Genomic DNA, 57534 nt, shown 5'->3' on the forward strand with positions numbered 1-57534 from the left:
GATCGCCGAAGCGCTGACCGCTCCTCCCGCGACTGCCCCACCCGCCGAATAGATTCGCTCCACTTACGCACAAACGCCCCGGTTGCAACCGGGGCGTATGCGAGGAAGTGGAGCGAATCTCCGTCAGCTGATGTCGTTGAGATCTTGCTCGTCGGCACTCGACAGCGGCGCCTGCATACTCGAGACCATGGCGGTGATCGCGCGGGCCACATCCTGCGCGGTCAGGCCGAGTTCGTCGAGCAACTCACCCCGGGAAGCCTGGGTGAGGAACCTCTGCGCGATACCCACGTCCCGCACCGGCGTCGAAATGTTCTCGGCCCGAAGCTTTTCCGACACCGACGAACCGACACCGCCGTGGACGCCACCGTCCTCGACCGTCACCACCAGTCGATGTGCCTGTGCCAGTTCGACAATCGACTCGGGCACCGGGAGCACCCAGCGAGGATCGACCACGGTGGTACCGATCCCCTGCTGCGATAGCCGGGCCGCGGTGTCCAGTGCCAGTGACGCGAACGGGCCGACCGCGACGATCAACACGTCAGCGCTTTCACCGCGCGCGGGCCGGTACAACACATCTGTGCCGTCAGCCAGGCGTTCCACGGCGCGGATATCCTCCGGGACTGCACCTTTCGGGAATCGCAGCGCGGTGGGTCCGTCGTTTGTCTCCAGCGCTTCGGCCAACTCTTCACGCAGCCGCGCCGAGTCGCGGGGCGCAGCCACACGCATACCCGGCACGATCGACATCAGCGACAGATCCCACATGCCGTTGTGGCTCGGACCGTCGGGGCCGGTGACCCCGGCCCGGTCGAGCACCAGCGTCACCGGCTGCTTCAACAGGGCGACGTCCATGAGCAATTGATCGAAGGCCCGGTTCAGGAATGTCGAATAGATCGCCACCACGGGATGCAGACCACCGAGGGCGAGGCCGGCGGCCGAGGTCAGCGCATGCTGCTCGGCGATACCGACGTCGAACATCCGATCCGGGAAACGGTCACCGAAGGCCGAGAGTCCGGTCGGTCCGGGCATCGCCGCAGTGATCGCCACGACGTCCTCGCGATTGCTGCCCGCCTCGATCAGCGCCGCGGAGAAGACCGAGGTCCAGTCCGGCGCGGAGACACTGGTGGACTTGCCGGTTTCGGGATTGATGATGCCGGTCGCGTGCATCCGGTCGGCGACATGGTTCTCGGCGTGGTGATAGCCCATGCCCTTACTGGTGACGGTGTGCACGATCACCGAACCGCCGAACGACTTGGCTTGTCGGAGCGCGTTTTCCAGCGCTTCCTGATCGTGTCCGTCGACCGGTCCGACGTATTTGATGCCCAGATCGGTGAACATCGCCTGCGGCGCCAGTGCATCTTTGATGCCGGTTTTGAGGCCGTGGAGCGCGGCGTAGGCGATCTGACCGAGCAACGGCAATTTCAGCACTGCCCGCCGGCTCTCGTCGAGGACACGCTCGTAACCGGGCTGCAGGCGCAGACCGGACAGGTGCCGCGCGAAACCACCGATGGTCGGCGCGTAGGAGCGGCCGTTGTCGTTGACCACGATGACAACCGGGCGATCGCCTGCCGCGATGTTGTTGAGGGCCTCCCAGCACATACCGCCGGTGAGTGCGCCGTCGCCGACGACGGCCACCACGTGCCGTTCCTGCTTCGTGAGAGTGAAGGCTTTGGCGAGTCCGTCCGCATAGGACAACGCCGCGGACGCGTGCGACGACTCGATCCAGTCGTGTTCACTCTCAGCACGTTCCTGGTAACCGGTCAGCCCACCGCGCTGGCGAAGGCTGTCGAAGCGGTCTTTGCGGCCGGTGACGATCTTGTGGACATAGCTCTGGTGTCCGGTGTCGAAGAGCACAGCATCGTTCGGTGAGTCGAAGACCCGGTGAATTGCCAGTGTCGTCTCCACCACACCGAGGTTCGGTCCGAGGTGACCGCCCGTGGCAGAGACCTTCGCGATCAGGAACTCACGGATCTCGCCGGCCAGATCCTGCATCTGCGCAACGGTCAGTTCGCGCAGGTCGGCGGGCGAATCAACCGAATCCAGCACGCTCATTCAACATCCTCTCAACGATCTATCTCGCGGCGAAAGACGTGCTTCGCCACCGGTGCCATCGGGCTGCGACGACGTGTGGTCTCCCACTCTACGGATTCTTCGAGACCGTGAGCGGTAGGGATTGGTTACGCGCTCGCCCGGATTGCGGGGCGCAGCAACGCCACCGCTTCCATGTGGTGGGTCAGCGGAAACGCGTCGAAACCGAGCAGCGTATCGACCTCGTAACCACCGCGGCGGTAGTCGCTGAGGTCACGGGCGAATGTCGCCGGATCGCAGCCGACCGCAATGACCGCTGCGGGCCCGGCCGCAGTGATCCGTTCGACGACCTCGCGGCCGGCACCAGAGCGTGGCGGGTCGACGATGACCACGTCGGGCGAGGGCAGGTCGGTGACCGTTGTCAGGACACTGCCCCGATGAACCTTGACGCGATGGTCGTCGGCGAAGGTGAGGTCGGCGGCGGCGGTCGCGCCGCGGTCAGCCTCGACGATGTGGACGCGGGCCGTACCCCAGGACTCGTCGTTCTCGTCCAGGACAGCCCCGGCCAGCACTCCGGCCCCGCCGTACAGATCCCATGCCACCACCGAGCGCGGCAACCCGGCCGACTTCAGCAGGCTTCGCACGGTGGCGCTGTAGCCGGACGCCGCAAACCGATGGGCCTGCCAGAATCCGGTCACGGGCAGCTCCCAGGTGCGTCCACCGACGGTGCGACGCACGGTCGGCTCGCCCGCGAGCAGCACCTCACGGCGCGCGGTCGATCGTTGCGCCCGCTGCTGCTGTGTCCGTCGTCGGCCCGACTGCGGCCGTTTGCCGCGTCCACCGCGGTGCGGTTCGTTCGCTGCCGCGATGTGGACCACGTGGCGGCCACCGTCGTCGCCGACGGTCAGCATCAGTTCGGAACCGGGCTCGAGTTCGCCGAACTCGTCGAGGCCCTCGACCATCCCGACAACCGGCTGCGCGCAATCCAGACGCGGGATCACCGAATGGGATTGGTATCCGCGCACTCCGGGACGTCCCTGGGCATCGATGAAGAGGCGTTCACGCACGCGCCAATGAGTTTCGGGTGCCACGGTGGCGGCGGGGTCGAGCGAGACCACCTCGCCGTTCCACTCGATGCCTGCCATCCGGCCAAGCAGTTCGGACAAAACCTGTGATTTCAGTTCGCGGGCATACGCACCCGTGGTGTGCGAGAGGTCACAGCAGCCCGCACCGGCACCACCGGCAGATACCGGGGCACCGACCTGGCAGACCGCGTCGATGCGGTGCGGTGAGGCCTGCAGGATCTCGCGGATCTCTGCACGGCAGAAACCCTTGCCGCGATCCTCGGTGACCACCACCCGCAGTGTTTCGCCCGGCAATGCGTGGCGGATGAACACCACTCGGCCATCGCGGCGGCCGACCCCGATACCGCCGTGACCGAAGCGGTCGACGGTGATCTCGAATTCGGTTCCCAGCCAACCGTTGCCGGTTCCCTTGGATTCTTGTTTTGGCCCGTCGAGGTCCTTGTCGGGCCCATCAATTTTTCTGTCGGGCCCATCGAGTTCTTTGTCGGGCACTGAGCCGGTCACTACAAACCTGTTTTCTCTGTTGGTGTCGGACCGGCAGGGGGCGAGCCGACACCGCGACGGGTGTCGCCTGGTGCGATGTACGTGCGGTCACGCTTTCGCCGATCCGAGGAGCTGAGCTGCCATGGTACCGACGTCACCATCACACCCGGTTCGAAGAGCAGGCGGCCCTTGAGCCGTAGCGCGGACTGGTTGTGCAGGATCTGCTCCCACCAGTGACCAACCACATACTCGGGGATGAAGACGGTCACCACGTCCCGCGGCGACTCGCGCCGTAGCCGCCGGACGTACTCGATGACCGGACGGGTCACCTCGCGATACGGCGAGGCGATCACCTTGAGCGGAACGGTGATGTCACTGTCTTCCCACTGCGCCACCAGCTTTCGGGTGTCCCGTTCGTCCACGTTCACGGTGATGGCCTCGAGGGTGTCCGGACGCGTGGCGCGGGCGAATGCCAGCGCCCGCCGGGTCGGCAGGTGCAGCGTCGAGACCAGCACGATCGAGTGGGTCCGGCTCGGCAGCACGGCCTCGTAGTCGGAATTGTCCAGCTCGGCCTGCACCGATGCGTAATGCCGGTGGATTAGTTTCATCAGGCCGAAGATCGCGACCATCGCCAGGATCGCAATCCAGGCTCCGGCAAGGAACTTGGTGACGAGCACGATGATCAGAACCGACCCGGTCATCACCAGTCCGATGCCGTTGATGATTCGCGAACGGATCATCCGGGCCCGGGCCCGGGGATCACCTTCGGTTTTGAGGTGCCGGGTCCAGTGCCGCACCATTCCGATCTGACTGAGGGTGAACGACACGAATACACCGACGATGTAAAGCTGGATGAGCGCCGTCACCTCGGCACCGAAAGCGACGATGAACGCGATGGCGGCGACGGCCAGGAACAGGATGCCGTTGGAGAAGGCCAGCCGATCGCCGCGGGTGTGAAGCTGCCGCGGCAGGTAACGATCCTGCGCGAGCACCGATCCGAGGACCGGGAACCCGTTGAAGGCGGTGTTCGCGGCCAGCACCAGGATCAGTGCGGTGACCACGGTCACGAAGTAGAACCCCGGGTTGAATCCGCCGAACACCGCATGTGCCAGTTGCGCGATGAGTGATTTCTGTTCGTAGTCCGCCGGTGCGCCGATCAGATCCTTGGCCGGATCGGAGACGTACTTCACACCGATTTCCTTGGCCAGCAGGATGATCCCCATCAGCAGGACGATCGAGATGGTTCCCAACAGCAGCAGCGTCGTTGCCGCGTTGCGCGACTTGGGCTTCTGGAAGGCCGGCACGCCGTTGGAGATGGCCTCGACCCCGGTCAACGCGGCACAACCGGACGAAAAGGCGCGTGCGACAAGGAAGACAAAGGCGATTCCGACGAGGTGGTTCTCTTCGGCGACGATCTCGTAGCCCGCAGTTTCGGACTCGATGTTGTCACCGAACACGAAAACGCGCAGGAAACCCCAGATCAGCATCACCACCATGCCGACGATGAAGGCATAGGTGGGAATCGAGAACGCGGTACCCGATTCTCGTAGCCCGCGCAGGTTGATCGACGTCAACAGGATGATCGCGACCACGCAGAACCAAACCTTGTGTTCCTGCACGAAAGGTACCGCCGAACCGATGTTCTCCGCGGCCGAGGCGATCGAGACCGCAACGGTCAGCACATAATCGACCAGCAGTGCGCTACCGACGGTCAGGCCTGCGGTGGGTCCGAGATTGGTGGTGGCCACCTCGTAGTCGCCACCGCCCGACGGATAGGCGTGCACGTTCTGCCGATAGCTCGCGACGACCACCGCCATCACCAGCGCGACCGCCAGTCCGATCCACGGGGTGTAGGTATAGGCCGACAGCCCGGCAACCGAGAGCACAAGGAAGATCTCTTGCGGCGCATAGGCAACCGACGACATCGCGTCTGAGGCAAACACCGGCAACGCGATCCGCTTGGGCAGCAGCGTATGACCGAGCTTGTCGCTGCGGAATGGACGCCCGAGCAACAACCGCTTCGCCGCCGTTGAGGCCTTGGACACCGTGGACACCAGGCAACAATAGGGCCTGCGGTCGCGTAAGGCCACGCCGGTCGCGGTACCGTTCCGGAGAGCATCTGCTCGGGTGAGATCAATGAGGAGTCGGCATGCGTGTTGTGGTGATGGGATGCGGTCGCGTCGGGGCGTCCCTTGCCGGCCAGTTACAGGATGCCGGGCACGAGGTCGCGATCATCGACCGAGATCAAACGGCATTTCGGCGCCTGCCCGAGGGGTTTGCGGGCACCACCGTCAAAGGTGTCGGTTTTGATCAGGAAGTCCTTCGGCGAGCCGGTATCGAAGGTGCGGACGCCTTCGCCGCGGTGTCGTCGGGAGACAATTCCAACATCATCGCCGCGCGCGTCGCGCGCGAAACATTCAGCGTGCCCAAGGTGGTCGCCCGGATATACGACGCCAAACGAGCGGCCGTCTACGAACGTCTCGGTATCCCGACCGTCGCCACCGTTCCCTGGACAACGGATCGCTTCATGTCGGCTCTCGGCAGCGCCGACAACGGCGACGTCGCCTGGACCGAACCTTCCGGCCAGGTCGCGCTCGTCCAGCTGAACATCCACGAGTCATGGGTGGGTACCTCGTTCACGCTGTTCCAGGAACAGACCGGTTCGCGGATCAGCTTCGTCAACCGACTCGGCAAGCCGCTGTTGCCCGGTCCCAAATCCGTTCTGCAACAAAACGATCAGGTCTTCGTTGCAGCGTTGATCGACAATCTCGACAAAGTCCGCGCAGTGGCGGGCACCCTCGCCCCAGAAACCGACTGACCCGAAGCCCCTCCCGCAGACCGAAGGAAGAAACATGAAGGTCGCGATAGCCGGCGCAGGCGCTGTCGGGCGATCGATCGCCCGTGAGCTGCTCGCCAACTCGCACGAGGTGCTGCTCCTCGAACGCAACCCCGATCACATCGACGAAGAAGCCGTGCGCGGTGCCCGCTGGGTCGGCGGTGATGCCTGCGAACTCGACAACCTCGAACGGGTCGAGCTCCACAAGTTCGACGTCGTCATCGCCGCGACCGGTGACGACAAGGCGAATCTGGTGGTGAGCCTGCTCGCCAAAACCGAGTTCGCGGTCCAACGGGTTGTCGCCAGGGTGAACGATCCCCGCAACGAGTGGCTGTTCGACGAGGACTGGGGTGTCGACGTGGCGGTGTCCACCCCGCGGATGCTCGCCTCGCTCGTCGAAGAGGCGGTCTCGGTTGGCGACCTCGTACGGCTGATGACCTTCCGGCAGGGTCAGGCCAATCTGGTGGAGATGACCCTGCCCGACAACACGTCGTTGGCGGGCAAGGCGGTCCGCAAACTCAACCTGCCGCGCGATGCCGCACTCGTCACCATCCTGCGCGGCGGCCGGGTGATCGTTCCGCAACCCGACGACGCCGTCGAAGGCGGCGACGAACTGGTCTTCATCGTGCCGGCAGAAGCAGAAGGTGAGCTCCGAGCCGCCATCATCGAGCCGGCGGCGCCTGCTCGCTAGTCTCGCCGGGGCCGTCGGCTTCCGGCGGTGCCGCTGCCTCTTCTTCTTTGTCGTCGTTCTTCTGGGCCCAGCGAACCAGGAGCACCGTGGCAAGGGCGGCGGCAGCGGTCAACGGCCAGCCCATCGCGATGCGCGCCACGGCCAGGCCGCCGGTCTGATCATTGTCGTAAAGGAATGACTGCACCAGGTAGCGGACACCGAACAGTGCCGCCCACACCGCCGTGGCGATGTCGTAGGCCAGCAGGGTCCGGCGATGGCTGCGCCAGTGAGTCCCGTTGCCGTTCACCCCGTTCCAGATGACCCCGACCAGGGGCCACCGGACCAGGATCGACACTGCGAACACCCCGGCGTACAGCAGTGTCGTCCAGATTCCGAAGAGGAAGAAGCCCTTGGCGTCGCCGGTTCGGTGGGCGATGAACGCGCACACCGCAACTCCGATGACACCGGAGATTGCCGGTTGGATGGGCTCGCGCCGGACCAACCGGAGAACGAAGATCACCAAGGCGACGGCAAGTGCCGCATAGATTGCGACTGTCAGATTCCACAGTGAGTTGGCCGGGACGAACGCCACGATCGGCAACGACGAGTAGATGAGTCCGGAGACCCCACCCATCTGTTCGAGAACGGTCTGGGCAGGCGGTTCGTCGACCTCTGCCGATCCTTCCCGATGCCGGCCGGGCTCAGCTGTCACCGAGCAACTCGTAATCGGGGTTGAACATGACCTTGCGGCCGTCGTGCTCGCCCATCCGGCCCCGGACGATCATCTTGCGTCCCGGCTCGATACCCGGGATGCGATTGCGACCGATGAACTTGAGGGTGACCACGTCGGTACCGTCGAAGAACTCTGCGGCGACACCTGATTTCACCGTCTTCGCGCAGGTCTGCACGGATCGTAATTCGCCCTGCATGGTGACTTCGTCACCGGCTGAACAATCACAGGCGCGCTGGGCACCGTTCTGCTGGGACTGCTCGGAGATCGTCTCGGCGTCGAGCTGCTCGAGGTCTTCGGTAAGTCTGCGCGTGAGGCGTTTGAGATATCCGCCTGCGGTCATGGCGCTACGCACCCTTTCACCAGTTCAATTGTGCCGCCACATCACAGATGTACGTGGTCGGCGGGGCTATTGCTCTCGCCAGGGTAGACCCCGGAAGTGCCGACTTCCACTCGCCGCGGCAAGATCATCACATGCCGCTCACACCTGTGTCGCAGACCACTGCCGCAAACCGAGATCTGGTGATCGTGGCGCTGCCCGGAACAGGTTCTGACGGCGATTTCGCCGGTCGCGCGTTTGCCGACGAGACCATCCCCGTGATCGCCGTCGACCCCACGGACAACGGTCTGATCAATAGTTATGTGCAGGTTCTCGATCGGGCCGCAGCCGCAGGTCACCAGGTCCTCGCCGCCGGTGTATCCATCGGCGCCTGCGTGGCAGTGCAATGGGCGCTGCACAATCCGACCCACTGCGCGGGCGTGCTGGCGGCGCTGCCACCGTGGCTCGGAGATCCGGCGACCGCACCGGCCGCACACAGTGCACTGCTGACGCTTGATCAGCTCGCCCGAACCGGTCTCGACGCCACCATCGATCAGATGACGGCGACCACCCCGGGCTGGCTGGCCACCGAACTCGCGCGGTCGTGGCGGGCCACCGCGCCGGTCCTGGATGAGATGCTCGGTGAGGCGGCCGGCTACCACGCACCGACCGCCGCAGACATCGCCGGGCTGGCGGTGCCGCTGTCGATCACCGCGACCATCGATGACCCGGTCCACCCGTTTGAGGTGGCACAGGTGTGGCGCGATGCGGCTCCGCGAGCGGTTCTGCAGACGATCACCCTCAACGATCTGGGCGCAGATCCCGCCGTGCTGGGCAGGCGATGCCTGGCCGGCTGGCGCCAACTGACGTTTGACGTTTGGTGAGCGTCAGCGTTTCGGACGATTGCCCAACTGCTGCATCGCCGATCCTCGCGAACCGGTTCCCGGAGGCGGGGTCGGCGTCTCTTTCTCTGCAGGCTCAGCCGCAGCCGGCTGCGGCTGACCCTGTATCCGAACCGTCGCCTGCGCGGACTGGGCCTGCGCATTGTCTCCCGCAGGCGCGGACGCAGCGTTGGCGTCCATCGTCCCGGAGGCAACCATCTCCTGCTGCGCGGCTGCCACCTGCTCGGCGAGTACCGGCGGCAGCACGATCGGCAACGGGGTACGGGGCGGGTGCGGGTCGTCGCCGCGACGGACCACGGTCTCGCTGACCACCGCGCGAGCCACCTTCGCCAGGCTCTCGGCACCCGCGGTCGGCGCGCTCGCCACACAACGGATCATCCAGCGCGGCCCGTCGACCCCGATGAAGCGGTGCACGCCACCGGGAACGGTCGCCACCACCTCGCGGCCCCAGAAGCCGGTTTCGATGGCCGTCTCGGCACCCTCCGCCTTGAGTGATTCGGTGAGTTCGCTCACCACATCACGCCACTGTCCACTCGACTTGGGTGCGGCGAACGCGGCAACGGTGATCCGCCCGTGAGGTGTCACCAGGAACACCGACTGTGGCTGATGGTCGACCGACATCTCGACGGTCACCTGTCCGCCTTCCACCACCGGGACCAGAACCGAACCGAGATCGAGGTGTGAGTTGTCGAATGTCGAGCCGGAGGCCAGCTCGTCGATGTCATACGGACCCTGGCCACTGCCGATCTGCTTGGGTCCGGTGCTCGTGTCGGTTTCCTCGGCGGGTTGATCCCGCCGGAAACCCCGAGTTCGTTTTTCGCGTGCCATTTCTCAGCTGCTTTCCGACGCGTTCGCGTCCAACCTCGCGTGACCGCCACTCGAACCGTAACCGCCTGCGCCGCGGCTTGTTTCGTCCAATTCATCGACTTCGACGAAGTCGACGAGTTCGACCCGCTGAACCAGCAACTGCGCGATGCGGTCACCTCGCGCGATGACAATCGGTTCGTGTGGGTCCAGATTGATGAGGCAGACCTTGATCTCGCCGCGGTATCCCGCATCGACGGTGCCCGGCGTGTTGACGATCGACAGACCGGCGCGCGCGGCGAGGCCCGATCGCGGATGGATCAGGCCCACCGTCCCGATGGGCAGGGCGATGGAGATCCCGGTCGGAACGAGTGCCCGCTGTCCCGGCGCGAGCTCGACATCGATCGCGCTCGACAGGTCGACGCCGGCATCCCCGGGGTGCGCCCGCCGGGGTAGCTCGATGCCCGGATCAAGCCGCCTGATGGCGACCTGCCCGGATGGCTGGACGGCGAGGAATGGTGCGTCGGCAGGGGTGCTGCCAGGATCGGTTGCCACACGGGAAGACTACGCTGGCGCCGTGCCTCCATTCCCATCACCCGACACAGCCGGAGACCCTTTCCACACCGATGACAACGGCGACGACAGCCGGGGGATCCTTCACGACGAACGCCTGTACGTACCGCTGTGGTGGTGGCTGGTCGCGGCAATCGTCATCGGCCTACTCGGTTACGAGATCCAGCTCGCTCTGCATGACAGCGCCTTCAGCCCGATCGCCTACGTAGTACTCGTACCGCTGGCCGCGTGGCTGCTCTGGTCCATGGGCCGCACCCGGGTCCGGGTCACCGACGGTGAATTGTGGGCAGGCAATGCTCACCTCCCGATCAACCTGATCGACCGGGCCGCAGTCATCCCGGCCAGCGCGAAGAGCGCGGCACTCGGGCGCCAGCTCGACCCGGCCGCCTTCCTTGCCCACAAGTTCTGGGTCAAGACCATGGTCTTGTTGGTTCTCGACGATCCCGACGACCCGACGCCCTATTGGCTTGTCAGCACCCGCCACCCGGCCGAGCTGGTCGCCGCACTGGGGATGACCGACGCGGCGTCCGAATCAGCCGACTGACCCGGGTCTGCGTGGTCGCCGGAGTCGGGCCCGATCTCGTCGCTACCCCGAAACACAACCGCGCCGATGGTGTCCCCAGGCCACTTGCCTGAGTGACACCATCGACGCGGTGTTGTTGTCTATCAGTCTGCTGCAGGTGATTACGCGCAGTCGACGCAAATGCGCGAGTTGCCGTTCTCCGTTGCCAGCCGACTGCGGTGATACACAAGGAAGCAGCTGGTGCAGGTGAACTCGTCAGCCTGCTTCGGGATCACCCGAACAGAGAGTTCCTCGCCGGACAGGTCCGCGCCCGGGAGCTCAAAGGACTCGGCGATATCGCCTTCGTCCACATCGACCGAGGCCGCCTGCGCTTCACTCCGACGTGCCTTCAGTTCCTCGAGTGAGTCCTCGGAGACCTCGTCGGATTCAGTGCGCCGGGGCGCATCGTAATCAGTTGCCATATTTCCGCCTTAGGTAGAAGCACCTGCGACTCGAGGTACCCGATGTGAGCAGGTCCCGCGTGTCCCAACAAGCCGCGCACGTCCTGGTCTGCAAAGTCCGCGACAGTGCCCTTTGATCAACAACTCCTACGAGGGGATTCGTTGCTCATCCGGGCAAGTATATTGTGATGTTCGCCACAGTTTATTGAATGCCCGAGTTTCGGGTTATCCAATCTGAGGCGGCTGAATCCTAGCCCAGCCGCTTCACAGAGTCAACAACACTCCCCAAGGAAAAACATTCCCGGTCGGTCGCTGCCGAACGCGAGGGTCGCGACCGTTTAGAGTTTGACTCGCTCGTCCACATCTGAAGCGGAAGGCACCAGCAGCCCATGGTTTCGCAGATCACCTATGGCTATCCCACCGACGACCACGGCCGCCCGTTCCGTCGGCGGCGCTACCTGCCCGCGATCGTCGTGGCCGTGGTGTTGGCCCTGATCACAGTGGTCGTCTGGATCGGAGCGCTGTCATCGGGCGGTACGGAGGCCGCGCCGGTCGACTGCCCGCAGCCTCCCGCGCCGTCCGCGACAGCCGACTCACCGGCGCCGGTGGTCGGCACACCCGCCGATCGTGAAGAGATGCTGCGCATCTCCCCCGCGGCACTGTCCGGCTTCCAGATCAGAGTGCTCAACGCGACCGACGAACAGGGCTTGGCGCAGACCGTCCTCGACGATCTGACCTCTCTGGGCTTCCAGGGAACCCCCGAAGGCGCCTATGGCGACGACCCGCTCTATCCGGACCGTGATCTGGACTGCTTCGGGCAGATCCGCTTCGGCGACGCGGGCAAGGCCGCTGCTGCTGCCCTGTGGATCGCCGCACCCTGCACCCAGTTGATCAACGACGGTCGCCCCGACACGGTCGTCGACCTGGCCATCGGTGAATCCTTCAGCGACAGCGGACAGAGCCAGGATGCACTGGCCGTTCTGGACACCCTGCGCAGCGCGAACCCACAAGACCCCAACACCGGATCTGACCCGGCCCTGGTCTCAGCGATTCACGAAGCGTCCTGCTGAACCGGGATCGGCGCCAACGCGCCGATCTCGGCAAGCAACGCGCGCAGGTCATCGGCGATGCCGGGTGCCATCGCCAGCGTCACGTCGCCGTCGCTGCCGCGTGATGTCGCGGCGGGTATCTGGACGATCGCACCCGCCTCTTCGGCGATCAGGGATCCGGCCGCCCAGTCCCAAGGGCTGAGCCCGTGTTCGTAGTGCGCGTCGACGGCCCCACTGGCCACCATGCACAGGTCCAGAGCCGCCGAACCGACCCGCCGCAGATCCCGGATCTGGGGCAGCAGTCGTGCGATCATGGCGCCCTGCACTTCGCGGCGCGAGGCGGCGTAACCGAATCCGGTCGCCACCAGCGCCAGGCCCACCTCGTCGACAGCGTTGCAACGCAACCGCACCGGTCCCGATCCATCGTCGGAAAAGGCACCGCCGCCGCGAGTCGCCGAATACGTCACACCGCGGGCGACATCGACAACCGCGCCTGCAACGGTCTGACCGCCGACCTGCGCGCCGATCGACACCGAGTAGGCCGGGATGCCGTAGAGAAAATTCACGGTCCCATCGATCGGATCGACCACCCAGCGCACCCCGGCCGGAACCGCGACCGATCCGCCTTCCTCCTCACCGAGAATCGGATCGCCGGGACGCCGGGCGGCCAGCAGATCCCGAATCAGCGACTCCGATTCCGTGTCGACGATCGTCACCGGGTCCGTGTCGGTGCTCTTCGTCGACACCGACTGCGGCGCAGATGCATTCGAGACGCCGGGCCCGAAGACCTCCGGTCGCCTGGCTCGGACGTGTCGGGCGGCCTCTTCGGCCACCGCAACGGCAACAGCGGTCAGTTCATGTGGATCGAGTTGGGGCACACCTACATGTGAGCACACCGGGCCGCATCACCGACGCCCCGGCCCGACCGCATCAGGTGCGCAGAGTTCGCGGAGACAACACGCACAACCCGGCCCGGCTGACTAGCCTGAACAACGGCGGGTCGGGGCGTACCCCCGTCCCGCATCAGTCGAGTGAAGGAGCCACATCCGTGTCCAGTGAATCCGCAGACGGCAGTCCCGCCCTTTCACCCAGCCCGAAACAAGCCGTCGGGGTCGACGTCGGCGGCTCGGGTATCAAAGGTGGCATCGTCGACCTCGAGTCCGGTGAGCTCATCGGCGAACGGTTCAAGGTCCTCACTCCCCAGCCGGCCACACCGCAGGCCGTCGCTGTCGGGATCCGGGAGGTTGTCGACCATTTCGAATGGACCGGTCCGGTCGGGGTGACCATCCCCGCTGTGGTGACGGGCGGGATCGCGCGGACCGCCGCCAACATCGACAAGTCCTGGATCGGTACGGACGTCTATGAAATCCTCGCCGCCGAGCTCGGCGACCGCTCGCTGTCCGTCCTCAACGACGCCGACGCCGCCGGGATGGCCGAGGAACACTACGGCGCAGGCAAGGACTACAACGGCGTCGTGATGTTGCTGACATTCGGTACCGGAATCGGTTCGGCGATCATGTACAACGGTGTCCTCATACCCAACACCGAGCTCGGTCACATGCATGTCGGTAAGAAGGAAGCTGAACACCAGGCGTCCTCCAAGGTCAAAGAAGACAACGACCTCTCATACCACCAGTGGGCCAAGGAAGTCTCCAAGGTGCTGACCGCCTACGAGGTGCTGTTTTGGCCCGAGGTGTTCATCGCGGGCGGTGGGATCAGCCGCAAAGCGCATAAATGGATTCCACTTCTGACCAACCAAACACCGGTTGTACCGGCGACTTTGCAGAATACGGCCGGGATTGTCGGCGCCGCGATGGCGGTGGTGGCAGGGTTGCGGCCCTGAGTGCCGTTACAATGGCACACAGGCTGGCTTCGAGCCGGTTCCCCCAAGCCCCAGCTTCGCCGAGTTCACTCGGCCTGACACTGCCGCCGCGACGCATTTCCCCGCGGCACAGTGTCGTGTAGATAGCCCGAAAGGTAGTACGTGGCAGCCACGAAGACCCGCCAAACTGAACCAGATGCCGAGCAGTCGGAATCGGAGTCGGTGACCGCACCGCGGGCACGCAAGGCGCCCGCGAAGAAAGCAGCCGCCAAAAAGGCCCCGGCCAAGAAAGCTGCAGCCAAGAAAGCGCCTGCGAAGAAGGCAGGCGCTAAGCGGGGTGCCAAGGACGGCGATGTCGACGGCATCGACGGAGTCGGCATCGAAAACGAAGCATCGATCGACGACATCGACGTCAACGAGGACGAACTCGAAGACGTGACCGTCGATGACGACGACGATGACGACACCACCACGGTGGTTGTCGCAGCTCCCGGCAAGGCTGCCGCCAAGACCAAGAAGGCCGACGAAGAACCGTCGGAGTCCGACCGGGCGTCCGGCGACTTCGTCTGGGACGAAGACGAGTCGGAGGCACTGCGCCAGGCCCGCAAGGATGCCGAGCTCACCGCCTCTGCCGACTCGGTCCGCGCGTACCTGAAGCAGATCGGCAAGGTCGCACTGCTCAACGCCGAAGAAGAGGTCGAGCTCGCCAAGCGCATCGAGGCCGGACTCTTCGCCACCGAGCGGATGCGCCGACTCGCCGAGGCAGGCGAGAAGCTCACCGTTGCGCAGCGTCGCGACCTGTCGTGGGTCTCCCGCGACGGCGGCCGGGCCAAGAACCATCTGCTCGAGGCCAACCTGCGACTCGTCGTCTCGCTGGCCAAGCGCTACACCGGCCGCGGCATGGCCTTCCTCGACCTCATCCAGGAAGGCAACCTGGGTCTGATCCGTGCGGTCGAGAAGTTCGACTACACAAAGGGCTACAAGTTCTCGACCTACGCCACCTGGTGGATCCGTCAGGCGATCACCCGGGCGATGGCCGACCAGGCGCGCACCATCCGTATCCCGGTGCACATGGTCGAGGTCATCAACAAGCTCGGTCGTATCCAGCGTGAGCTCCTCCAGGATCTGGGCCGTGAGCCCACTCCGGAAGAGCTGGCGAAGGAAATGGACATCACGCCGGAGAAGGTGCTGGAAATCCAGCAGTACGCGCGTGAACCGATCTCACTCGACCAGACCATCGGTGACGAAGGCGACAGCCAGCTCGGTGACTTCATCGAGGATTCCGAAGCAGTGGTGGCCGTCGACGCCGTCTCGTTCACACTTCTTCAGGATCAACTGCAGTCAGTCCTCGAGACGCTGTCCGAACGTGAGGCCGGCGTTGTCCGGTTGCGCTTCGGACTCACCGACGGACAGCCGCGCACCCTCGACGAGATCGGTCAGGTCTACGGCGTGACCCGCGAGCGGATCCGGCAGATCGAATCGAAGACGATGTCGAAGCTTCGGCACCCGTCGCGCTCGCAGGTCCTGCGCGACTACCTCGACTAGTCACAGTCACAGCAAGCGAACAAATGGCCGGACCCCAAGCGGGTCCGGCCATTTGTCGTTTCCATCTGTCACTCGCCCTGATCGACGACCTCGGCAAGCCAATCGAGAATCTCGCCGCGCACCTGCGCCCGATTGGTCTCGTTGAGAACCTCGTGACGAGCGCCGGAGAAGACCCGGACGCTGACGTCCTCCAGACCGCCGTTGCGGTAGTGCGCCGCAAGTAGATCCACCAGCGCTCCCCCGCCGTTCACCGGATCTTTGTCGCCAACCGCGATGAGGATCGGCAGATCCGGCCGGATCGCAGCCACCGCGGGGCGTTCCGCAATCCGCCTGGCCCCGGCGAACATCGCCCGGGCGGAAGCGACGTCGATGCCGAACCCGCACAGGGGGTCGGCGATGTAGTCATCGACAACGGTGTTGTCGCGCGACAGCCAGTCGTAGTCCGTCCTGGCGGGGGCGAACGGCGCGTTGAACAGTGTCAGGTCGAGTCCGGCGTCGAGGTCGAGTGCGGGTTCGAGACCATCGAGCGCCGCGGTCCCGGTCAATACCACCGCGTCGACCTGGTTGCTGTCGTCGAGTAGATATTGCTGCAGCGCAAATGAACCCATGCTGTGCGCGATCACGACCAATGGCAGGTCGGGCTGCTCGGCGTGCACCTTCGAGACCACCCGTCCGATGTCCGCGACCAGTTGTGGCCAACCGTCCGGACCGAGGTCGCCGAGGTCGCGGTCGGCCAGTTTGGAACGTCCGTGGCCGCGATGGTCGTAGCCGTAAACGACATACCCATCGTCCGTCAACGCCTCGGCGGTCTCGGTGTATCGCCGGATGTGTTCGCCCATGCCGTGGATCAGGAGCACCGCCGCAACCGGTTCATCGGTGGGGTCCCACCGAATACCCGAAATCGTTGCGCCGCGACTCGAATCGACCGTGAACTCGGATGGCATGTATTCCTTTCAGCTGCGATATTCCGGCGGTCATATCTACCGGGATATCCGATGATTGCATCTGGATTCGTATTCTGAGCTATCAATCGGAGTACATCGACGCTTTCGACCCGGCCAGATTGCGCGTGTCGTGTTTCGGTCACTGGATGGTCGGCATCTTTCGCCATGCCTGACCCACCACGTTTCGAAGCCGGCAGACCGGTGACGGGTCTCGATTCTTGTTGATGCGCAACGCGAGTATGCCTCCGCCGGCCCCCGGCCTCGACGGAAGCCCTCGCCGGGACCGGCGATGGTCGCGGTGGCAACCGACCGCAAGCCCTGCACGGCAAGCGTCCCCGGTCAGGGACGAAAGGCCGCGGCGACAACCGCGATTGTTGCGAGTGCTGTGGTTGCTGCGACTTCTAAGCGCTCATCGAAGGTCGAACAACGCCCAGACCGGACCGGCCAGAAGCCAGATGACGGTGACGACACCGAGCGTCGGAAAGATGCCCAGAAGCGCCGCATCCTGATCGGCATCGGCAACTGTCGCCGACAGGAGTAGCACTGCCAGCGCTGCGACACCTGCCGCCGCAAGCCACTGGCCGAACGCGATCAGTTCCCGACGCAGCGCGGCGGGCCCCCGTTTCGGTGGACGAGGCGGAGGTGGGCCGCCTGCGAACCAGTGCGCGAAGCGGTTGTCTGCCCAGGCGATCATCGAATGTCCGAAGGCGACGGTCACACCGAGGTATATCCCGGCCAGCCGATGAACCAGTTCCACGTCGCTGCCGCGGTGCACGTCGTACGCGACCGCGGCGAGCAGGATCAGGTCGAGCAGCGGCACCGATGCGAGTATCACCACTGAGATACGTTGCGAGCTCGTGAGGTACCGCACCGCAAGTCCTCCGAAGACGAGCACCCAGAAGCCGATCTCACATCCGATGATGACAGCGACAATCGGTGAGTCCATGTCTACGAGTCTGCGACCGATGACCCTCTCGTCGCATCGGCCACCAGATCGATCTTCCTGTCATCATTTCCGACGACGTTCGGGGGCTCCGGCTGTGCTGTCATGGACGCAAGGGAGGTGCGTCATGGAACGGACCCACAGTCGATCGAATGTCCGGCGCGATGTCGCGGTGGCAGTCGGTTTCTTCGTCGTCGGCACGGTCATGTATATCGCCGATCTGCGTTACTTCTTCGGGACCACCGCGCTGATCGACTCACTCCCCCATTGGCTCCCACTGTTCTCGCTGGCCATCGCCTGTGGTTTCCAGACGTTCCGCTCCAGCCGGCCCGCGCTCGCGTTGGCAGGCGGTCTGGCGGCTCTGGCCCTCGACGCCCTGTGGGGTCCGACCATCGCGGTCTGGATCGTCTACTCCGACATCATCTATGCCGTCGCGATCTACGCAACGGCCCGGGTCAACCGGACGATGCTGTTGTCCAACTGGCTGATTGCGGCGATCACGTTCACCGTCACCCTGAGTGCTTCCGGGGATTGGCGGGTAACCCTCTTCGCGATGATCCTCCTCGTCGCCCTCATCGCCTCGCCCGCTTCGTACGGCCAGGCCATCCGCCAGCACCAGATCGCCGCCGACAGTGAACGCGACCGCGCGCAGGCCCTGGCCGCACTGGCCACCCGCGAGCAGGAGGCTGCCGTGGCGTTCGAGCGCAGGCAGTTCGCCCGTGATCTCCATGACGTCGTCGCCGGCCAGTTGTCCGGTATCGCCATGCAATCGGCGGCAGCGCTGGATACCACCGACCCCACGATTCGAGAGACGGTCCTGCGGTCGGTCCGTTCTGCCAGCGTCGACGCACTCGGCGAGATGCGGACGATGATCGAAGTGCTCACCGGCACCGACGATCTGGATCCACCCACCACGGCAAACCTCAGTGGTCTCGACCGGCTGATCGACTCCGCCCGCGCATCCGGATCAGCGGTCACCGCCACCCTGGACGAGGTCGCGGTGGCGAGGATGACCGACATCGCCGGCTATCGGATCGTCGGGCAAGCGATCACAAACGCGGTCACGCACAGCCCCGGTGCACCGATCGACATCGCTGTCCGACAGCACGATTCGTCGGTCACGATCACCGTGTCCAACCAGGTGCGTTCCGGCGTCCGGGTACCCGTGCAGCCGGGCGGACACGGCTTGGCCAACATGGAGATGCGGGCGCGTTCGGTTGGCGGCGCATGCACCGTCACCGTCGCCGACGACCGATGGGTCGTGCGCTGCGAACTTCCCGTGGCCACATTCCTCTCCGCACAGGGTTCGCGATGATCCGGGTGATCGTCGCCGACGATCATGCGGCGATCCGGGCCGGGGTGCGGATGATGCTTGCAGGCACCGACTCCATCGACGTGGTCGGTGAGGCATCCGACGGTTCCGAGGCGGTCAGGATGGTTGCCGACCTGCAACCGGACGTGGCACTGCTCGACATCCGGATGCCGGGCACCGACGGCATCGCCGCCACCGCCCAGATCTGCGCCTCCGGGGCCACCCGCGTCCTGGTACTGACAGCGTTCGACATCGACGAGTACATCTTCTCCGCACTGACCGCCGGCGCCGCGGGGTTCCTGCTCAAGTCCGCGACTCCTGCCGAACTGGGCGCGGCAATCGTGGCCGTCGCCAGAGGTGACGCCGTTCTGGCACCAGAGGTGACCCGCCGCGTCATCGACAGGTTCACCGGCGCTGCCCGTCCACCACGGGCGTCCGGCCCGACATCGGCCCAGGAACAACAACTTGCCGAACTGACCGACCGTGAACGAGAAATTCTGGCCACCCTCGGCGCAGGATTGTCGAACGCTCAAATCGCGCAAGAGCTCTTCATCGGCGAAACCACGGTCAAAACACACGTGTCCCGAATTCTGGCCAAACTTCAGCTGCGGTCACGCGTGCAGGCGGCCATCATCGCTCGCGAGAACGGGATCACCTATTAGTGCAGTTGCGGATAGCGCCCGGACTCGTCGATGTCATAGCGCTCCACCGCAGTCACCGCGCCGGCCGGCAGAGCGCCGTACAGGTGAGGGAACTGCAACCCCGACGGATCGGGTGGATCGCCATCCTCCCACACGATTTCGGCACCGACGCGCAGCGGATCGATGGTCAGCAACACCAGGTCGGAGTGATCCAGATACAGCAGATTCGCGGGTATGTGAACCTTCCGGCGTTCAGACAGGTGCACAAAACCCTGTTCGGCCAGGGACGCGGGCTCGATCGATCCCGTCGTCCTGGCTTCGAGCCAGTCCGAGATCGAACAGAGATGGACCAGGTTCGTTCCTGCGCTCACCCCACCAGCCTGCCGCATCAGCCCGGCAGTGCGCCAGGGGCAATTTCATCACCGGCGCCGACACCAACGTCACGACCCGCGGCCGGGCCCCGCTCGTCGCGCGCCGTGAAGACGATGGCGGCGATCACCAGTGCAATGCCACACAGTTCGGCGGGCGACGGTATCTGGGACAACATCACCGCGCCGACCACCGTCGCCGTCACCGGGAGCAACGCCAGTAGCAGTGCGAATCGAGCTCGGGCCAGGCGTGCCAACACGATCTGGTCGAGCAGGTACGGAATCGCACTCGAGAGCACACCGACTCCGATGCCGAGCGCCAGGATCCGCCAATCCCACAGTGCCCCGGGGTCGGCGGCAGTGCTCACCCCGATCACCAGCGGGGCACAGATCACGCCGGCCATGGACAATCCGATCGCCAGATCGTCGATGCCGTCCCGCCAGGGCTGCTCAGAGGTTGCGTTGCCCGAAACCAACTTCCCGATCAAGATGTAGCCGGCCCACAATGCAGCGGCCATCAGGGCGAACACCACGCCGATGGGTGATCCGGAGAAACTGGCACCGCTCAGGAGCACCACCCCGACCAGGACCACGAGTACCGCAACGCCGTCCGCCATCCGCCGCGAGCCTGCCGCTGCGACCACGATCGGCCCCAGGAACTCGATCGCAACGGCCACCCCGAGATCGATGTGATCGATGGCCAGATAAAACGCCACGTTCATGCCGAGGGTCACCAGCCCGAAGGCCGAGGCGATCAGCAGCCGTCTGCGGCCGTACGACACCCCCACGCGCGGCCAGCGCCATCCGGCCAGCGGCCACCAGATCGCCAACAGTGTCGCGCCGGCCCCCAACGTCCGCAACCAGGCCACCACTGCGGGGTTCAGGTCGTCGAACAACGGGACGGCGATCGAGGCGCCGACGTACTGACAGATAGCCCCGATGACAAACAACAGGGGCAGCAGCCCGACGTGTCCAGCCGAGCGCGGGATGGTGTTGGCGGACCGGGGCATCGATTCACTGTAAGTGCAAGGTGCCGTGGGATTTGCGTCACACCGCCCCGGTTACATATGTTGCAGATCGCAGGACTGCTGTTACGGGTGAGTGACGACACACCCGGAGGACCTCGGGAACAAAGACGATTCGCAAATCGTCTGAGAGAGTGAGACCTGGATGCACCGCCCCGGTGTGTTAGCTCGCGAAGGGAACCGCGCCACGCAGGCCCGGGACGGAGGAAAAATGTCAGACACCATCACCACGCCCCCGATCGCCATGCAACTGACCACTGCTGACCGCTGTGATCGTTGCGGTGCCGCAGCACGAGTGCGCGCCACGCTCTCCACCGGTGGAGAGCTTCTGTTCTGCCGTCACCACTTCAACGAGCACGAGGCACGGCTTGTTGACATGGGCGCGACAGTGACATCCGAGGACGAGCTCGTCTAAGACAACTCAACAAGCACACTGCCGCGGTTCACTCAGGTGAACCGCGGCAGTGTTGTATCTGCGGTGTCTGTTGCCGCGCAGCGGGCGGTGACGAGAGCCGAACCCGGCCTCAGCGCCACTTCCGCAGTGCGTCGATCCGCTCCTGCAACTGCTCGGCCGTGGCCATCGCGGTGGGTGGACCCCCGAGGCGTTCGCGCAGCTCGTTGTGCACCTGACCGTGCGGCCGCCCGGTGCGATGGTGGTGCATGGCCACCAAGCTGTTCAGCTCCTTGCGCATGGCGGTGAGCTGCTTACCCACCGATGGGGCCCGTTCGACGGGCGGCGTCGGCATCGCGTCGGCGCTTCGGTTCTCCACCTGATCGGACTGCCGCTTGCGCAGCAGGTCACGCACCTGGTCTGCGTCGAGGAGACCCGGCAGGCCGAGGTAGTCGGCTTCTTCGTCGCTACCGGAGAACGTCGCGGTACCGAAGGACGACCCGTCGAAGATGACCTGATCGAGTTCGGCATCGGCATGCAGGGACTCGAATCCCTTCTCGTCCTCACCCGCTTCGTCTTTTTGTTTGTTGGCGTCGTTGAGCAGTGCATCCTCGAGGCCGTCGGATTCCCGATGCGGCTTGCCGAGCACGTGATCGCGCTGTGCCTCGAGCTGGCTGGCCAATTGCAGCAACACCGGCACCGACGGCAGGAACACGCTGGCGTTCTCTCCCGGTCGCCGCGATCGCACGAAGCGGCCGATGGCCTGGGCGAAATACAGCGGGGTCGATGCGCTGGTCGCGTAGACACCGACCGCCAGACGAGGAACGTCGACACCTTCGGACACCATCCGGACAGCGACCATCCACTCGTCCTTGGATTCGCTGAACGCGGCGATCCGCCCCGACGCCTTCGGATCATCCGAGAGCACCACCGTTGGCATCTTTCCGGTGATCGCCTCCAGGAGTTCGGCATAGTCGCGCGCCACGGTCTGATCGGTCGCGATCACCAGACCGCCGGCGTCGGGCATACCGGTGCTGCGTAGTTGCCTCAGGCGTGTGTGAGCCGCCTGCAGGACGGCCGGGATCCAGTCGCCGTGCGGGTCGAGTGCGGTGCGCCAGGCGCGTGCGGTGTGTTCGGCAGACAGTGGTTCACCGAGCCGGGCGGTGAACTCCTCGCCCGCATTGTTGCGCCAACTCGCCTCACCCGAATAGGCCAGGAACACCACCGGGCGCACAACGCCGTCGGCGAGCGCGTCCGAGTAGCCGTAGGTGTAGTCGGCGACCGATCGGGCACCGCCGCCCGGCTCGGGCTCGTACGTGATGAACGGGATGGGGCTGTCGTCGGATCGGAAGGGTGTTCCGGTCAGCGACAACCGCCGGGTGGCGTCGGAGAAGGCCTCACGGATCGCATCACCCCAGCTCTTCGCGTCACCGCCGTGGTGGATCTCGTCCAGGATCACCAGGGTCCGGCGATTCTCCGTGCGGACGCGGTGTCGCGACGGGTGCGCCGCGACCTGTGCGTAGGTCAGGACCACGCCGTTGAAGTCGGAGCTGGTCTGACCCGCCGAGTTGCTGAAGTTCGGATCCAGGGCGATACCAGCTCGCGCAGCCGCACCTGCCCACTGATGCTTGAGGTGTTCGGTGGGTGCGACCACCGTGATCTGGTCCACGGTGCGGTCGGCCAACAGTTCGGCAGCGATACGCAGACCAAATGTGGTCTTGCCGGCACCCGGGGTGGCCACCGCCAAGAAATCCTTCGGTGCGGCCGACAGGTACTTGGTCAGCGCCCGTCGCTGCCAGGTCCGTAGCGACGACGCTGCCGGCGCCGGGGCCGGGGTGGTTGTCGATGGCTCGGAAACGGCTGTGGGTCGGGTCACGGCAGAGCACAACTCCTTGACGCAGTTGAGGTTTGAACAGTGGTGCACCATTCGACGGAGTCGGACGAGTGCGCCTGGCGGTCGGTGTCGGCGACGAAGCGCTCGGCGAGCCCAGGCATCGGGGAATGCTACCGCGAATCGGTGGGCGATCGGGTGCAGGGCGGTGGCGGCGCGGCAACACGCATCGAATCCGAACTTCGGCAATGCTTGACACCATCAGCGCATCAACCGGGCCCGCCCCCGATCCCGTTCCCGACCCCACGCCGTCGACACCGACCCGTGGTGATGACGCAGATAAACCCACGATTTCGGGGGTCACGAAGCGCCTGCCCTGGATGCTCTGGCGAACCATCACGAAGTCGTGGGACGACTCGATCTTCGCGATGGCGGCGCAGGCGGCGTTCTGGCAGACGCTCTCCCTAGCGCCGCTGCTCCTGGGATTACTGGGCACTGTGGGGTATATCGCAAATTGGTTCGGGCCGAACACCGAAGAGATCATCTCCGACCGGATCATCAGTTTTTCGGATCGGACCTTCAGCGCCAACGTCGTCGACGAGATCATCCGCCCCACCGTCGACAACGTGTTGGTCAGCGGCCGCGCCGAGGTGATCTCGCTGGGCTTCCTGTTGTCGCTGTGGGCGGGATCGTCGGCGATGGCCAGTTTTGTCGACTCGATCGTGATCGCACACGGCCAGCACAACGTGCGGCACCCGGTCACCCAGCGGCTGTTCGCGCTGTGGCTGTACGTGTGTTTCCTGGTGCTCGCGGTGCTCACCCTGCCTCTGGTCGCACTCGGACCCACCTACGTACGCGACGTCATCCCCGATTCGTGGCACCCGGCGAGCACCGTGGCGATCGAGTACGGCTACTTCCCGGCCGTGGCGCTGCTGTTGATCGCGGGCCTGACCACGCTCTACCGGGTCGCACTTGCCAAACCGCTGCCCTGGCACCGGCTGGTCTGCGGGGCGCTGCTGGCCGGGTTGGTGTTCTGGTGCGCCAGCGCGGTGCTGCGCTGGTATCTGGCGGTCATCACCCAGACCGGATACAGCTACGGCGCGCTGGCCACACCGATCGCGTTCCTGCTGTTCACGTTCTTCCTCGGTTTTGCCATTGTGGTCGGCGCCGAGTTCAACTCGATCGTGCAGCAGCTGTGGCCGGCCAATCCCACCAAGATGGACCAGATGCGTGACTGGGTGTCACAGCAGACCAGCGACATCACCGATCAGTTCCGCAGTACTCCGCAATGGCTGCCGACTGGTCCGATCCAAAAGAAGCCCGACCCGATCAGGAAGAACCCGGCCGACGATCAAGGTCCCTCACCGCAGGCCTGAAAACCGACCACCGGTCTCGGCGACTACTCGCCTTTTTTCATCTTCGAATAGATCTTCTTGCATTTCGGGCAGACCGGCGAACCCGGCTTGGCCGAACGCGTGACGGGGAACGTCTCGCCGCACAGCGCCACGACGATGTTGCCCATGACCGCACTTTCGACGATCTTGTCCTTTTTCACGTAGTGGAAGAACTTCGGGGTGTCGTCTTCGGTCGTTTCGTCGGTGGTGACGTCCGGCTTGTCGAGTGTCTGGGTATCCATGAGGTCAATTCTGCATCGACCTGGCCCGGTGGGCCAATATCGACCCGATGTGGCCGATGCCGGGGAGAAAGAGGATAGTAGAAATCGTGGGTTCGAAAGATCACGCGCCCGAAACGTTTCTCATCACCGAGGCACAGACCTCCCTGGAAGAACAACATCGCGCTCGCGTACGCAGGTACCTGACGTTGATGGCTTTTCGCATTCCGGCGTTGGTCATCGCGGGAATCGTCTACGCGACGACGCAGAACGGACTCCTGGCACTCGGCGTGATCGTGCTGTCCATCCCGATCCCCTGGATCGCGGTACTGATGGCCAACGACCGGCCCCCACGCCCCAAAGACGAAGTGCTCCATTACAAGTACAGCGGTCCGTATTCACGGAAACTGACCGACGGCAACGATTTCCACGAAATCGATCGACGCAAAGAGTGACCATCACAGAACAAACGGCCGACCTGTACACCCAGGCTGACGGCCTACGCGAGGCATTTCTGCGCGCCGACTACACCACCGATGGTGTGCTGCGCCTGCTCGGCGAAGAAGCGCATGCGGCCCTCGGTCGCGGCGAACCCGTCCCGGCGCGCCGGATCTGCGCCGATGGCGGCGAACTCGGCATCCTGGTCCGATTGCTCCTGCTCGGCGACACCTGTTCCGAATCCCAGGTCGGCGCCGCATTGCGGCCGGTGTCGGTCGACGACGCGATCCGACACGGCATCGTCCGCCGCGACGACCGCGGCCTCCACGCCGCCATCGACCTGCGGCCTTTCGACTTCGGTACGGGCAACCGGTGGCTGTTCTCCGATCTCGACGGCACGCTCCGGCGCCACAGCATCACCGAAGACCACGTGCTCGGTGTCGGCCACGCCTCACTGTCACTGCTCCGGGCCACCCCCACCGAGCCGGTCGGCCGACTGCTCGACGTCGGCACGGGCTGCGGTGTGCAGGCCGTGCACGCCGCGGATTTCGCCGGCCATCTCACGGCCACCGACATCACCGACCGATCGCTGGCGTTGACCCGCGCGGGCATGGCCATCAACGACATCGCCCCCTCGCGGTACTCGCTGCTCAAAGGCCCCTGGTTCGGTCCGGTCGGCGGACAGAAGTTCGATCAGATCGTCGCGAACCCGCCCTTTGTCGTGGGCCCGCCGAAGGTCACCCACACCTACCGCGACTCCGGGCTCGATCTCGACGGTGCCAGCGAGCTGATGTGCCGGACCGCACCGAACTTCCTGAACGAGGGCGGAACCGCGTCGATGCTCGCCTCCTGGGTGATCACCGGCGACGACTGGCGTGAGCGGATCGCACAGTGGATCCCCGACGAGGGCGTCGATGCCTGGGTGGTGCAACGTGACGTCGCCGATCCGGCACTGTACGTCGGCACGTGGCTCCGCGACGCCGGACACGATCCGCGCGATCCGGCATCGGCCGAGATGGCCGACCGCTGGCTGACCCATCTACACAAGGCAGGCGTCCGCGGCATCGGCTTCGGCTTCGTTTTCATGCGCCGCACCGATGAGCCCACCGACCTGCTGGCAGAAGAACTCAGCCACACCTTCGAGGACCCGCTCGGCCCCGAGGCCACCGACTACCTGCGCCGCGTCGCCTGGCTGCGCAGCCACGACGTGGGCGACGAGCAGTTCTCGGTCGCCGACGGTGTTGCTCTCGAACAGGTGTCGACGTTGGCTCAAGAAGGTGGCTGGGAGCGCATCATCACCCGCATCCACCGCCCCGACGGGCCGCGCTGGAGTCACGAGATCGACCAGTTGGGGCAATCGCTGCTCGCCGGTCTGAACCCCGACGGATTGTGTCTGGACGAGATCACCGAACTGCTCGCGGTGGCGACCGGCGAGGAGCACAACGACACCGCGGCGGTGCACGAATTGGTCGAGGGTCTGGTGCGCCACGGCATCGTCCTGCCGGCCCGCTGGGACGCCCTCAGCCAGAAAACTTCAGTACACTCTCAGTAACTTCTCAGCCCGGTTCTCGATAGTTGCAGGTCACAGGGTCCCCATCGGGATCCTGGTTCGGAACTATCTGCACCGCTCCCTCCGTTGAACAGTGTGAAAGCAACCGCACTTGAGGAGGCCGACATGTCCAGCCCCACCACCACCATCCGTCCGGCGATGACCGAACAGGACCTGGATGCGCAGAGCCCGGCCTCGGATTTGGTCCGTGTCTATCTGAACGGAATCGGCCGTACCGCGCTGCTCACCGCCGAACAAGAAGTCGAGCTCGCCAAGCAGATCGAGGTCGGTCTCTACGCCAAGCACGTACTGGCGACGCGCAAGCGTCTGTCCGCGGTGAAGAAGAAGGACCTGGCGCAGCTGGTCCGCGAGGGTGAGTCGGCACGCGCCCACCTCCTCGAAGCCAACCTGCGTCTGGTTGTCTCGCTGGCCAAGCGTTACACCGGTCGCGGCATGCCGCTGCTCGACCTTATCCAGGAAGGCAACCTCGGACTGATCCGTGCGATGGAGAAGTTCGACTACGCCAAGGGCTTCAAGTTCTCGACCTACGCCACCTGGTGGATCCGTCAGGCGATCACCCGCGGTATGGCAGATCAGAGCCGCACGATCCGGCTCCCCGTCCACCTCGTCGAGCAGGTGAACAAGCTGGCCCGCATCAAGCGCGAACTGCATCAGCAGCTCGGACGCGAGGCCACCGACGACGAGTTGTCGTCGGAGTCGGGCATCCCCGCGGAGAAGATCGCCGACCTCCTCGATCACAGCCGCGACCCGGTGAGCCTGGATATGCCCGTCGGCAGCGACGAAGAGGCGCCACTGGGCGACTTCATCGAGGACGCCGAGGCAACCTCCGCCGAGAACGCCGTGATCGCCGGACTACTGCACAGCGACGTGCGGTCCGTGCTGTCCACGCTCGACGAGCGCGAACAGCAGGTCATCCGCCTGCGCTTCGGACTCGACGATGGTCAGCCGCGCACCCTCGACCAGATCGGCCGCATGTTCGGTCTGTCCCGCGAGCGGGTTCGCCAGATCGAGCGTGAGGTCATGTCGAAGCTCCGCCAGGGTGAGCGGGCCGATCGCCTGCGTGCCTACGCCAGCTGACACACAACGTTCATCGCGTAGATCAGCCGCCACCAGACATCGTCGGTGGCGGCTGATCGCTGTGGTGGACCCGATCTGAAGACCCGTCCGGCTCCTCAGAGCCGGCGAGGTCCGGAATCGTGTTTGGCCGGCACCGGCCCCACGGTCATCCGGGCGGACAGCACGGCAACGCCGCCGGGGGTGGCGTGTATCGGGTCGCACACCACGTCCCGCGTTTCGGGTATGTCGTCGACCAGTGCCGAGATCCTGATCACCAGATCGATCAGGGCCTCCTTGTCGACCGGTTCGGACCCGCCATACCCGGACAACAGCGGCGCCGACCGCGGCGCCTCGATGAGATCGGCAGCGTCGGACTCGGTCAACGGCAGCGCCCGGTAGGCGCGATCCCCCAGCAGATCACTGGTCACGCCCGCGAGCCCGAACGACATCAGTGAACCGAAAGACGGATCGTCCCGAACCCGGATGACGGTGCTGATGCCCTTCGGTGCCATCTTCTGTACGTGCAACCGGGACTCTCCGGTGACCTCCGCGAGTTCGACCGTCGCGAGTTCCACCGCGTGCTGATCCGGCAGATCCAGCCGGGCACCCTCGCGGTCGGCCCGCCCGCGCCACACCGCCGAGAACGCCTTGACCACGACCGGATAGCCGAGTTCGTCGGCCGCTGCGACACTTTCCTCGACGGTGCTGACCTCGCGGAACGGGACGATCTCGATTCCGTAGCAGCGCAGCACCTGTGCGGTGAGCTGATCATCGAGATCGATGACCGCGCCGCCTGCTCTCTCCACTGCTTCGCGGACGAGTCGCCGAGCCAGATCGGGATCGACGTCGACCGGACGCCTGACCTGCGATGCCGGACGCGAACGCCACTGCGCGTACCGCCAGGCATGTCCGAGTGCTTCGGCGGCCCGCTCCGGACTCGGGTAGGACGGGATGGAGCCACGCGCCGGGGTGCCGTACTGTCCCAGGACCGTCAGATGATGCGGAATACCCTCCACCGCAAGGAATGTGGTGACCACCGGCTTGTCGGCCCCGGACATCCCGGTCATCAGTGCTTGCGCATAGCGATCGACACTGACCGCGACCGGCGGCACGAACACCGCGATGAGTGCATCGACGTCGTCATCGGCGGCTGCGGTGCGGACCGCTTCCTCGAAGGTCTCCGGCGATGCTGCCGGCCCCAGATCGACGCGCTGGACGACCTGCAGTCCGAAGTGACTGCCCGCCTCCTGCGCCAGCACACCGAGCGCCGTCGAGTTCCCGACGATGCTCACCCGCGGCCCACGGGGCAACGGCTGATAGGCGAAAACCGTTGCACAGTCGAATAGTTGGCCGATGGTACTGACCTGGATGACCCCGGCCTGGGCCAGCAGCGCCCGGGTACTGGCGTCGTCGAGCGAATGGTCGGCAGCTGCCATCGCAGGCGGTACCGCGCCGCGGCCCGACTTCACCGCCACCACCGGCTTACCACTGGCGACCCGTCGCGCGAGTCTGGTGAACTTCCGCGGGTTACCGAAACTCTCGAGGTACAGCAACACCACTTCGGTGTCGGGATCGGTGTCCCAGTACTGCAGCAGGTCGTTGCCCGACACGTCGGCGCGGTTGCCTGCGGAGACGAATGTCGACAGTCCGAGCTGCCTGCGGGCGGCGGTGTCGAGGATCGCGATGCCCAAAGCGCCGGATTGGCAGAAGAATCCGACCGCACCACGACCGGGCACGTGCGGGGCGAGCGTGGCGTTGAGGGAGATCTCCGGATCGGTGTTGACCACGCCCAGCGCGTTGGGACCCACCAGGCGCATGCCGTGTTCCCGAACCGATTCGACCAGACGCCGTTCCGACGCGAGCCCCGAATCGCTGGTGTCACCGAATCCGGCCGAGAGCACCAGCATCGTCTTGACACCCTTGTGCAGACAGTCGTCGAGCACCTCTTCGACGGCGTCGGCCGGAACCGCGACGATCGCCAGATCGACCGGGTCGGGGATGTCCCGCACCGTGGAGTAGGCCCGGATACCGCGGACCGCACGGTGTTCGGAGTTGACCGGGAAGACCGGGCCGGTGAATCCGCCTGCGATCACGTTGGCCAGCACCGCATTTCCCACCTTGAGCCGGTCCACCGACGCGCCGATCACCGCAACGGACCCCGGACGCAGCAGATTGGCGACACTGCGCGCCTCGGATGCACGTTCGCGGGCATTGCGCACCGACAACAACGCTTCGGTGGGGTCGATGGTGAACTCGACGTGGATGGTGCTGCCGTCGAAACTGCGGCGCAGTTGATAGCCGGCGTCGCGGAACACCGCGACCATGTTCGGGTTCTCCGCGAGGACCTCTGCCTCGAACTTCTCGAACCCGCATTCGGCGGCCGCGCCTGCAAGATGTTCGAGCAGCACCGGACCGAGCCCGCGACCCTGATGCTCGTCGGCGACGACGAAGGCGACCTCGGCCGTCGTGGGTTTGCCGCTCGCGGCCAGACCCTCGTAGATCCCGATGGCGATGATCTCGCCGCCCAGGACACCCACAAACGCCACCCGCGAGTAGTGGTCGACAGTTGTCATCCGGGCGAGTTCGCGTGCCGGGATGTGCGGGAAGGGCCCGAAATACCGTAGGTAACGCGTGCGCTCGGAGAGGCCCGAATGGAACCGGACCAGCGCGTCGGCATCCTCCGGCACGATGGGCCGCAGGTGCACCACCCCGCCGTCGCTGGCCAGCACATCGGCGATCCAGTGGCGCGGATAGTCGTGCGGCCCACGCTGATCGGGCCGAATGTTCTCGGTCACCGGATCGCTGATCTCAGAATTGTCAGTCACGGGGATCCTCCGGGTCGAGACCGCACATCGGGTACACAGCTCGGCGCGTTGCCATGATGGTGGCGTCGAGGCGGCTCTGGGCCGCCTCGCTGACACCCTCCATGAGCGGGCCGCCACCGTCGCCGTTCCAGGGTAGGTAGTCCAGGTCGCCACCGTCGGTCATGGTGGCTGCCGGATCACCGCGGAGTGACACGTCGAGCAACTCCGTTTCGACTTTGGCTGCCTCGCGCCAACTTTCATCGATGATCGTATCGGGTGCGATGTCGTTGTCGGTGACCGCGGCGATGAGATGGGTCCAACTGCGGGGCACCACATCGACGATGCCGTAGCCGCCGCCACCGACGGCGAGCCACCGGCCCTCGCAGTACTTGTCGGCAAGATCACGCATCGCCAGGATCGCCGCACGCTGGCCGTCGACCGTGAGCGACAGGTCGGTCAGCGGATCGCGGACGTGACTGTCGGCACCACATTGGCTGACGATGAGCTGCGGACGGAACTGCTCGATCATGGCCGGAACGATCGCGTTGAACGACCGCAGCCAGAGTTTGTCGTTGGTTTCCGGCATCAGGGCGATGTTGACCGCCGTCCCCCGCGCGTCTTGTTCACCAACCTCTTCCGGCCAGCCGGTGGCCGGCCAGAGCGTAGCCGGATGTTGGTGCAGTGACACCGTCAACACGCGGGGGTCGGCGGCGAACACCTTCTGGACGCCGTCGCCGTGATGGGCGTCGATGTCGATGTACGCGATCCGGTCGTAGCCCTGATCGAGGAGCCAGCGGATCGCGACGGCACAGTCGTTGTAGATGCAAAAACCTGCCGCGTGCCCGGGCATCGCGTGGTGCATGCCACCGCCGATGTTGACGGCCCGCTTCACCGACCCGGAAGCGATCGCCGCGGCCGCGGCCATGGTTCCGCCGACCAACACACTCGCCGCGCCATGCATGCCCTCGAAGGCCGGGTTGTCGGCGCTGCCGAGCCCGAACAGGCGCTCCAGCAGGTGTGCGGCGCCCTTGGTGTGGTCATCGATGTTCGATGCGGCCCGGACCGCGTCGAGGTAGGACGAGGTGTGGACGGTCTGCAGCAACCGGTCGTCGACCGGCATCGGCGCAGTGGTCTCGATACCGTCGAGCACCCCGAGGGAGCGCGACAGAGACATGGTCAGCGCCAGCCTGACCGGGTTCATCGGGTGTGCGGGCGTCCAGCGGTAGCGCAGGAATTCGTCGCTCCAGATCACTGCCGCGGACCGGGAATTCGACGTATGTGACCGAGTACTCATGAATTGAGCCTAGTGTCCTGCTCGACACCACACGTTGATGTGACCCACGACCTCCCGCGGCGCTACCAACAACACCCTTCCGGGCGGGTAACCTGGGTCAAGACGAAAGGGATGGAGATCGTGAACGAACTGATCGATACGACTGAGATGTATCTCCGGACGATCTACGACCTCGAAGAAGAAGGCATTGTTCCCCTTCGGGCACGGATCGCCGAACGTCTCGAGCAGAGCGGGCCGACCGTGTCACAAACCGTAGCGCGGATGGAGCGCGACGGCCTGGTACTCGTCGCCGGAGACCGGCACCTCGAACTGACCGACAAAGGTCGCAACCTGGCCACGTCCGTGATGCGCAAGCACCGCCTGGCCGAACGGCTCCTGGTCGACGTCATCGGGATGCCCTGGGAAGACGTACATGCCGAGGCATGCCGCTGGGAGCACGTGATGAGTGAGAACGTCGAGCGCAGGCTGCTCGAGGTCCTCGACCATCCGACGACGTCGCCGTACGGCAACCCGATTCCGGGACTGGAATTGCTGGGTTACTCCCCCACCAACGCACCTACGGCGATGACACGGATCTCCGAACTACCGCAGGGTGAGCCGGTTGCGGTGATCGTGCGCAGGTTGTCCGAGCACGCACAGGCCGACCCCGAGTTGATCAGCGCCCTTCAGGAAGCGGGCGTCGTTCCGAGCGCACGCGTCAATGTCACGGTGTTGCCGGACTCGATCGTGATCAGCACTCCGGGTCATTCCGGGCTGCAGCTCTCGGAAGAGATGGCACATTCCGTCCAGGTCGAGAAAGTCTGATACCAGACCTCAATGAAACTCCTTGTCACCGGCGGAGCCGGGTATGTGGGTAGCGTCTGCGCTCGAGTCCTGATCGAACACGGTCACGACGTCACCATCATCGACAATCTGTCGACCGGCAATGCCGATGCGCTCCCCGAAGGGGCGGCGTTCGTCGAGGGCAACGTCCGCGACGTCGCCGCCGGTGTCCTGACGGGACAGTCCTTCGACGGTGTCCTGCACTTCGCCGCCCAGTCGCTGGTCGGTGAATCCGTCGTAGAGCCCGAGAAGTACTGGTACGGCAACGTTGTCGAGTCGCTCGCACTGCTCGAGGCGATCCGGACCTCGGGTACCCCGCGGCTGGTTTTCTCGTCAACCGCGGCCACCTACGGCGAGCCGGAATCGGTCCCGATCCTGGAGTCGGCTCCCACCCGGCCGACCAACCCGTACGGCGCCACCAAGCTGGCCATCGATCACGCCATCACGTCGTACGCACACGCGCACGGCCTGGCGGCAACGAGCCTGCGGTACTTCAACGTCGCCGGAGCCTACGGTGGTGCCGGCGAGAACCGGGTCATCGAGACGCACCTGATCCCGCTGATCCTGCAGGTGGCGCTCGGTCACCGCGAGCACATCAAGATGTTCGGCACGGACTACCCCACCGACGACGGCACGGCGATCCGCGACTACATCCACGTGCACGACCTCGCAGCCGCGCATGTGCTTGCCCTCGAAGCCGCCGTTGCCGGCCGCCACGAGATCTTCAACCTCGGCAGCGGCACCGGTTTCTCTGTGCGGCAAGTCATTTCGGCTGTGGAAGAGGTCACCGGACTGAATATCGACGTGGTCGATGCGCCGCGACGTGCCGGAGATCCGGCGGTGCTGATCGCCTCGAGCGACAAGGCCATCGCCGAACTCGGCTGGTATCCGGCAAAGACAGACCTGTCGGTGATCGTGGCCGACGCCTGGGACTACACCCGCTCGCTCGGCGTCCGCGCCCATTCGACGGTCTGATCAGGCCGCCGGGTGCATCACAGCCTCGGGTAGTTCCACTCCGAGCGAGCGAGCGACGAGATAGCCGGTCTGGGCACACTCGCCGATCACGTTCGGCGGTATCCCCCTGGTCAGCGCATCGCTGTACAGCGTCGCCATCGAATAGCCCGGACTCGCCTCGAGTGCACGGTCGAAGGCGATGCCGGCCATCGTCCCGTTGCCGTGAACATAGTGCACAAACCCGAGGAGTGTCGCCGCCGCCGCCTGACCGCGGCCGCGGAGCCGACGGCAGAGCGTCGCCCACACCTGCTCGGCCTCGATCCACCGTGCGCTGACGGCCAACGCCATCAGCGCGTCGCGGACACAGAGTTCCCGCAGCGCCTTGTCGAAGATCCGTAGTTCGTCGCAGGTCAATGCACCGGTGTCGCCGCGGTGGATCACGGACAGTGCGAACTCCAGATCGGTTCGCTCCTGCAAGCGCCGCATGTGCTCGACCACGACGTCCAGTGGTGTCCGATGCGCCCCGACCGCACCCATCCCGAACGCATCGATGCAATCCTCCAGGACCCATCGGTCGATGAATGTCTGGTCCACCGAACCCGTTTCGCCGTCGAACGTGCTGCCGCTCCGACCGGCCCGGTCGGCCGCGAGATCGCGGTAGGCCAGGTCGTCGGCCGCCGAGAGCATGTGCGCGTCACAAGCCTCGTCACCACAGTGCGGCATCGGCGCCAGGTGTTCGACCATCTCGCTGCGGGTGTTCAACACCCGTCTGCCCTTGCTGACCGCCCGCGCCACGGCGACGGGGCTGATCTTCGGATCGCCGACCAACCCCGTCTGAGGTCCCGAATACACCGGCGCCCCAGACCATTCGCCGGGCGACCGGTTGTCCCACACGGTGTGCCATCGACTGCCCTGCGTGATGGCGGCAGTGGCGAAGGCTCCGTGCAGGCCGCCGGTCGCCGAAAGATTCCGGTGGATGATGGAGGCCAGTCGCCGGTACTCACCGGTGTCGATCGGATAGGTGTCGTCGACGATGACGGCGACCACCCGGACCACGTCGTAGGATTCGCAGACCGCAGCCAGATGCTCGATCACGCCCAGAGTCGGCGGTGTGGGCAGACCGTCGTCGCCGAACGCCAGATCGTGGCGCATCGTCGTGCCGATCTCGGTCCCGTCACCATCGAAGGTCACCAGGATCAGTGACCGGTCCGGGATGAAGCCGAGTAGGGCCGGGACCGCCGTGATCAGTGCGCCCGGACCCGATACCGAAGTTGTGTATTCGTCAGATGTCATGTGGCGATGGTCGGTCCCATCGCAGACCGGATACCAAGGCCGACTGCCCCATCGAACGGGTTATCCACCCCACGCGGGACCATCCACAGGCGGGCTCAGCCGCGCGAGCGCTCCAGCGCGGTGGTGTACAGCTCGTCGAGTGCCATACCGTCGGGTACCGGCCCCGACCCCGGCGCCATGACGGTGACGTAGACCCGCACCCCGTCGTTCTGGCCGACGAGTGCGGTCATCGTCTGGGTCATCGACCCCGACACCGTGACACGCCGGAAAGCCAGCGATTCCTGCGAGTCGGCGGGTGACGACGGCAGCACCGTGGTGGTCACCGTTGAGGTCACACCCTGATTGGTGGTCGTGTACGTCGGACACGCCTCGAGCTGCGCCTCCAACTCCGACAACGGCGAATCGGTCAGCACTGTGATGGCACTGATGATGCCGGCATTGGCGGCCGCGCCGGTGGCGGTCAAGGCGACAGCCTCCTCGGACGTCGCAGGCAACGGGGTTGGCGCACAACTCGCCGGCGACACCAGCCCGCCGACAGGGAACCCTGCGGTATCTGCCAGCACCGCGGCCAATTTGTCCGCCGACACCTCGGTCGCCTTGTACGCGGCCGGGAAGTCCTCGGCGGTCACCGATCGCTCGCGCACATCGATCTCCTCCGACGGGAAGGCCCCCGGTTCAGACGAGAGTTCCGCGCTCTGCGGAGCCGCGACCGGGTCACCGTCCACCGCACTTGTGCATGCGCCGAGGAACAGGGCAGCAACCAACGCTGCCGGCAGTACCCAGCGCGACTTGGTCCGCTTCGAAGACACCTGACTCACCCGCCCACTGTGCCATCGCGACCGCCCCATTGGTGTGCGCGACACGACTAGACTCGCCGGGAGCAACCGAATCGCTAGGGAGAACACCGAATATGGGGATCATCGGCAAGATCAAGGGTGAGCTCGTCGACATCATCGAGTGGATCGACGATTCACGCTCCACGTTGGCGTGGCGTTTTCCCCGCTACAACAACGAGATCAAAAACGGGGCCGAACTCATCGTTCGCGAAGGTCAGCAAGCGGTTTTCGTCTACCGCGGCAAGCTCGCCGACCGGTTCGGGCCAGGGCACTACACGCTCACCTCCGAAAACCTGCCGCTGCTGAGCACGTTGCAGGGGTGGAAGCACGGATTCAACAGCCCGTTCCGTTCCGAGGTGTATTTCATCAACACCCGTCCGGTCACCGATCTTCGATGGGGTACCCCCAATCCGGTGACCGTCCGCGATCCCGATTTCACGATGGTGCAGGTCCGCGCCAACGGTTTGTGTGTCGTTCGGGTGGCCGAACCCGAGGTCTTCTTGCGCGAGGTCATCGGGACGGACAGTTCGGTGGGTGTCGACGAGATCACCGAGTTGATCCGCCGGGTCATCACCCTCGCGTTCTCGGACATGATCATGGAGACCCGCCTCGGGGTCATCGACCTGCAAGGCCGCCAGGTCGAGTTGTCGGAGAAGCTCCAGGCTTTCGTCAACGACCGCGTCGATGACGAGTTCGGCCTGTCGATCGACTCGATCACCATGAACATCTCGCTGCCCGACGAGATCACCACCGCGATGACACGCGGTGTGGCCCGTGGTGTCGAGGAGAGCGGATTCCTCAACAACGTCGGCGATCTCGGCCGGTACCAGCAGGGCAAGGCAGCCGACGCGATGGTCGCCGCTGCCCAGAACCCGGGTGGCGGCGCGATGGGCGACATGATGTCGGCGGGCATGGGCGTTGCGCTCGGCAGCCAGATGGCCGGGCAGTTCGGTGGCCAGGCCGCGCAACCCGCGCAGGCGCCGGTGCCCCCGCCGCTGCCGGGCGCCGCGACATTCCACATCGACAACGGCGGACAGCCGGCCGGCCCCTTCACGATCGCTCAACTCCAGGCCGCGGCCGCTTCCGGCCAGTTGACCGCGTCGACGCTCGTCTGGAACCAGGGCATGCCGGGCTGGGCGCCGGCCGGCACCGTGCCCGCGCTGTCCGGTCTCTTCAGCACCCCTCCCCCGCTCCCGAACAACCCCACGGCATAGGAACATGGCTGACTCCCACCTCCCACCGCCCTTGCCCGACAACAACCACGGCGGGGATACGGCGCCACCGCCGCTGCCTCCGATGCCGCCGGTACCGGAGTCGGGCCCGTCCGATCCGGAGCGCGCGATATTCCAGGTCACCGAACAAACCCGCACGTACCCCTGTGACAGTTGCGGTGCACCACTGGTTTTCGATCCGGCAACCGGAGCCCTGTTGTGCCTCAGTTGCGGTCGCTCGCATGCGATCGTCCTCGATCCGAAACGCCGTGTCGTCGAACACGACCTGCAATCCACGATGAATTCGCTGCGCAGCCTGATGGCCGAGCAGCCGGCATCCTCGGCGGCGGTGACCGAACGCGAGATCATCTGCCAGAGCTGTGGCGGTCGAACCACATTCAGCGGCACCCTCACCGCCACCCGATGCCCGTACTGCGCCACGCCGATCCAGCGCGATGACATCCACGACGCCCCGCTCCGGCTACCGGTCGACGGGATCCTGCCGTTTCAGGTGGACGACAAGCAGGGCCGCGAGGTGATCGAAAAATGGATCAACAGTCGCTGGTTCGCGCCGTCGGAGTTCAAGAAGTACCGCGAAGTCGGTTCGTTCACGAGCATCTACGCCGCGTACTTCACCTACGACGCCGACACGACCACGTCGTACACCGGCATGCGTGGTGACACCTACACCGTCACCACCGGCAGCGGCGAGAACCGGCGCACCGAGACCAGAACGCGCTGGAGCCATCGATCGGGCGTGCTACACAACAACTTCGACGACGTTGCGGTGTTGGCCAACACCGGATTCGACACCGACCGGGTCCATGAACTCGAACCCTGGCCGACCGGGCAGGCAACCCCGTACAGTCCCGAGTTCGTTGCCGGGCATCTGTGCCGCACCTATGACCTCGATGCCGAGCAGTGTTTCCCGGTGGCGCAGTCACGGATCAACGCCGGCATCGACGCCGCGATCCGGCGGGACATCGGAGGCGATCATCAGCGCATCAACAACAAGGACACCAGGTACAACGCGTTGAAGTTCAAGCATGTGCTGCTGCCGATCTGGCTGCTCACGGTCGTCTACGCCGGCAACCCTTTTCAGGTTTTCATCAACGGTGTGACCGGTGAGGTCCAGGGGCAACGCCCGTGGAGCACGGTCAAGATCGTCTTTGCCGTGCTGGCGGCGCTCATACTCATCGTCGGCGTCGTCGCGGCCTGGCAGGGCTTGAAATGATCACGGCGATCGTGCTGGTGGTCCTCGTCGCCTGCGTGGCAGCGGCGGCCGGGGTCTTCGTGATGACCCGGCGTATCCGGGCAAGTGCCCTGGCGGCCAACGAGATCATTCCCGGTCAGACCACCAACGCTCCGAAATCGTGGGCTGGTTCGCACGATCCCGAGGCCCGGCTTCACCGCCGGATCCGGGATGCTCTCGCTCTGCTGCGGTCCGATCCGAAACTCGACTACGACGGCGCTCGCATCGACGCGCGGGTTCGAATCGAGATTGCGGCAACGGATCTGGACAATCGACTGATCGCCGCCGCCGCATCGCCGAGCAGATTGCGCGAATCGCTGGTTGCCCAGGCAGATTCCGCGGTCACCGAACTGGAGAACGTGGCGGCGGCGCTGTCGGCCGGTGGCGAGATCAACCCCGAACAGATCGAGACCCTGGTGACCCAGATGAGTTCGCCACCGGCAATCGAGAGCTAGCTGCCGCGCTTGATCCATTCCTCCAGGTGCGGGGCTTCTTCCCCGACCGCGGTGGAATCACCGTGTCCGGTGTGGACTTTGGTCTGTGCGGGCAGGGTGAAGATCTTGGTCCGGATCGACTCGATGATCGTCGGGAAATCCGAGAACGAGCGGCCGGTGGCGCCGGGTCCACCCGAGAACAGGGTGTCCCCGGAGAACAGGACATCGAGTTCGGGAACGTAGATCGCACACGAGCCCGGTGAATGTCCGGGGGTGTTCAGGACCACGAGATCGGTTCCGGCCACGCTGATCTTCTGTCCATCGGCCAGGTCGCCGTCGGGAGTGGCGTCGGGGTAGGTCTGATCCCAGAGCATGGTGTCGCCCGGGTGCAGCAACATCGGCGCATCCACAGCCTTCGACAATTCCGGAGCGGCGGTGATGTGGTCGTTGTGACCGTGCGTCAACACGATCGCTTTGACCTTCCGGCCGCCGACCGCATCGATGATCGGTGCCGCGGTGTGCGCCGCGTCGATGATCACCACCTCGGAGTCATCGCCGATGATCCAGATGTTGTTGTCGACATCCCAGGTTCCGCCGTCGAGGCTGAACTGCCCCGAGGTGACGACGTGTTCGACTTTGATGCTCACAGGACCACCACCGAACGCAGCACCTCGCCGGCCTCCATCTTGTGGAAGGCCGATTCGACATCGGTCAGACCGATCCGCTCGGACACGAACTTCTCCAACGGCAACCGGCCCTGCTGATACAGATCGACCAGCATCGGGAAATCACGCTCGGGCAAGCAATCGCCGTACCACGACGACTTCAACGCGCCGCCGCGGGAGAAGAAATCGACCAACGGCAATTCCAGCGTCATCTCCGGGGTCGGCACACCGACCAGAACCACCACACCGGCCAGATCGCGGGCGTAGAACGCGGTCTTGTAGGTCTCCGGGCGGCCCACCGCATCGATCACCACATCGGCGCCGTTGCCGTCGGTCAACTCCTGGATCGCCGCGACGACATCCTCGACAACCGAACCATCGATCGTGTGGGTGGCACCGAGATCTTTGGCCCATTCGAGTTTGCGGGCGTCCCGGTCGACCGCGATGATCTTGGTCGCACCGGCCAATCGGGCACCGGCGATCGCGGCATCTCCGACACCGCCACAGCCGATGACCGCAACGCTGTCACCACGACCGACGTTGCCGGTGTTGATGGCCGCACCGATACCGGCCATCACACCGCAGCCGAGCAGTCCGACAACCGCCGGATCGGCATCGGCGGAGACCTTGGTGCACTGACCCTCATGGACCAGGGTCTTGTCGGCGAATGCGCCGATACCCAGGGCCGGGGTCAATGCGGTGCCGTCGGCCAGCGTCATCGGCTTGCTCGCATTGTGGGTGTTGAAGCAATACTGCGGGCGGCCTCGCTTGCACGCCCGGCACTCACCACAGACCGCACGCCAGTTCAGGACCACAAAATCACCGGGCGCCACCAGCGAGACCTCATCACCGATGGTCTCGACGATGCCGGACGCCTCATGACCCAGCAGGAACGGGTATTCGTCGTTGATGCCACCCTCGCGATAAGCCAAATCGGTATGGCACACACCACACGCGAGGATCCGCACCACCACATCCCGAGGCCCTGGATCCGGGATGGTGATGGTCTCGATCGTGGTCGGGGCACCCTTGCCCGCCGACACCACACCACGTACCTGCTCTGCCATGACAACCTTTCGCCGCACTTGGTATTTGTTGGTTCGAGTTCGTTTTCGCACCGCTTTTATCGGTCCCGATCAGGTATCACCCTATTCGATGCCCAGATCGACATGTGTGCATCAGTTGTCCGTTCGCCGACGGTGAACGGGCAACGGGAATCGCGGCCCGAGTGGTTCTGTTGTCCCAATTGAACTGTCTACACAGTGAGAACCAATGGTCTGCCCGGCACAGGGATTGGGACCAAAGGTGATGATGGGGGACAATAGTTGAATACAACCGCACGACCAGGCAGCAAGGAGGTTCGCCATGGACGACAAGTCCACGCTCTATGAACTCGAGTTCCCGGCACCACAGCTGGCTGGTGACGAGGGTGAAGGTCCGGTGCTGATCCACGCACTCGAAGGCTTCGCCGACGCCGGTCACGCCATCAAGCTGGCCGCCGATCATCTGCGCCAAAGTCTTGATTCAGAATTGGTCGCCACGTTCTCGACCGACGAGTTGATCGACTACCGCTCGCGGCGGCCGCTCATGACGTTCTCCGGCGAGCAATTCACCGGTGTGGCGATGCACGAGCTGACCCTGCACGCCATCCGCGACAACGAGGGCAAGCCGTTCCTGCTGCTGGCCGGTTCCGAGCCCGACATGCGTTGGGAACGTTTCGTGGCGGCGGTGACCGGTTTGGCCGACCAGTTCGGGGTGTCGACGGTGATCGGGCTCAACGCAATCCCGATGGGTATCCCGCACACCCGCCCGTCGACGATCACCGCGCACGGCAACAACAAGGACCTGATCGAGTCATTCCCCCGGTGGGGGTCGGAGCTCAAGATCCCGGCCAGTGCGTCGATGCTGCTCGAGCTGCGACTCGGTGAGCATGGATTGTCGACCGCGGGTCTGTCGGTCCACGTGCCGCACTATCTGGCCCAGGCCGAGTACCCGGCCGCCTCACACAAGCTGATCGAAGGCCTCGGTGAGGTCGCCGGACTCAATCTGCCGTTGGCGGCGTTGGCCAACGCGGCGGAGAAGGTTCGCCACCAGGTCGACAACGAGATCTCGGGCAACCACGAAGTCGAGTCTGTGGTGACCGCACTGGAAACCCAGTACGACACCTTCACGCAGGCCCAGCAGGAGAAGGCGTCGTTGCTCGCTGCCGAAGGCGATCTGCCCACCGGCGACGAACTCGGCGCCGAACTCGAACGCTTCCTGGCCGATCATCTCAGCAGCGGCGGCAACCCGACTGATGCAGGCACCGAGACGGATGGCGATGAGCCCGGGGACGACGCCGGTCAGTGACCACCCCACTCGCCTTTCCGGACCACACGGTCTTTCCGGACAACACAGGACCTGATCTCGACGAGTTATATGCAGACTTCACTGCGTGGTGGTCCGCACGGGGTATCGAGCTGTACCCGCACCAAGATGAAGCGCTGATCGAGCTGGCCGGTGGGTCGAACGTCATCCTGTCGACGCCCACCGGCTCCGGTAAATCCCTCGTCGCCAGCGGTGCGCTGTATTTCGCTGCGGCACAGGGAAAGCGAGCGTTCTACACCGCGCCGATCAAGGCCCTGGTCAGCGAGAAGTTCTTCGATCTGTGTTCACAGTTCGGGGCCGAGAACGTCGGCATGCTCACCGGCGATGCCTCGGTCAACCCGACCGCTCCCATCATCTGCGCCACTGCCGAAGTCGTTGCCAACATCGCGCTCCGCGAAGGTCCCGACTCCCCGATCGGTGTCGTGGTCATGGACGAGTTCCACTATTACGCGGAACCCGATCGCGGATGGGCCTGGCAGGTACCGCTGATCGAGTTGACCGGTAGTCAGTTCGTGTTGATGTCGGCCACCCTCGGCGACGTCAGTTTCTTCGTCGACGATCTGAGTCGGCGTACCGGCCGCCAGACCGCCGCGATCACGGGCACCACTCGCCCTGTCCCACTTGAATACTCATATTCCACCCGCCCGGTACACGAAACGATCGAGCACCTGATCGCCAAGGACCGGGCGCCGGTGTACGTCGTCCACTTCACCCAGCTCTCGGCGATGGAACGTGCCCAGGCGCTGCTCAGTGCCAACATCTGCAGCCGCGCCGAACGTGATGCCATCGCCGCGGAGATCGGCGATTTCCGGTTCAGCACCGGCTTCGGCAAGACCCTGTCGAAGACCGTGCGGGCCGGAATCGGAATCCACCACGCGGGTATGTTGCCGCGCTACCGACGTCTCGTCGAACGCCTTGCGCAACAGGGACTGCTGCGCGTGGTGTGCGGAACCGACACCCTCGGGGTCGGGATCAACGTCCCCATCAGAACGGTGCTGTTCACCGGCCTCACCAAGTTCGACGGAATCCGGCAACGACACCTGCGAGCCCGCGAGTTCCATCAGATCGCCGGGCGCGCAGGCCGGGCCGGCTTCGACACCCGCGGATTCGTGGTGGCGCAGGCACCGGACCATGACGTCGAGAACGCCCGACTGGTGGCGAAAGCCGGCGACGACCCGAAGAAGCTCAAGAAGATCCAACGCAAGAAGGCCCCCGAAGGTTTCGTGTCGTGGAGTGAGGCGACCTTCGAGAAGCTGATCGTCGCACCACCGGAACCGTTGCGTTCCCGGTTCACGGTCACGACCTCGATGTTGCTCGAAGTCATTGCCCGGCCGGGTAATTGCTTCACCTCGATGCGCCATCTGCTCGAGGACAACCACGAAACCCGGGCCCGTCAGCGCGGTCACATCCTGCGGGCGCTGAAGCTGTATCGATCACTGGTCAACAGTGGTGTGGTGCAACGTCTCGACGAACCCGACGAGTACGGCCGCATGGCGGTCCTGTCCGTCGACCTGCCGAACAACTTCGCGCTCAACAATCCCCTGTCCCCCTTCGCTCTTGCCGCCTTCGAGTTGCTCGATCCCGATTCGCCGACCTATGCGATGGATCTGATCTCGATTGTCGAATCGACCCTCGACGATCCGAGACCGGTCCTCATGGGCCAGCAGAAAGCTGCCCGCGACACTGCCATCGCGCAGATGAAGGCAGATGGCATCGAATACGAAGAGCGCATGGAGTTGCTCTCCGAGGTCACCTGGCCGCGACCGGAGCGCGAGTTCATCTTCGCGGCGTTCGACATGTACCGGCAGGGACACCCGTGGGTCATCGACACACCGCCACGCCCGAAATCGGTGCTGCGTCAGATGATCGAAGAGGGCATGGACTGGGGTGACCTGATCTCCCGTTACTCCCTGGCGCGCAGCGAAGGTGTGGTCCTGCGGTATCTCACCGACTGTTACCGGACGCTGCGCCAGAGTATTCCGAATGCCGCGCGCACGGACGAGATCGACGACGTGGTCGAGTGGATCGGCGACCTGGTTCGCCGTGTCGACTCGAGCCTGCTCGACGAATGGGAACAACTCACCCACCCCGATGCCGACATCACCGGACCCACCGATCTCGCACCACCGCCGGTCGGTCGGCCCGTCAACCTACGTGCCACCCGGGTGCATCTGCGCAACACCATGTTCCGCTTCGTGAATATGCTGTCGCGCCGCGACTGGTCCGGACTGCAGGCGAGCTATCCCGATCTCGACTGGGCCGATGAGATGGCCGACTTCATCGACGAATACGGTCCGGTGCAGGCCGGTCCGGAAGCGCGTGGACCGGCACTGTTCAGTTTGACCGAGGACGACGGCGAGTGGCTCGCCCGACAGGTTCTCGACGATCCGGACGGCGACCACGGATGGTCACTGCTGGCACGTTTCTCGATGCCTGAAACCGCAGATGACGAACCCGAACTCCTGGACATGGAGATCGTCCCCGGCTGAGCACACCTGGTGCAGACCGGCCATTGACAGCACTCTGTCATAGTGACAGCATGTTGTCATGACCACATCATCAGTTGAGCCTCGCACCGTCCACCTCGCCGTCTACGACACCCTCGCCGACTGGGAAGCCGGTCACGCCGTTGCGCACATCAACAACCCCGAGTATCAGATCCGCCCCGGCTCCTACCAGGTCCGCACGGTCGGGCCGACCACCGAGCCGATCGTCACCGCCGGTGGACTACGCATCGTTCCCGACCTGACACTCGCCGACCTCGACCCGGCGGCGAGCGCAATGCTGATCCTGCCCGGCGCCTCGGCGTACCTGAGCGGTGAATTGACCGAGTTCATCGACACCGCCCGCAAATTCCTCGACGCGGGCGTACCCGTGGCCGGTATCTGCGGAGCGACGGTCGCGATGGCCCAGGCCGGACTCCTCGACGACCGGCAACATACGAGCAACGCCGCAGAAGCGCTGGCCTGGACCGGCTACGCGGGCGCCGACCGCTATGTCGATGCACCGGCCGTCACGGACCGCAGCGGCCCGGGGCACCTGATCACCGCGGCCGCAATGCATCCGGTGCCCTTCGCCCGTGAGATCTTCGCCGAACTCGACCTCTACTCCCCGCAGACCCTTGCCGCCTGGGTCAAGTTGTACAGCGGCGACCCGGCCGGTTATCACGACCTGATGGCCGCAACCGCATGAGCGACCCGCAGTCATTGCTCAGCGACTCCGCCCTCACCGCGTTCCGGCTCAACGGTCAATTCCTGGCGGTTGCCGAAGCGCTGGCCACGCCGGCCGGACTCACGGCCACCCGATGGCAGGTACTGGGAGCCGTTCTGCCCGAACCACTGTCGGTCTCGGACATCGCCCGCGTCATGGGAATCACCCGGCAAAGTGTGCAGCGGACCGCGGACCTGCTCGCCGAAGCCGGCCTTGTCGCCTATCGCAGCAACCCCGCACATCGGCGAGCCAAGCTCGTCGAGGTGACCGCCGAAGGCCGCGAGGCCGTCCGGGGCATCGATCCGCAGCATGCCGAACTCGCGTTTCGACTCAACGGAATTCTGGGCACGCAGCGCTGGAGCGAGATCGTGGCCGGTCTCCACGAATTGTCGACGGCGCTCGAATCCCTGGACGCGCCGCCGGATTGACGAGACCTCAGACCGGCCGCGCGGCACCATTACCCGATCCGACGATGGCGGCCGTGATCACCTGGGCCAGTTGGCGGTACTCGACCTCGCGTCCGCTGGTGGCCCGCATGACCAGTCCGATCCGACGACCGGGTCGCGGCCGGGTGAAGCTGGCGATGGCCAGAGCCCCACGCGCAGTTTCGGTCTGAACCGCGGTCTGCGGGATGAGCGTCACGCCCAGACCTCCCTCGACACATTGCACCGCGGTGGCCAGGGACGCCGCCCGGGTGGGTCCGACGTCGGGACGGACACCCGCGAGCCGGCAGACCTCCAGTGCCTGATCGCGAAGACAGTGCCCCTCATCGAGCAGCAGCAGCGGCAAATCGGCCAGCGCGGCCGGATCCACTCGGCTACGTCCGGCCAGCGCGTGACCGGGCGGCAGCGCCAGAACAAAGTCTTCGTCGTACATAGGCACCTCGATCATGCCGGTGGCGTCTGCGGGCAATGCCAGGATCGCCGCGTCGATCGAATTGCGGCGCAACGCATCCAGCAAACGACTGGTCTGATCCTCGACCACCCGCAGCGTCAGGTCCGGGAGCTCACTCGCCAGATTGCGCAGGATGCCCGGTAACACATACGGTGCCACCGTCGGAATCAGGCCCAAACGCAAGGTGCCCGACAACGGTCGCGCGACGCCACCGGCGGCAGCGGTGAACATATCCACCGCTTCGATTGCCGCAGCTGCCCGCGCCAACAATGCATCGCCCTCACTAGTCAAGAAGACACGCCGGGTCGATCGTTCGACCAGCCTCAATCCCAACCCCGATTCCAACGCCGCCAGGGCCTGCGAGAGCGAGGGTTGACTCACTCCTAAACTCTCTGCGGCAGAACCAAAATGGCGTTTATCAGCGATGGCCGCGAACGCCTTCAGCCCGGCGATCGTCGGTTGATAAGTTTGATCGGTCATGCCTATCACTATAGTGCTACTCATCACGTATCATTCTCAGTGGATTCAGGGCAGTATTAGTCACGCTGCTTTAACAGACCCCTAAGGAGAGCATTCATGCCATTGCTGACAATTGGTGATCAATTCCCCGCTTACAACCTGACGGCCGTCATCGGCGGTGACCTCTCCAAGGTCGACGCCAAGCAGCCCGACGACTACTTCACCACCGTCACCAGCGACGACTACGCGGGCAAGTGGCGGATTGTTTTCTTCTGGCCCAAGGACTTCACCTTCGTGTGCCCCACCGAGATCGCCGCTTTCGGCAAGCTCAGCGAAGAATTCGCCGATCGCGACGCCCAGGTTCTCGGCGCGTCCGTCGACAACGAGTTCGTGCACTTCCAGTGGCGCGCACAGCACGACGACCTGAAGACCCTTCCGTTCCCGATGCTTTCGGACCTCAAGCGTGAACTCGCCGAGGCCACCGGCGTTTTGAACGCCGACGGCGTCGCGGACCGCGCAACCTTCATCGTCGACCCGAACAATGAGGTCCAGTTCGTCTCGGTCACCGCAGGTTCGGTCGGCCGCAACGTCGACGAGGTCCTCCGTGTTCTCGACGCACTGCAGTCCGATGAGCTGTGCGCCTGCAACTGGAAGAAGGGCGATCCCACCATCGACGCCGGCGAACTGCTGACCGCCAGCGTCTGATCGCCTGCTCGTAGAAGGAAATACAGATGAGCATTGATAATCTGAAAGAAGCACTGCCGGAGTACGCGAAGGATCTCAAGCTCAACCTGGGTTCCATCGCACGCACCACCGTCCTCAAGGACGAGCAGCTGTGGGGCACTTTGCTGTCCACCGCGGCAGCGAGCAAGAACGCGACCGTCCTCAAGGAGATCGCCGACGAAGCAGCCGACAATCTGTCGGCGGAGGCGTACAACGCCGCCCTGGGCGCTGCATCGATCATGGGTATGAACAATGTGTTCTACCGTGGCCGTGGGTTCCTGGATGGCAAGTACGACGACCTTCGTCCGGGACTGCGGATGAACATCATCGGCAACCCCGGCGTCGAGAAGGCCAACTTCGAGTTGTGGTCCTTCGCGGTGTCGTCGATCAATGGCTGCGGCCACTGCGTCGCCGCCCACGAGAACACCCTGCGCGAAGACGGCGTCGAGCGTGAGGCGATTCTCGAATCGCTGAAGGTCGCGTCGATCATCGCCGGTGTTGCAGCAGCACTGAGTACTGCCGAGGTACTTGTCGGATAGCGAAAACCTCGCTGCCGCAGGCACTGACGTAACAAAAAGAGCAGGGACCCTTAACCGGGTCCCTGCTCTTTTGATGTTCTGCTCTCGCTACGTCAGCGCATCGGCCATCCGCTGGACCATCTCACTGACCTGAGCACTGGTCATCACGAAGGCAGGCGAGATCTGCAGGGCGCCTTGCCCGGCCGCCCGCCCACTGACGCCATGGCGGCGTAGCGCACCGATGACTGCGGGTGCCGTCGACGGATCGGTGAGTTGCACTGCGGCAACCGCGCCGAGGCCACTGCGGATCTCGCTGACTGCAGGCAGATCCGCCAACGGCGCCAGCGCGACGTGCAGATCCGATTCGAGCCGTGCGGCCTCTTCGATCAGACCCTCGGATTCGATGATGTCGAGGTTGGCCATCGCCGCCGCCGCCGCGCCCGCGTGTCCGCCATAGGTGTACCCGTGACGCCACCACACGCCGCCGCCGTAAAATGGCTCGGCGATCTTCGGGGCTATGAACAGCGCGCCCATCGGAACATAACCCGAGGTCAAACCCTTTGCGGTGGTGATCATGTCGGGCTCGAGCCCGAACCGGCTCGAAGCGAACCAGGATCCACCGATCCGGCCGAATCCGGTGACGACCTCGTCGACCACGAACAGCACGTCGTGGTCGCGGCAGATCTGCCGGACTTCGGCCAGATAACCCTCGGGCGGCAGGTAGATGCCGCCGGCGCCGATGATCGGCTCGACGAAGAACGCGGCGATGTTGTCGGCGCCGATCCGTTCGATCAGGCCCAGCAGGCTCTTGGCGTCATCCCAGTCGACGGTTGCCGCGTCGGACATCAGCTCGCCGTAGTTCTCGCGGTTCGGCGGCAGGCCCGAGAGCGCGGTGCCCCCGACATGCATGCCGTGGTAGGCCTTGGTCCGGCCGACAACGATCTTCTTGTCCGGCTTGCCCATTTCGTGCCAGTACCGGCGAGCGAGTTTCACCGCCGAATCGACCGAGTCGCTGCCACCCGAGGTGAAGAACACCTTGCTCCCCGGGATCGGGGCGATCGCCGAGAGCCGATCGGCCAGTGCGACGGTCACATCGGAGGTGATGTCGCCGAACCCGGAGTAGTGCGCCAACGTACTGAGCTGACGGGCGACGGCGTCCGCAATCGCGGTCCGCCCGTGTCCGACGTTGGTGAACCACAGGCCGGCCGTGGAATCGATGTACTTGTTTCCGGCGGCGTCCCAGATGTAGGCGCCCTCACCCTTGGCAACAACAAATGGTCCCGAGGCACTCACGGCGCCCATGTCGGCAAACCCGTGCCAGAGACCGGTAGAAGAGGAAGCAGTCATGGGGTACATCATGCCTGTCCAGGTGGCGAGACGATGCCGGGACTCCGGCGACTACCATTGAAGCGATATGTCGACCGCCCCCGATCAGCCCAGCAGGCCCGCCGCGTCCGGGCAGCCCACCACATCGGGGCAGCGCCGACGCCGCGGACGTCCATCGTCCACCAAATCCGGCTCGACCAGAACTGGTTCGCGCACACCCGCAGGCCCCGGCCCCGAGGAACTCGAGCGGCGTCGCGCGCTGGTCCCGGTGCTCAAATATCCACCGGAACTCCCGGTGTCGGCGGCGCGTGCCGAGATCGCCGCGGCGATCGAAGCGCATCAGGTTGTGGTTGTCGCCGGTGAGACCGGATCGGGCAAGACGACACAGCTCCCGAAGATCTGCCTGGAGCTCGGCCGCGGAGTCGCGGGAAAGATCGGCCACACACAGCCACGACGGCTCGCGGCCCGGTCTGTCGCCGAACGCATCGCCGAAGAAACCGGCACCGAACTCGGCGGAGTGGTCGGCTATTCCGTCCGGTTCACCGACAAGGCATCACGCGACACCCTGGTGAAGGTGATGACCGACGGCATCCTTCTGCGCGAACTCTCCCAGGACCGCATGCTGCGTGACTACGACACGCTGATCATCGACGAGGCCCACGAACGCAGCCTCAACATCGACTTCATCCTGGGATATCTCAAACAGCTGCTCCCCCGGCGTCCCGACCTGAAAGTCATCATCACCTCGGCGACCATCGAGCCCGGTCGCTTTGCCGATCACTTCGCCACCGAAGATCGTCCCGTCCCCGTCATCGAGGTGTCCGGGCGCACCTATCCGGTGGAGATCCGTTACCGGCCACTTGTTGTCGAAGACGAGGACGAAGCCGATCTCGATCAACTGCAGGCGATCGGCGCCGCAGTGGACGAACTGTTCGCCGAGGGTCCCGGAGACATCCTGGTGTTCCTGCCCACCGAACGCGAGATCACCGATACCGCGGCATCACTGAAACACCTCGAAGTGCGGGGCGTAGAGGTGATCCCGCTGTTCGCACGTCTGTCGGCCGCTGATCAGCACCGCGTGTTCGCCTCTCACAAGGGCAGACGAATCGTGTTGTCCACCAACGTTGCCGAGACTTCGCTGACCGTGCCGGGCATCCACTACGTGATCGACGCCGGAACCGCTCGCATGTCACGGTATTCGACCCGCACCAAGGTTCAGCGCCTGCCGATCGAGCCGATCTCGCAGGCCAGTGCCCGCCAGCGCGCCGGTCGTTGTGGTCGTGTGGCCGCCGGTGTCTGCATCCGCCTCTACAGCGAAGACGACTTCCTCAGCAGACCCGAATACACCGAGCCCGAGATCCTGCGGACCAATCTGGCCGCGGTGATCCTGAACATGACCTCGCTCGGCCTCGGCGATGTGGGCAAATTCCCGTTTGTCCAGCCGCCCGATCCCAAGGCGATCCGCGACGGACAACAACTTCTCGACGAACTCGGCGCGCTCGTCCCGGCCACCCCCGACAACCCGGTACGGCGGCTGACCCCGATCGGCCGATCGCTGGCGCGGATCCCGGTGGACCCGAGATTGGCTCGCATGCTGGTCGAGGCCGACAAGCAGGGTGTCCTGGGTCCGATGCTGGTACTCACTGCTGCCCTGTCGCTGCCCGACGTCCGGGAACGGCCCGCCGAACACCGGCAGGCTGCAGACGAGTCGCACCGCAGGTTCGCCGCCGACGGTTCCGAATTCCTCACCCTCCTCAATTTGTGGACGTATCTCGAGGACACGCGAAAAGAGCTGTCCTCGAGCCAGTTCCGCAAACGCATGCGCCGCGAGTTCCTGCACGGACTACGCATCCGCGAGTGGCGTGATCTGCACTCGCAACTCGTCCGGATCGCCCGGGATCTGGGCTGGACCGTCCCTGCGGACTTCGAGACGCCCGAATCCGATTCCGCCGCAGCGGTCGCTGTCCACCAATCGATCCTGTCGGGTCTGCTGAGTCAGATCGGCGTCCGCGAAGGGGAATCCAGAGAGTTCCTCGGGGCGCGCGGGACGAAGTTCATGATCTTCCCCGGCTCACATCTGTCGAACAAACCGCCTCGGTTCGTGATGGCGGCCGAGATCGTCGAGACGTCCCGCCTGTGGGCCAGGACCGTCGCCCGCATCGAACCCGAATGGGCCGAGCGACTGGCCGGCGATCTGGTCAAACGCCAGTACAGCGAACCACATTGGTCGAGCAAACACTCTGCGGCGATGGCCTACGAAAGGGTCACGCTCTACGGCGTTCCCCTGGTCACCAAACGCCGGGTGAACTTTGGATCCATCGACCCCGAGGCGGCCCGCGAGCTGTTCATCCGCAGCGCCCTCGTCGAAGGAGACTGGCGCACCCAGCATCCTTTCTTCCATCGCAACCGGGCGATGCTCGAAGATGCCGAGGAGTCGGTCCACCGCGTCCGGCGGACCGATGTCGTGGTCGACGACGACACCCTGTTCGCGCACTACGACCGCCACGTGGGTCAAGAGGTGGTCTCGGGCAGGCACTTCGACACCTGGTGGAAAGCCGCACGCAAGAAAGACCCGAACCTCCTCGATCTCGATCCCGCAGACGTCGTTGCCGGCGATCCGGCCGGTTTCCCGGATACCTGGCGTCAGGCTGATGCCACCTACGATCTGCGGTACCGCTTCGAGCCCGGCACCGAGGACGACGGCGTCAGTGTGCTGATTCCGCTGCCCCTGCTGACGCGGGCCCGACCTTCGGGCTTCGACTGGCTGGTCCCCGGAATGCGCACCGAACTCGTCACCGAATTGATCCGCACACTGCCGAAAACCCTTCGGCGCGAGATCGGTCCGGCACCGGATCTGGCCTCACAGATCCTTGATGCGGTGACACCGCGTGCCAAGCCCCTGACGTCCGCCGTCGCCGCCGAACTCACCCGCCTCACCGGCGTGCGGATCGCAGCCGCCGACCTGAGGCCGACCGCGCTGCCCGACCACCTGCGAATGACCTTCGTGGCCCTGGCCCCGGACGGTCAGGAGTTGGGCCACTCCAAATCGTTGACAGAGCTCCAGGACCGACTCGGCGGCAAGGCTCGCGCGGCTCTAGAGAAGGAGGCCGCGACCGAGTCGACGCCGGTGGCAACCACCTGGACAGACAAGACGTTCGGAACCATCGCGCGCTCGGTCCGCAACACCGTTGCCGGACAGGAGATCACGAGCTACCCGGCTTTGGTGCCCCGCAAAGGCGGCTTCACCGTTGCCCCGATGTCGACCGAGTCCGAGCAGCGCAGCGCGATGTACAACGCCCTGATCGGACTGCTTCTCAATGATGTGCCGGGCCTACGTCAGAACGCGACTTCTGCACTCGGGACCGCGGAGCGGCTGGCACTGAGCCAAAGCCCTTACCCCAGCGGTGAGGCATTGCTCACCGATTGCGTGCGGGCGGCGGTGATCGACCTGGTTCCCCCGCAGCCGGAGGTCTGGACCGCTGCCGACTACGCCGCGCTGAAAGGCCATGTCGCCGGGCAGGTCACGAGTCGGGCCACCACCAAATTGCGCCAAGCCGCGGCGATCTTGACCCGGGTGGCTCCGCTGCGTACCGCCATCGCGGCCAGCACGGTGACTGACGCTGCCGACGACGTGCGCGATCAACTCGCGGATCTTGTCTTCGACGGGTTCATCTCGGCCACCGGTGGCGAACACCTCCCCGAGATCCCGCGGTATCTGGATGCTGCCCTGGCCCGGCTGGAACAGCTGCCGGCCTCCGCTTCTCGGGACGCCGCGTCGATGGCAGCCATCGATCGCGTGGTGGCCGCATGGACAGACCATCTGCAGATGATCCCGCCGCAGCGGCGCGATGCGGTCAGCGAGGCCGCGGGCTGGATTGTCGAGGAATTGCGCGTCGGACTGTTTGCTCAACAGCTCCGAACCGCTTACCCGATCTCAGAAAAACGTGCCATCAAGGCGATCCGCGACTTGCGGTAGTGGCGCTAAGGCTTGCTCGACCGGAGGTCGTCGATTTCTTTCTGGAAATCATCCACCGAGTCGAATGACCGGTAGACGGAGGCGAATCGCAGGTATGCGACCTCATCGAGATCGCGAAGCGGGCCGAGGATAGCCAGACCGACCTCATTGGCCGGCACTTCCGCCGAGCCTGATGCCCGCACCGCTTCTTCCACCTGCTGCGCGAGATGCTGCAATTTGTCGTCGTCGACCGAACGGCCCTGGCAGGCCCGGCGGACGCCGCGCATGACCTTCTCACGACTGAACGGTTCAGTGACGCCCGTTCGCTTGACCACCGAGAGCACCGCGGTCTCCACCGTGGTGAAACGGCGTGCACACTGCGAACAGGCGCGGCGGCGACGGATGGCCTGACCCTCGTCCGCCACCCGCGAATCGATTACGCGGGTGTCCTCGTTCTTGCAAAACGGGCAATGCATGCACGATTCCTCGACGGTCGACGGCCTGGGCGGAGTGACCAGACACTGTGACTCCGAGGATACCGTCCGCGATCGCGGCCCCTCCACGGTCTACCTCGCGTAGACGGGGGTGACCAATGCCTGACCCACCGACAGTGCCGAGTTGTTCATGGCGTTGAGTTCCATGATCTTCGCAACCACGGCTTCGGTCGGCATCTCGGGTGCGATGCGGGAGGCGATGGCGCCCAACGACTCCCCCGATTGGACCCGGACGACCTCGGTTCCGACGCGGGCCGGATCGGCGGACTGTTGCATGACGCCGCCGAAGAAGGTCATGAACGCCACCACGAGCATCAGACCGACGCCGGTGACCGACGCAGCCGCCCAGGCGCGTCTGCGGGCGAAGACCATCTCGCGAGCGGTCGGTATCCGCCGCTCGGAATTACGCGAATCGGCACACGAGACGGCGACCCGGCGCTGCGCAGGCAGACGGCGACCGGCCGGGCGTGATGTGTCCGCGGGCCGTACCGGGCGCGTGGTGCGCGGGGCGGTACCGCTCTCGGAGTGGTGAACAGGCCGAGCTGTGGCCGGCCGGATGATGGTGGTGGCTGCAGTCATGGGGTTCAGTCCTCGATCATCGGTTTCGATCTCTATTCGATCACTCGTTCGATTGAAAGAGTGTTCGATTTGTACCACGGGCCTCCGACAAAGCGCCACGCCTGATCGAACAAATGTTTGAGACTTGTGACCATTTGCACTATCTTTGTCGACATGGACCCCGCCCGATACCGCATGAACTGGAGGACCTGATGGCCGATACAACCCAGCCCCCGACACCGGCGGACGGGGCCGCGACCACTGTTGTCGCCACCGAACCACTCGCCGAGGGCTCACTGACCCCCCGTCAGAAAGCAGTTCTCGAGGTCATCCGTACCTCGGTTCGCGAGCGCGGCTACCCGCCGAGCATCCGGGAGATCGGTGACGCCGTCGGTCTGACCTCAACGTCGTCGGTCGCCCACCAGCTCCGCACGCTCGAACGCAAGGGTTTCCTGCAGCGCGAGAACAACCGGCCTCGAGCGGTGAACATCCAGGACACCGACCTGAACCCGGCCACAGCGGCCGGGCAGGTTCAGACACCGGACGAATCCCTGCCGACACCGACGTTCGTCCCGGTCCTCGGCCGGATCGCGGCCGGCGGTCCGATCCTCGCCGAAGAAGCCGTCGAAGACGTCTTCCCGCTCCCCAAAGAGCTGGTCGGTGAAGGTTCACTGTTCCTGCTCAGGGTCGTCGGTGAATCGATGATCGACGCCGCGATCTGCGACGGTGACTGGGTGGTCGTACGCCAGCAGAATGTTGCCGACAACGGCGACATCGTTGCGGCGATGATCGACGGCGACGCCACGATCAAGACATTCAAGCGCACCAAGGACGCCGTGTGGCTGATGCCGCACAACCCGGTGTTCGATCCCATCCCGGGCAACGATGCCGTCATCCTGGGCAAGGTCGTCACAGTGATGCGCCGACTCTGAGCTCCGAGTCGTAGGCAGATCACTCTCAGAGCGATCAAAGGCGGGGTGTACCGGGATATCCCGGTACACCCCGCCTTTCGAGTTCAGGGGATCACGAAGTGATCAGACCCCGAGACTGCGTCCGATCACTTCCTTCATGATCTCGGTCGTGCCGCCGTAGATGGTCTGCACGCGAGAGTCGAGGAACGCCTTGGCGACCGAGTATTCACGCATGTATCCGTATCCGCCGTGCAGCTGCAGACACCGGTCGACCAGGTGCACCTGGTTCTCGGTGGCGTAATACTTGGCCATTGCGGCGTCCGGGACGGTCAGCTTCTTCTCGTTCAGCAGACCGATGCAGTGATCGACGAAGACACGCGTCGTCGTGGTCGAGGTGGCCAGTTCGGCCAGCAGGAACCGGGTGTTCTGGAAGTTTCCGATCGAGCGACCGAAGGCCTTGCGGTCCTTGGCGTACTGAACGGTGGTCTCCAGCACCTGCTCCATCGCCGCCGCGGCGACCACTGCGATCGACAGGCGTTCGCGGGGCAGGTTCTGCATCAGGTAGATGAAGCCGAGGCCTTCTTCACCGAGCAGGTTCTCGGCGGGCACGCGGACGTTGTCGAAGCTCAGTTCGGCTGTGTCCTGCGCCTTCATGCCGACCTTGTCGAGGTTGCGGCCGCGCTCGAAACCCTTCATGCCACGCTCGACGACCAGCAGGCTGAATCCCTTCGCGCCTGCCTCGGGGTCGGTGCGCGCGACCACGATCACCAGGTCGGCGTTGATGCCGTTGGTGATGAACGTCTTCGATCCGTTGAGCACCCAGTGGTCGCCGTCTTTCTTGGCGTTGGTCTTGATGCCCTGCAGATCCGAACCGGTTCCGGGCTCGGTCATGGCGATGGCGGTGATGAGCTCACCGGAGGTGAATCCCGGAAGCCAACGCGCCTTCTGCTCATCGTTGGTCAGCTCCAGCAGGTACGGCGCGATGACGTCGTTGTGCAGGGTGAATCCCAGGCCGCTGAACCCGCCCCGTGCGGACTCCTCGGAGACGATGGCCTGGTAGCGGAAGTCGTCGACTCCGCCGCCGCCGAACTCTTCGGGTGCGTCCACGGCCAGGAAGCCGTTCTTACCTGCTTCGATCCACACATCGCGATCGACGATGTTCTGCTCTTCCCAGCGGGCGTGGTGCGGCGCCACATGCTGTTCGAGGAAGCTTCGGTACGAATCGCGGTAGAGGAGGTGTTCAGGCTCGAAAATCGTACGTTCCATCAAGGTCTCCATAACGAGGTGTCAAAACGCGGATGTGCCAGTAACTGTAACTGGATTCTACATTTAGCCCAAGGGCCTGGAGGCCTGGATTTTCAGAACAAGTCAGATGCGGCGAACTCGGCCAGCTGGCTGGCAAGCGCAGAAGGCACGCTGGCGACGATCTCCGTGCCATCGGCGCCGTGCTCTTCGCGCGTCACATCTCCCTCGGCGTGGATGCGCGAGACCAGGTCACCCCGGGAGTACGGCACCCGGACGGTGACATGGACGTCATGTCGCGACACCGACTCCCGGACCCGCTCGAGCAGTTCCGGGATACCTTCGCCCGTGGCCGCCGAGATGAAGACCGCGTCGGGAAACAGACTCCGAAGCTGCGTCAGCACCGTCGGATCGGCGACGTCGATCTTGTTCACCACGAGAAGCTCCGGTGGTGCGGTCGCCTTCTCGTCCTGGATCACCTGATCGACGACCTTGCGCACCGCGCTGATCTGGTCCGTCGGAATCGGGTCCGACCCATCGACGATGTGCAACAGCAGGTCAGCGTCCGCGACCTCTTCCAAGGTCGAACGGAACGCCTCGACAAGCTGGGTGGGCAGGTGCCGGACAAATCCGACGGTGTCTGTGACCACGATTTCCCGACCGTCGTCGAGGGACATCTTCCGGGTTGTCGGGTCGAGGGTGGCGAACAGCGCATTTTGCACCAGCACACCCGATCCGGTCATCGCATTGATCAGACTGGACTTGCCCGCGTTCGTGTAACCGACGATCGTGACCGATGCGACAGCGGACTCTTTCCGCTTGGTGCGCTTGGTGTTTCGCGACGTCTTCATCTCACGGATCTCGCGGCGCAACTTCGCCATCCGCTCACGGATGCGGCGACGGTCCGTCTCGATCTTCGTCTCACCGGGGCCACGCAGACCCACGCCACCGTTGCTGCCCGCCCGGCCACCGGCCTGGCGGGACATCGATTCACCCCAGCCGCGAAGACGCGGCAGCATGTATTCCATCTGAGCCAGCGCGACCTGGGCTTTGCCCTCGCGCGACGTGGCGTGCTGGGCGAAGATGTCGAGGATCAGGGCGGTGCGGTCGATGACCTTGACCTTCACCACCTTCTCCAACGCGGTGAGCTGTGCGGGTGTCAGTTCACCGTCACAGATGACGGTGTCGGCGCCGGTGGCCTCGACGATGTCGCGAAGTTCATGAGCTTTGCCCGATCCGATGTAGGTGGCCGGATCCGGCTTGTCCCGACGTTGGATGAGACCTTCGAGCACCTCGGAGCCGGCGGTCTCGGCCAAGGCCTTCAGCTCGGCAAGACTCGATTCCGCCTGCGCGGTGGTGCTGCCCTGCAACCAGA

At 64.9% G+C, this 57534-nt stretch carries 55 protein-coding genes (2 of these 55 running past the window's edge); 28 read left to right on the forward strand and 27 right to left on the reverse strand.

What is annotated here, in order from left to right; all coding sequences use genetic code 11:
• Positions 1–52: the final stretch of an HRDC domain-containing protein gene (locus tag AC1D75_RS17750; protein ID WP_495516622.1), read on the forward strand. 1217 nt of this gene lie to the left of the window's left edge; only the last 52 of its 1269 coding nucleotides appear in the window; the start codon falls outside the window, past its left edge; it ends in the stop codon at positions 50–52.
• A 71-nt stretch (positions 53–123) separates the two neighbouring features.
• On the opposite strand, the gene dxs is transcribed toward AC1D75_RS17750, so the two are convergent.
• From dxs to AC1D75_RS17765, 3 genes are all read right to left on the reverse strand, one after another.
• Positions 124–2049 carry a 1-deoxy-D-xylulose-5-phosphate synthase gene (dxs, locus tag AC1D75_RS17755; RefSeq protein WP_495516623.1) on the reverse strand — a complete coding sequence of 642 codons (1926 nt, stop codon included), beginning with the start codon at positions 2047–2049 and terminating at the stop codon, positions 124–126.
• A gap of 125 nt (positions 2050–2174) precedes the next feature.
• Positions 2175–3614 carry a class I SAM-dependent RNA methyltransferase gene (locus tag AC1D75_RS17760; RefSeq protein ID WP_495516624.1) on the reverse strand — a complete coding sequence of 480 codons (1440 nt, stop codon included), beginning with the start codon at positions 3612–3614 and terminating at the stop codon, positions 2175–2177.
• Entirely contained in the window at positions 3614–5647 is a 2034-nt protein-coding gene (locus tag AC1D75_RS17765) for an APC family permease (RefSeq protein WP_495516625.1), read from the reverse strand. Before AC1D75_RS17765 ends, AC1D75_RS17760 begins: the two co-directional genes overlap by 1 nt.
• A 95-nt stretch (positions 5648–5742) precedes the next feature.
• Here AC1D75_RS17765 and AC1D75_RS17770 point away from each other — a divergent pair, with 95 nt between their 5' ends.
• Both AC1D75_RS17770 and AC1D75_RS17775 read left to right on the forward strand, forming a co-directional pair.
• Complete coding sequence (locus AC1D75_RS17770) at positions 5743–6411, forward strand: potassium channel family protein (protein WP_495516626.1); 669 nt, start codon at positions 5743–5745, stop codon at positions 6409–6411.
• A 34-nt stretch (positions 6412–6445) separates the two neighbouring features.
• Complete coding sequence (locus AC1D75_RS17775; RefSeq protein WP_495516627.1) at positions 6446–7120, forward strand: potassium channel family protein; 675 nt, start codon at positions 6446–6448, stop codon at positions 7118–7120.
• Here AC1D75_RS17775 and AC1D75_RS17780 read toward each other — a convergent pair.
• Both AC1D75_RS17780 and AC1D75_RS17785 read right to left on the reverse strand, forming a co-directional pair.
• Positions 7092–7811 (reverse strand): DUF3159 domain-containing protein, encoded by a 720-nt coding sequence (locus tag AC1D75_RS17780; RefSeq protein WP_495516628.1) that lies wholly within the window; start codon positions 7809–7811, stop codon positions 7092–7094. The genes AC1D75_RS17775 and AC1D75_RS17780 overlap by 29 nt on opposite strands.
• Positions 7801–8172, reverse strand: coding sequence for an OB-fold nucleic acid binding domain-containing protein (locus AC1D75_RS17785; RefSeq protein WP_495516629.1), 372 nt, complete (start codon positions 8170–8172; stop codon positions 7801–7803). Before AC1D75_RS17785 ends, AC1D75_RS17780 begins: the two co-directional genes overlap by 11 nt.
• A 131-nt stretch (positions 8173–8303) precedes the next feature.
• Here AC1D75_RS17785 and AC1D75_RS17790 point away from each other — a divergent pair, with 131 nt between their 5' ends.
• Entirely contained in the window at positions 8304–9032 is a 729-nt protein-coding gene (locus tag AC1D75_RS17790) for an alpha/beta hydrolase (protein ID WP_495516630.1), read from the forward strand.
• A 3-nt stretch (positions 9033–9035) separates the two neighbouring features.
• On the opposite strand, the gene AC1D75_RS17795 is transcribed toward AC1D75_RS17790, so the two are convergent.
• On the reverse strand, positions 9036–9878 hold the full coding sequence (locus AC1D75_RS17795; protein WP_495516631.1) for a DUF3710 domain-containing protein: 843 nt from the start codon (positions 9876–9878) through the stop codon (positions 9036–9038).
• Positions 9879–9881: 3 nt separating this feature from the next.
• The gene (gene dut, locus AC1D75_RS17800) at positions 9882–10337 is read right to left on the reverse strand and encodes a dUTP diphosphatase (RefSeq protein ID WP_495516923.1); all 456 of its coding nucleotides are present in this window, start codon (positions 10335–10337) and stop codon (positions 9882–9884) included.
• A 49-nt stretch (positions 10338–10386) separates the two neighbouring features.
• Here dut and AC1D75_RS17805 point away from each other — a divergent pair, with 49 nt between their 5' ends.
• Complete coding sequence (locus AC1D75_RS17805) at positions 10387–10971, forward strand: DUF3093 domain-containing protein (RefSeq protein ID WP_495516632.1); 585 nt, start codon at positions 10387–10389, stop codon at positions 10969–10971.
• Positions 10972–11111: 140 nt separating this feature from the next.
• Here AC1D75_RS17805 and AC1D75_RS17810 read toward each other — a convergent pair whose 3' ends face one another.
• Positions 11112–11411 carry a DUF4193 domain-containing protein gene (locus tag AC1D75_RS17810; RefSeq protein WP_482139258.1) on the reverse strand — a complete coding sequence of 100 codons (300 nt, stop codon included), beginning with the start codon at positions 11409–11411 and terminating at the stop codon, positions 11112–11114.
• 368 nt (positions 11412–11779) lie between these two features.
• Between AC1D75_RS17810 and cei the strand changes: the two genes are divergently transcribed.
• Complete coding sequence (gene cei / locus AC1D75_RS17815; RefSeq protein WP_495516633.1) at positions 11780–12460, forward strand: envelope integrity protein Cei; 681 nt, start codon at positions 11780–11782, stop codon at positions 12458–12460.
• Here the strand turns inward: cei and AC1D75_RS17820 are convergent.
• Entirely contained in the window at positions 12442–13317 is an 876-nt protein-coding gene (locus AC1D75_RS17820) for an inositol monophosphatase family protein (RefSeq protein ID WP_495516634.1), read from the reverse strand. The genes cei and AC1D75_RS17820 overlap by 19 nt on opposite strands.
• A gap of 170 nt (positions 13318–13487) precedes the next feature.
• Here AC1D75_RS17820 and ppgK point away from each other — a divergent pair, with 170 nt between their 5' ends.
• Positions 13488–14282, forward strand: a complete 795-nt coding sequence (gene ppgK / locus AC1D75_RS17825) for a polyphosphate--glucose phosphotransferase (protein ID WP_495516635.1) — start codon at positions 13488–13490, stop codon at positions 14280–14282.
• Positions 14283–14423: 141 nt separating this feature from the next.
• Positions 14424–15806, forward strand: a complete 1383-nt coding sequence (locus tag AC1D75_RS17830) for an RNA polymerase sigma factor (protein ID WP_495516636.1) — start codon at positions 14424–14426, stop codon at positions 15804–15806.
• Positions 15807–15874: 68 nt separating this feature from the next.
• Here AC1D75_RS17830 and AC1D75_RS17835 read toward each other — a convergent pair whose 3' ends face one another.
• Together AC1D75_RS17835 and AC1D75_RS17840 are read right to left on the reverse strand one after the other, a co-directional pair.
• Positions 15875–16750 carry an alpha/beta fold hydrolase gene (locus AC1D75_RS17835; protein WP_495516637.1) on the reverse strand — a complete coding sequence of 292 codons (876 nt, stop codon included), beginning with the start codon at positions 16748–16750 and terminating at the stop codon, positions 15875–15877.
• A 409-nt stretch (positions 16751–17159) separates the two neighbouring features.
• Positions 17160–17696: a hypothetical protein gene (locus tag AC1D75_RS17840; protein WP_495516638.1), complete on the reverse strand. Its 537-nt coding sequence runs from the start codon at positions 17694–17696 to the stop codon at positions 17160–17162.
• A 124-nt stretch (positions 17697–17820) separates the two neighbouring features.
• Here AC1D75_RS17840 and AC1D75_RS17845 point away from each other — a divergent pair, with 124 nt between their 5' ends.
• Complete coding sequence (locus tag AC1D75_RS17845) at positions 17821–19008, forward strand: sensor histidine kinase (protein WP_495516639.1); 1188 nt, start codon at positions 17821–17823, stop codon at positions 19006–19008.
• The gene (locus AC1D75_RS17850; RefSeq protein ID WP_495516640.1) at positions 19005–19667 is read left to right on the forward strand and encodes a response regulator; all 663 of its coding nucleotides are present in this window, start codon (positions 19005–19007) and stop codon (positions 19665–19667) included. The genes AC1D75_RS17845 and AC1D75_RS17850 overlap by 4 nt, the downstream gene beginning before the upstream one ends.
• On the opposite strand, the gene AC1D75_RS17855 is transcribed toward AC1D75_RS17850, so the two are convergent.
• Both AC1D75_RS17855 and AC1D75_RS17860 read right to left on the reverse strand, forming a co-directional pair.
• Complete coding sequence (locus AC1D75_RS17855; protein ID WP_495516641.1) at positions 19664–20017, reverse strand: DUF952 domain-containing protein; 354 nt, start codon at positions 20015–20017, stop codon at positions 19664–19666. The genes AC1D75_RS17850 and AC1D75_RS17855 overlap by 4 nt on opposite strands.
• Before the next feature lie 17 nt (positions 20018–20034).
• The gene (locus tag AC1D75_RS17860; RefSeq protein WP_495516642.1) at positions 20035–21024 is read right to left on the reverse strand and encodes an EamA family transporter; all 990 of its coding nucleotides are present in this window, start codon (positions 21022–21024) and stop codon (positions 20035–20037) included.
• A gap of 226 nt (positions 21025–21250) precedes the next feature.
• Here AC1D75_RS17860 and AC1D75_RS17865 point away from each other — a divergent pair, with 226 nt between their 5' ends.
• Positions 21251–21454: a DUF7455 domain-containing protein gene (locus AC1D75_RS17865; RefSeq protein ID WP_482139250.1), complete on the forward strand. Its 204-nt coding sequence runs from the start codon at positions 21251–21253 to the stop codon at positions 21452–21454.
• A 109-nt stretch (positions 21455–21563) separates the two neighbouring features.
• Here AC1D75_RS17865 and AC1D75_RS17870 read toward each other — a convergent pair whose 3' ends face one another.
• The gene (locus AC1D75_RS17870; RefSeq protein ID WP_495516643.1) at positions 21564–23306 is read right to left on the reverse strand and encodes a DEAD/DEAH box helicase; all 1743 of its coding nucleotides are present in this window, start codon (positions 23304–23306) and stop codon (positions 21564–21566) included.
• Between the two features lie 203 nt (positions 23307–23509).
• On the opposite strand from AC1D75_RS17870, the gene AC1D75_RS17875 reads away from it, so the two are divergent.
• Positions 23510–24637, forward strand: coding sequence for a YihY/virulence factor BrkB family protein (locus AC1D75_RS17875; protein ID WP_495516644.1), 1128 nt, complete (start codon positions 23510–23512; stop codon positions 24635–24637).
• 23 nt (positions 24638–24660) lie between these two features.
• Here AC1D75_RS17875 and AC1D75_RS17880 read toward each other — a convergent pair whose 3' ends face one another.
• Complete coding sequence (locus AC1D75_RS17880; RefSeq protein ID WP_495516645.1) at positions 24661–24897, reverse strand: DUF3039 domain-containing protein; 237 nt, start codon at positions 24895–24897, stop codon at positions 24661–24663.
• A 56-nt stretch (positions 24898–24953) separates the two neighbouring features.
• On the opposite strand from AC1D75_RS17880, the gene AC1D75_RS17885 reads away from it, so the two are divergent.
• From AC1D75_RS17885 to AC1D75_RS17895, 3 genes are all read left to right on the forward strand, one after another.
• A complete protein-coding gene (locus AC1D75_RS17885) occupies positions 24954–25328 on the forward strand; it encodes a DUF3099 domain-containing protein (RefSeq protein ID WP_495516646.1) in 375 nt (124 codons plus the stop codon).
• Positions 25325–26863 carry a DUF7782 domain-containing protein gene (locus tag AC1D75_RS17890; RefSeq protein ID WP_495516647.1) on the forward strand — a complete coding sequence of 513 codons (1539 nt, stop codon included), beginning with the start codon at positions 25325–25327 and terminating at the stop codon, positions 26861–26863. Before AC1D75_RS17885 ends, AC1D75_RS17890 begins: the two co-directional genes overlap by 4 nt.
• A gap of 123 nt (positions 26864–26986) precedes the next feature.
• The gene (locus AC1D75_RS17895) at positions 26987–27958 is read left to right on the forward strand and encodes a sigma-70 family RNA polymerase sigma factor (protein WP_495516648.1); all 972 of its coding nucleotides are present in this window, start codon (positions 26987–26989) and stop codon (positions 27956–27958) included.
• 95 nt (positions 27959–28053) lie between these two features.
• Here AC1D75_RS17895 and AC1D75_RS17900 read toward each other — a convergent pair whose 3' ends face one another.
• Positions 28054–30762 carry a bifunctional acetate--CoA ligase family protein/GNAT family N-acetyltransferase gene (locus AC1D75_RS17900; protein ID WP_495516649.1) on the reverse strand — a complete coding sequence of 903 codons (2709 nt, stop codon included), beginning with the start codon at positions 30760–30762 and terminating at the stop codon, positions 28054–28056.
• Positions 30755–32035, reverse strand: a complete 1281-nt coding sequence (locus AC1D75_RS17905) for an acetoin utilization protein AcuC (RefSeq protein WP_495516650.1) — start codon at positions 32033–32035, stop codon at positions 30755–30757. The genes AC1D75_RS17900 and AC1D75_RS17905 overlap by 8 nt, the downstream gene beginning before the upstream one ends.
• A 120-nt stretch (positions 32036–32155) precedes the next feature.
• On the opposite strand from AC1D75_RS17905, the gene AC1D75_RS17910 reads away from it, so the two are divergent.
• The gene (locus tag AC1D75_RS17910; RefSeq protein ID WP_495516651.1) at positions 32156–32839 is read left to right on the forward strand and encodes an iron-dependent transcriptional repressor DtxR; all 684 of its coding nucleotides are present in this window, start codon (positions 32156–32158) and stop codon (positions 32837–32839) included.
• A gap of 12 nt (positions 32840–32851) precedes the next feature.
• On the forward strand, positions 32852–33832 hold the full coding sequence (galE, locus tag AC1D75_RS17915; protein ID WP_495516652.1) for a UDP-glucose 4-epimerase GalE: 981 nt from the start codon (positions 32852–32854) through the stop codon (positions 33830–33832).
• Here the strand turns inward: galE and AC1D75_RS17920 are convergent, their stop codons facing one another.
• Both AC1D75_RS17920 and AC1D75_RS17925 read right to left on the reverse strand, forming a co-directional pair.
• Entirely contained in the window at positions 33833–35104 is a 1272-nt protein-coding gene (locus AC1D75_RS17920; protein ID WP_495516653.1) for a DUF4192 domain-containing protein, read from the reverse strand.
• 95 nt (positions 35105–35199) lie between these two features.
• Positions 35200–35922, reverse strand: coding sequence for a DUF5642 family protein (locus AC1D75_RS17925; RefSeq protein ID WP_495516654.1), 723 nt, complete (start codon positions 35920–35922; stop codon positions 35200–35202).
• A gap of 92 nt (positions 35923–36014) precedes the next feature.
• Here AC1D75_RS17925 and AC1D75_RS17930 point away from each other — a divergent pair, with 92 nt between their 5' ends.
• From AC1D75_RS17930 to AC1D75_RS17940, 3 genes are read left to right on the forward strand one after another with little or no spacing between them, the layout of a single operon-like run.
• Entirely contained in the window at positions 36015–37154 is a 1140-nt protein-coding gene (locus AC1D75_RS17930; protein ID WP_495516655.1) for an SPFH domain-containing protein, read from the forward strand.
• 4 nt (positions 37155–37158) lie between these two features.
• Complete coding sequence (locus AC1D75_RS17935) at positions 37159–38385, forward strand: TFIIB-type zinc ribbon-containing protein (protein WP_495516656.1); 1227 nt, start codon at positions 37159–37161, stop codon at positions 38383–38385.
• A complete protein-coding gene (locus tag AC1D75_RS17940) occupies positions 38382–38858 on the forward strand; it encodes a hypothetical protein (protein ID WP_495516657.1) in 477 nt (158 codons plus the stop codon). Before AC1D75_RS17935 ends, AC1D75_RS17940 begins: the two co-directional genes overlap by 4 nt.
• On the opposite strand, the gene AC1D75_RS17945 is transcribed toward AC1D75_RS17940, so the two are convergent.
• The gene (locus tag AC1D75_RS17945; RefSeq protein WP_495516658.1) at positions 38855–39484 is read right to left on the reverse strand and encodes an MBL fold metallo-hydrolase; all 630 of its coding nucleotides are present in this window, start codon (positions 39482–39484) and stop codon (positions 38855–38857) included. The genes AC1D75_RS17940 and AC1D75_RS17945 overlap by 4 nt on opposite strands.
• A complete protein-coding gene (locus AC1D75_RS17950; protein WP_495516659.1) occupies positions 39481–40569 on the reverse strand; it encodes an S-(hydroxymethyl)mycothiol dehydrogenase in 1089 nt (362 codons plus the stop codon). Before AC1D75_RS17950 ends, AC1D75_RS17945 begins: the two co-directional genes overlap by 4 nt.
• A 298-nt stretch (positions 40570–40867) precedes the next feature.
• Between AC1D75_RS17950 and AC1D75_RS17955 the strand changes: the two genes are divergently transcribed.
• The 4 genes from AC1D75_RS17955 to AC1D75_RS17970 are packed head-to-tail and all read left to right on the forward strand — an operon-like array spanning position 40868 to position 45507.
• Entirely contained in the window at positions 40868–41851 is a 984-nt protein-coding gene (locus AC1D75_RS17955) for a proteasome assembly chaperone family protein (protein ID WP_495516660.1), read from the forward strand.
• Entirely contained in the window at positions 41848–44358 is a 2511-nt protein-coding gene (locus AC1D75_RS17960) for a DEAD/DEAH box helicase (RefSeq protein ID WP_495516661.1), read from the forward strand. The genes AC1D75_RS17955 and AC1D75_RS17960 overlap by 4 nt, the downstream gene beginning before the upstream one ends.
• A 58-nt stretch (positions 44359–44416) precedes the next feature.
• Entirely contained in the window at positions 44417–45061 is a 645-nt protein-coding gene (locus tag AC1D75_RS17965; RefSeq protein ID WP_495516662.1) for a DJ-1/PfpI family protein, read from the forward strand.
• Entirely contained in the window at positions 45058–45507 is a 450-nt protein-coding gene (locus tag AC1D75_RS17970) for a MarR family winged helix-turn-helix transcriptional regulator (RefSeq protein ID WP_495516663.1), read from the forward strand. Before AC1D75_RS17965 ends, AC1D75_RS17970 begins: the two co-directional genes overlap by 4 nt.
• A gap of 7 nt (positions 45508–45514) precedes the next feature.
• On the opposite strand, the gene AC1D75_RS17975 is transcribed toward AC1D75_RS17970, so the two are convergent.
• Positions 45515–46453, reverse strand: coding sequence for a hydrogen peroxide-inducible genes activator (locus AC1D75_RS17975; RefSeq protein WP_495516664.1), 939 nt, complete (start codon positions 46451–46453; stop codon positions 45515–45517).
• 96 nt (positions 46454–46549) lie between these two features.
• Between AC1D75_RS17975 and AC1D75_RS17980 the strand changes: the two genes are divergently transcribed.
• Both AC1D75_RS17980 and AC1D75_RS17985 read left to right on the forward strand, forming a co-directional pair.
• Positions 46550–47137, forward strand: a complete 588-nt coding sequence (locus AC1D75_RS17980) for a peroxiredoxin (protein WP_482139226.1) — start codon at positions 46550–46552, stop codon at positions 47135–47137.
• Between the two features lie 26 nt (positions 47138–47163).
• Entirely contained in the window at positions 47164–47694 is a 531-nt protein-coding gene (locus tag AC1D75_RS17985) for an alkyl hydroperoxide reductase (RefSeq protein ID WP_482139225.1), read from the forward strand.
• 87 nt (positions 47695–47781) lie between these two features.
• On the opposite strand, the gene AC1D75_RS17990 is transcribed toward AC1D75_RS17985, so the two are convergent.
• Positions 47782–49020 (reverse strand): aminotransferase family protein, encoded by a 1239-nt coding sequence (locus AC1D75_RS17990; protein ID WP_495516665.1) that lies wholly within the window; start codon positions 49018–49020, stop codon positions 47782–47784.
• 67 nt (positions 49021–49087) lie between these two features.
• Here AC1D75_RS17990 and hrpA point away from each other — a divergent pair, with 67 nt between their 5' ends.
• Positions 49088–52975, forward strand: coding sequence for an ATP-dependent RNA helicase HrpA (gene hrpA, locus AC1D75_RS17995; RefSeq protein WP_495516666.1), 3888 nt, complete (start codon positions 49088–49090; stop codon positions 52973–52975).
• 5 nt (positions 52976–52980) lie between these two features.
• Here the strand turns inward: hrpA and nrdR are convergent, their stop codons facing one another.
• A complete protein-coding gene (gene nrdR, locus AC1D75_RS18000; RefSeq protein ID WP_495516667.1) occupies positions 52981–53430 on the reverse strand; it encodes a transcriptional regulator NrdR in 450 nt (149 codons plus the stop codon).
• Positions 53431–53520: 90 nt separating this feature from the next.
• Positions 53521–54027, reverse strand: a complete 507-nt coding sequence (locus tag AC1D75_RS18005; protein WP_495516668.1) for a LysM peptidoglycan-binding domain-containing protein — start codon at positions 54025–54027, stop codon at positions 53521–53523.
• A gap of 191 nt (positions 54028–54218) precedes the next feature.
• Between AC1D75_RS18005 and lexA the strand changes: the two genes are divergently transcribed.
• Positions 54219–54938, forward strand: a complete 720-nt coding sequence (lexA, locus tag AC1D75_RS18010; RefSeq protein ID WP_495516669.1) for a transcriptional repressor LexA — start codon at positions 54219–54221, stop codon at positions 54936–54938.
• Positions 54939–55040: 102 nt separating this feature from the next.
• Here the strand turns inward: lexA and AC1D75_RS18015 are convergent, their stop codons facing one another.
• Positions 55041–56183 carry an acyl-CoA dehydrogenase family protein gene (locus tag AC1D75_RS18015; RefSeq protein WP_495516670.1) on the reverse strand — a complete coding sequence of 381 codons (1143 nt, stop codon included), beginning with the start codon at positions 56181–56183 and terminating at the stop codon, positions 55041–55043.
• A 92-nt stretch (positions 56184–56275) separates the two neighbouring features.
• Positions 56276–57534, reverse strand: the 3' portion of a protein-coding gene (gene hflX / locus AC1D75_RS18020; RefSeq protein WP_495516671.1) for a GTPase HflX. The gene runs 331 nt beyond the window's last position; the window shows 1259 of its 1590 coding nt (coding positions 332–1590); its start codon lies beyond the right edge, outside the window — the gene reads right to left on this strand; the stop codon is at positions 56276–56278.

This window comes from Williamsia sp. Y712 (assembly GCF_059445525.1).

Coding starts and splice junctions, on each gene's coding strand:
- AC1D75_RS17935 (WP_495516656.1), top strand. CDS start 37,159: ATGGCTGACTCCCACCTCCCACCGCCCTTGCCCGACAACAACCACGGC.
- AC1D75_RS17990 (WP_495516665.1), bottom strand. CDS start 49,020: ATGACTGCTTCCTCTTCTACCGGTCTCTGGCACGGGTTTGCCGACATG.
- AC1D75_RS17775 (WP_495516627.1), top strand. CDS start 6,446: ATGAAGGTCGCGATAGCCGGCGCAGGCGCTGTCGGGCGATCGATCGCC.
- dxs (WP_495516623.1), bottom strand. CDS start 2,049: ATGAGCGTGCTGGATTCGGTTGATTCGCCCGCCGACCTGCGCGAACTG.
- AC1D75_RS17795 (WP_495516631.1), bottom strand. CDS start 9,878: ATGGCACGCGAAAAACGAACTCGGGGTTTCCGGCGGGATCAACCCGCC.
- galE (WP_495516652.1), top strand. CDS start 32,852: ATGAAACTCCTTGTCACCGGCGGAGCCGGGTATGTGGGTAGCGTCTGC.
- hrpA (WP_495516666.1), top strand. CDS start 49,088: ATGTCGACCGCCCCCGATCAGCCCAGCAGGCCCGCCGCGTCCGGGCAG.
- AC1D75_RS17975 (WP_495516664.1), bottom strand. CDS start 46,453: ATGACCGATCAAACTTATCAACCGACGATCGCCGGGCTGAAGGCGTTC.
- AC1D75_RS17930 (WP_495516655.1), top strand. CDS start 36,015: ATGGGGATCATCGGCAAGATCAAGGGTGAGCTCGTCGACATCATCGAG.
- AC1D75_RS17950 (WP_495516659.1), bottom strand. CDS start 40,569: ATGGCAGAGCAGGTACGTGGTGTGGTGTCGGCGGGCAAGGGTGCCCCG.
- AC1D75_RS17955 (WP_495516660.1), top strand. CDS start 40,868: ATGGACGACAAGTCCACGCTCTATGAACTCGAGTTCCCGGCACCACAG.
- AC1D75_RS17770 (WP_495516626.1), top strand. CDS start 5,743: ATGCGTGTTGTGGTGATGGGATGCGGTCGCGTCGGGGCGTCCCTTGCC.
- AC1D75_RS17850 (WP_495516640.1), top strand. CDS start 19,005: ATGATCCGGGTGATCGTCGCCGACGATCATGCGGCGATCCGGGCCGGG.
- AC1D75_RS17860 (WP_495516642.1), bottom strand. CDS start 21,024: ATGCCCCGGTCCGCCAACACCATCCCGCGCTCGGCTGGACACGTCGGG.
- cei (WP_495516633.1), top strand. CDS start 11,780: ATGGTTTCGCAGATCACCTATGGCTATCCCACCGACGACCACGGCCGC.
- AC1D75_RS18005 (WP_495516668.1), bottom strand. CDS start 54,027: ATGACTGCAGCCACCACCATCATCCGGCCGGCCACAGCTCGGCCTGTT.
- AC1D75_RS17985 (WP_482139225.1), top strand. CDS start 47,164: ATGAGCATTGATAATCTGAAAGAAGCACTGCCGGAGTACGCGAAGGAT.
- AC1D75_RS17965 (WP_495516662.1), top strand. CDS start 44,417: ATGACCACATCATCAGTTGAGCCTCGCACCGTCCACCTCGCCGTCTAC.
- AC1D75_RS17920 (WP_495516653.1), bottom strand. CDS start 35,104: ATGACATCTGACGAATACACAACTTCGGTATCGGGTCCGGGCGCACTG.
- AC1D75_RS17875 (WP_495516644.1), top strand. CDS start 23,510: ATGCTTGACACCATCAGCGCATCAACCGGGCCCGCCCCCGATCCCGTT.
- AC1D75_RS17785 (WP_495516629.1), bottom strand. CDS start 8,172: ATGACCGCAGGCGGATATCTCAAACGCCTCACGCGCAGACTTACCGAA.
- lexA (WP_495516669.1), top strand. CDS start 54,219: ATGGCCGATACAACCCAGCCCCCGACACCGGCGGACGGGGCCGCGACC.
- AC1D75_RS17895 (WP_495516648.1), top strand. CDS start 26,987: ATGTCCAGCCCCACCACCACCATCCGTCCGGCGATGACCGAACAGGAC.
- AC1D75_RS17810 (WP_482139258.1), bottom strand. CDS start 11,411: ATGGCAACTGATTACGATGCGCCCCGGCGCACTGAATCCGACGAGGTC.
- AC1D75_RS17905 (WP_495516650.1), bottom strand. CDS start 32,035: ATGAGTACTCGGTCACATACGTCGAATTCCCGGTCCGCGGCAGTGATC.
- AC1D75_RS17970 (WP_495516663.1), top strand. CDS start 45,058: ATGAGCGACCCGCAGTCATTGCTCAGCGACTCCGCCCTCACCGCGTTC.
- AC1D75_RS17940 (WP_495516657.1), top strand. CDS start 38,382: ATGATCACGGCGATCGTGCTGGTGGTCCTCGTCGCCTGCGTGGCAGCG.
- AC1D75_RS17980 (WP_482139226.1), top strand. CDS start 46,550: ATGCCATTGCTGACAATTGGTGATCAATTCCCCGCTTACAACCTGACG.
- AC1D75_RS17835 (WP_495516637.1), bottom strand. CDS start 16,750: ATGCCATCCGAGTTCACGGTCGATTCGAGTCGCGGCGCAACGATTTCG.
- AC1D75_RS17790 (WP_495516630.1), top strand. CDS start 8,304: ATGCCGCTCACACCTGTGTCGCAGACCACTGCCGCAAACCGAGATCTG.
- AC1D75_RS17885 (WP_495516646.1), top strand. CDS start 24,954: ATGCCGGGGAGAAAGAGGATAGTAGAAATCGTGGGTTCGAAAGATCAC.
- AC1D75_RS18015 (WP_495516670.1), bottom strand. CDS start 56,183: ATGGAACGTACGATTTTCGAGCCTGAACACCTCCTCTACCGCGATTCG.
- AC1D75_RS17840 (WP_495516638.1), bottom strand. CDS start 17,696: ATGGACTCACCGATTGTCGCTGTCATCATCGGATGTGAGATCGGCTTC.
- nrdR (WP_495516667.1), bottom strand. CDS start 53,430: ATGCATTGCCCGTTTTGCAAGAACGAGGACACCCGCGTAATCGATTCG.
- AC1D75_RS17845 (WP_495516639.1), top strand. CDS start 17,821: ATGGAACGGACCCACAGTCGATCGAATGTCCGGCGCGATGTCGCGGTG.
- AC1D75_RS17865 (WP_482139250.1), top strand. CDS start 21,251: ATGTCAGACACCATCACCACGCCCCCGATCGCCATGCAACTGACCACT.
- AC1D75_RS17880 (WP_495516645.1), bottom strand. CDS start 24,897: ATGGATACCCAGACACTCGACAAGCCGGACGTCACCACCGACGAAACG.